Annotated in this window: 37 protein-coding genes and 1 other RNA gene; 7 read left to right on the forward strand and 31 right to left on the reverse strand. The window is 64.4% G+C overall.

Going from position 1 to position 46,048, the window contains the following annotated elements:
- Positions 1–160 precede the first annotated feature (160 nt).
- Positions 161–1,144, reverse strand: coding sequence for a S1C family serine protease (locus ACFUTU_RS14900; protein ID WP_377965568.1), 984 nt, complete (start codon positions 1,142–1,144; stop codon positions 161–163).
- 308 nt (positions 1,145–1,452) lie between these two features.
- Between ACFUTU_RS14900 and ACFUTU_RS14905 the strand changes: the two genes are divergently transcribed.
- Both ACFUTU_RS14905 and ACFUTU_RS14910 read left to right on the forward strand, forming a co-directional pair.
- Positions 1,453–3,369, forward strand: a complete 1,917-nt coding sequence (locus tag ACFUTU_RS14905; RefSeq protein ID WP_377965570.1) for a hypothetical protein — start codon at positions 1,453–1,455, stop codon at positions 3,367–3,369.
- A 313-nt stretch (positions 3,370–3,682) separates the two neighbouring features.
- A complete protein-coding gene (locus tag ACFUTU_RS14910; protein WP_377965572.1) occupies positions 3,683–4,891 on the forward strand; it encodes an IS481 family transposase in 1,209 nt (402 codons plus the stop codon).
- Positions 4,892–4,912: 21 nt separating this feature from the next.
- Here the strand turns inward: ACFUTU_RS14910 and ssrA are convergent.
- The 15 genes from ssrA to ACFUTU_RS14985 all read right to left on the reverse strand — a co-directional run bounded on the left by ssrA (position 4,913) and on the right by ACFUTU_RS14985 (position 17,331).
- Positions 4,913–5,281, reverse strand: a transfer-messenger RNA (tmRNA) gene (gene ssrA / locus ACFUTU_RS14915).
- Positions 5,282–5,403: 122 nt separating this feature from the next.
- Positions 5,404–5,874: an SsrA-binding protein SmpB gene (smpB, locus tag ACFUTU_RS14920; protein ID WP_377965574.1), complete on the reverse strand. Its 471-nt coding sequence runs from the start codon at positions 5,872–5,874 to the stop codon at positions 5,404–5,406.
- A gap of 76 nt (positions 5,875–5,950) precedes the next feature.
- Positions 5,951–7,342 (reverse strand): peptidoglycan DD-metalloendopeptidase family protein, encoded by a 1,392-nt coding sequence (locus ACFUTU_RS14925; RefSeq protein ID WP_377965576.1) that lies wholly within the window; start codon positions 7,340–7,342, stop codon positions 5,951–5,953.
- Between the two features lie 24 nt (positions 7,343–7,366).
- Positions 7,367–8,281 carry a permease-like cell division protein FtsX gene (ftsX, locus tag ACFUTU_RS14930; protein WP_377965578.1) on the reverse strand — a complete coding sequence of 305 codons (915 nt, stop codon included), beginning with the start codon at positions 8,279–8,281 and terminating at the stop codon, positions 7,367–7,369.
- Positions 8,278–9,048 carry a cell division ATP-binding protein FtsE gene (gene ftsE, locus ACFUTU_RS14935; protein WP_377965580.1) on the reverse strand — a complete coding sequence of 257 codons (771 nt, stop codon included), beginning with the start codon at positions 9,046–9,048 and terminating at the stop codon, positions 8,278–8,280. The genes ftsX and ftsE overlap by 4 nt, the downstream gene beginning before the upstream one ends.
- 163 nt (positions 9,049–9,211) lie before the next feature.
- Positions 9,212–10,327, reverse strand: coding sequence for a peptide chain release factor 2 (prfB, locus tag ACFUTU_RS14940; RefSeq protein WP_377965582.1), 1,116 nt, complete (start codon positions 10,325–10,327; stop codon positions 9,212–9,214).
- 63 nt (positions 10,328–10,390) lie between these two features.
- Positions 10,391–10,846, reverse strand: a complete 456-nt coding sequence (locus ACFUTU_RS14945; RefSeq protein ID WP_377965584.1) for a pilus assembly protein TadG-related protein — start codon at positions 10,844–10,846, stop codon at positions 10,391–10,393.
- A 17-nt stretch (positions 10,847–10,863) separates the two neighbouring features.
- Complete coding sequence (locus ACFUTU_RS14950) at positions 10,864–11,256, reverse strand: hypothetical protein (RefSeq protein WP_377965586.1); 393 nt, start codon at positions 11,254–11,256, stop codon at positions 10,864–10,866.
- Between the two features lie 127 nt (positions 11,257–11,383).
- The gene (locus ACFUTU_RS14955) at positions 11,384–11,779 is read right to left on the reverse strand and encodes a TadE family protein (RefSeq protein ID WP_377965588.1); all 396 of its coding nucleotides are present in this window, start codon (positions 11,777–11,779) and stop codon (positions 11,384–11,386) included.
- 3 nt (positions 11,780–11,782) lie between these two features.
- Positions 11,783–12,019, reverse strand: a complete 237-nt coding sequence (locus tag ACFUTU_RS14960) for a hypothetical protein (protein ID WP_377965635.1) — start codon at positions 12,017–12,019, stop codon at positions 11,783–11,785.
- 54 nt (positions 12,020–12,073) lie between these two features.
- The gene (locus ACFUTU_RS14965; protein ID WP_377965590.1) at positions 12,074–13,033 is read right to left on the reverse strand and encodes a type II secretion system F family protein; all 960 of its coding nucleotides are present in this window, start codon (positions 13,031–13,033) and stop codon (positions 12,074–12,076) included.
- The gene (locus ACFUTU_RS14970; RefSeq protein ID WP_377965592.1) at positions 13,030–13,884 is read right to left on the reverse strand and encodes a type II secretion system F family protein; all 855 of its coding nucleotides are present in this window, start codon (positions 13,882–13,884) and stop codon (positions 13,030–13,032) included. The genes ACFUTU_RS14965 and ACFUTU_RS14970 overlap by 4 nt, the downstream gene beginning before the upstream one ends.
- Positions 13,884–15,107, reverse strand: a complete 1,224-nt coding sequence (locus tag ACFUTU_RS14975; RefSeq protein WP_377965594.1) for a CpaF family protein — start codon at positions 15,105–15,107, stop codon at positions 13,884–13,886. The genes ACFUTU_RS14970 and ACFUTU_RS14975 overlap by 1 nt, the downstream gene beginning before the upstream one ends.
- Before the next feature lie 128 nt (positions 15,108–15,235).
- On the reverse strand, positions 15,236–16,285 hold the full coding sequence (galE, locus tag ACFUTU_RS14980) for a UDP-glucose 4-epimerase GalE (protein WP_377965596.1): 1,050 nt from the start codon (positions 16,283–16,285) through the stop codon (positions 15,236–15,238).
- Between the two features lie 83 nt (positions 16,286–16,368).
- Positions 16,369–17,331, reverse strand: a complete 963-nt coding sequence (locus tag ACFUTU_RS14985; protein ID WP_377965598.1) for an acyltransferase family protein — start codon at positions 17,329–17,331, stop codon at positions 16,369–16,371.
- Between the two features lie 393 nt (positions 17,332–17,724).
- Here ACFUTU_RS14985 and ACFUTU_RS14990 point away from each other — a divergent pair, with 393 nt between their 5' ends.
- Complete coding sequence (locus tag ACFUTU_RS14990) at positions 17,725–20,937, forward strand: GH25 family lysozyme (RefSeq protein ID WP_377965600.1); 3,213 nt, start codon at positions 17,725–17,727, stop codon at positions 20,935–20,937.
- A 126-nt stretch (positions 20,938–21,063) separates the two neighbouring features.
- Positions 21,064–23,037, forward strand: coding sequence for a DUF6541 family protein (locus ACFUTU_RS14995; RefSeq protein WP_377965602.1), 1,974 nt, complete (start codon positions 21,064–21,066; stop codon positions 23,035–23,037).
- Positions 23,038–23,048: 11 nt separating this feature from the next.
- Here ACFUTU_RS14995 and ACFUTU_RS15000 read toward each other — a convergent pair whose 3' ends face one another.
- Positions 23,049–24,164, reverse strand: coding sequence for a glycosyltransferase (locus ACFUTU_RS15000; protein WP_377965603.1), 1,116 nt, complete (start codon positions 24,162–24,164; stop codon positions 23,049–23,051).
- A 259-nt stretch (positions 24,165–24,423) separates the two neighbouring features.
- On the opposite strand from ACFUTU_RS15000, the gene ACFUTU_RS15005 reads away from it, so the two are divergent.
- Positions 24,424–25,584: a hypothetical protein gene (locus tag ACFUTU_RS15005; RefSeq protein WP_377965605.1), complete on the forward strand. Its 1,161-nt coding sequence runs from the start codon at positions 24,424–24,426 to the stop codon at positions 25,582–25,584.
- Between the two features lie 6 nt (positions 25,585–25,590).
- Here the strand turns inward: ACFUTU_RS15005 and ACFUTU_RS15010 are convergent, their stop codons facing one another.
- From ACFUTU_RS15010 to glf, 13 genes are all read right to left on the reverse strand, one after another.
- A complete protein-coding gene (locus ACFUTU_RS15010; protein WP_377965607.1) occupies positions 25,591–27,087 on the reverse strand; it encodes a lipopolysaccharide biosynthesis protein in 1,497 nt (498 codons plus the stop codon).
- Between the two features lie 118 nt (positions 27,088–27,205).
- Positions 27,206–27,580, reverse strand: coding sequence for a DUF2304 domain-containing protein (locus ACFUTU_RS15015; RefSeq protein WP_377965609.1), 375 nt, complete (start codon positions 27,578–27,580; stop codon positions 27,206–27,208).
- Positions 27,581–27,584: 4 nt separating this feature from the next.
- Complete coding sequence (locus ACFUTU_RS15020) at positions 27,585–28,250, reverse strand: glycosyltransferase family 2 protein (protein ID WP_377965611.1); 666 nt, start codon at positions 28,248–28,250, stop codon at positions 27,585–27,587.
- A gap of 104 nt (positions 28,251–28,354) precedes the next feature.
- Positions 28,355–29,524, reverse strand: coding sequence for a glycosyltransferase family 4 protein (locus ACFUTU_RS15025; protein WP_377965613.1), 1,170 nt, complete (start codon positions 29,522–29,524; stop codon positions 28,355–28,357).
- Positions 29,521–30,516, reverse strand: coding sequence for a Gfo/Idh/MocA family oxidoreductase (locus tag ACFUTU_RS15030; RefSeq protein ID WP_377965615.1), 996 nt, complete (start codon positions 30,514–30,516; stop codon positions 29,521–29,523). Before ACFUTU_RS15030 ends, ACFUTU_RS15025 begins: the two co-directional genes overlap by 4 nt.
- A complete protein-coding gene (locus ACFUTU_RS15035; protein ID WP_377965617.1) occupies positions 30,516–31,607 on the reverse strand; it encodes a DegT/DnrJ/EryC1/StrS family aminotransferase in 1,092 nt (363 codons plus the stop codon). The genes ACFUTU_RS15030 and ACFUTU_RS15035 overlap by 1 nt, the downstream gene beginning before the upstream one ends.
- The gene (locus ACFUTU_RS15040) at positions 31,604–32,203 is read right to left on the reverse strand and encodes an acyltransferase (RefSeq protein ID WP_003804954.1); all 600 of its coding nucleotides are present in this window, start codon (positions 32,201–32,203) and stop codon (positions 31,604–31,606) included. Before ACFUTU_RS15040 ends, ACFUTU_RS15035 begins: the two co-directional genes overlap by 4 nt.
- Positions 32,204–32,271: 68 nt before the next feature.
- Positions 32,272–33,561 (reverse strand): nucleotide sugar dehydrogenase, encoded by a 1,290-nt coding sequence (locus ACFUTU_RS15045; RefSeq protein ID WP_377965619.1) that lies wholly within the window; start codon positions 33,559–33,561, stop codon positions 32,272–32,274.
- 112 nt (positions 33,562–33,673) lie between these two features.
- Positions 33,674–35,767 carry an acyltransferase family protein gene (locus ACFUTU_RS15050; protein ID WP_377965621.1) on the reverse strand — a complete coding sequence of 698 codons (2,094 nt, stop codon included), beginning with the start codon at positions 35,765–35,767 and terminating at the stop codon, positions 33,674–33,676.
- Entirely contained in the window at positions 35,760–36,491 is a 732-nt protein-coding gene (locus ACFUTU_RS15055) for an ABC transporter ATP-binding protein (RefSeq protein WP_377965623.1), read from the reverse strand. Before ACFUTU_RS15055 ends, ACFUTU_RS15050 begins: the two co-directional genes overlap by 8 nt.
- A gap of 1 nt (position 36,492) precedes the next feature.
- On the reverse strand, positions 36,493–37,371 hold the full coding sequence (locus ACFUTU_RS15060) for an ABC transporter permease (protein WP_377965625.1): 879 nt from the start codon (positions 37,369–37,371) through the stop codon (positions 36,493–36,495).
- Positions 37,368–39,278 (reverse strand): glycosyltransferase, encoded by a 1,911-nt coding sequence (locus tag ACFUTU_RS15065; protein ID WP_377965637.1) that lies wholly within the window; start codon positions 39,276–39,278, stop codon positions 37,368–37,370. The genes ACFUTU_RS15060 and ACFUTU_RS15065 overlap by 4 nt, the downstream gene beginning before the upstream one ends.
- Positions 39,279–39,370: 92 nt before the next feature.
- A complete protein-coding gene (gene glf, locus ACFUTU_RS15070) occupies positions 39,371–40,558 on the reverse strand; it encodes a UDP-galactopyranose mutase (RefSeq protein WP_377965627.1) in 1,188 nt (395 codons plus the stop codon).
- A gap of 192 nt (positions 40,559–40,750) precedes the next feature.
- On the opposite strand from glf, the gene ACFUTU_RS15075 reads away from it, so the two are divergent.
- The gene (locus ACFUTU_RS15075) at positions 40,751–44,905 is read left to right on the forward strand and encodes an FtsK/SpoIIIE domain-containing protein (protein ID WP_377965629.1); all 4,155 of its coding nucleotides are present in this window, start codon (positions 40,751–40,753) and stop codon (positions 44,903–44,905) included.
- Between the two features lie 112 nt (positions 44,906–45,017).
- On the opposite strand, the gene ACFUTU_RS15080 is transcribed toward ACFUTU_RS15075, so the two are convergent.
- A complete protein-coding gene (locus ACFUTU_RS15080) occupies positions 45,018–45,515 on the reverse strand; it encodes a hypothetical protein (protein WP_377965631.1) in 498 nt (165 codons plus the stop codon).
- Positions 45,516–45,748: 233 nt separating this feature from the next.
- On the opposite strand from ACFUTU_RS15080, the gene ACFUTU_RS15085 reads away from it, so the two are divergent.
- Entirely contained in the window at positions 45,749–45,997 is a 249-nt protein-coding gene (locus ACFUTU_RS15085; RefSeq protein WP_003804966.1) for a WhiB family transcriptional regulator, read from the forward strand.
- Positions 45,998–46,048: the final 51 nt, after the last annotated feature.

Genomic DNA, 46,048 nt, shown 5'->3' on the forward strand with positions numbered 1-46,048 from the left:
CAACACCACTTGGGTCGCCGGCAGCTTCATTTGTTTAAAACCCCCCCCCCCCCGGCGGCCCCCCCACATCCGGGGCCCAAAATAAAAAAACGCTTTTGGCCCTTTTTAACTACGTGGGGGCGGGGGATCCCCCGCCCACCTCTTGCTTTGTGCGGCGTTTCTATCCCCAGTCCGCCATCTCGTCGGGAACTGCAGAAATGTCCGTCACGTGCCCGTCCCGCAGGACGGCTATGTTCATGGGCACACCGATGGCCTCAGCGAAGAGGAGCTTCTGCAGGCTCTCGGCATTGCTGACCGGCCGGGACCCTGCCCGCAGCAGCACATCCCCCGTACGGAGGCCTGCCCGCTCCGCCGGCGAACCCGACAGCACCTCCACCACGCGCAGCCCCTCCCGCTGGCCGGTGCGCACCACTTCGCTGGCACCGAGACGGATCGGGGTACTGACCACGCCCAGATAGGCGCGCCGGACCCTTCCATCGGACAGGAGCGCGGAGATGATCCGGCGTGATGTGCTGTTGATGGGAACGGCCAACCCGAGCCCTGCACCCGCCACCGCTGTGTTGATTCCCACGATCCGGCTACGGGAGTCGGCGAGTGCCCCGCCGGAACTGCCCGCGTTCAACGCGGCATCGGTCTGGATGACATCCTCAATCACCCGGCGGTTGCGCCCGGCCCAGACAGGAATGGCCCTTCCGAGTCCGCTCACCACTCCCGCCGTCACCGAACCCGAGAGCCCCAGCGGGTTACCGACGGCGATCACGAGCTGCCCGACTTGCAGTGATTCGGCGTCGCCGAACTCGGCAGGGGCCACATGCGGGGCACGGCCCCGGGCAACGGCCAGATCGGACAGCGGATCCGCGCCCACCACCTCAAGGTCCGTGGCCGAGCCGTCAGCGAAGACTGCGCGTCCTTTGTGGGTACCGGCCACCACGTGGGCGTTGGTCAGCAGGTATCCGTCCTCGGTGAACAGGACCCCGGATCCGGCGCCGACGCGGAACCGGCCGTTGCGGCGGTTCCCCGTCATCTCGATGGCAGCCACGTGCGGCGTGACGGTTCTGGCCACCCTCATGACGGTTTCCGAGTAAGAGTCGAGGGCCGCACCGTCATCGACGGAACCTGGCCCGCTCGCAGGCGCCGTGGTCATGGCGCACCTTCCTTTGCGGTTGGTACCCGGTTGGACCGGGTGTCACCCTACTCAACGGTCAGCCCCGGCCGGCTAATCCCGCAGGGGCTACGCCTTGGGTGAACGGCGGAAGCGGGGCATTCGCTGACCGAAGTCGGACGCACCCAGAACCATGCACCCCCCATTTTGGGGGGGAGGCGCCCCAACCTCCACCTGCTACCTTCCGTGATGCCAGTCACAGGAGGGGCCTGGCGAAGCTACGCAAGAACTGCAACACGTCACATGCTGGCAGGGCAGTCAGTGGGACGCAGTACGGGGGGAAGCAAGAAATGTTAGTCGAACGACGTCCAAGGACGCTCATTGGCATCCTGATTGCCAGCGCACTCATCATCATTGGCCTGCCGTACCAAGCGCAGGCTGCGTCGCCGGCACTGTCCATAAGTGCGTCTCCACTTCAGGTGGGAGTCCGCGGGACCATCACTGCCACGCTCAAAAATATACCGAGCGGCCAGTCTGCCAGCATCGTCGTGACCGGCCCGTCCGGGACGAGCTGTGCCAACACCAGGTGGGCCTCCCCCGGTGTCGGAGTCACGTCCTGCACCGTGGTCCCGCGCCTCGCGGGCGGGTACACGATCACTGCCAAGGCCACCCGCTACTACCAGGGGCGGATCGTTGGTACCCAAAGCACCTCACTCCGTGTGGTCGCCCAGCCGGCGCCGCCCATCCTGACCATCGCGTCGTCGCTGAAGGTCAACAACCGCGGCACCGTCACTGCGACGCTTAAGAACGTTCCCGCGGGGCAGTCCGTACGCATCCAGGCCGGCGGCCCAGTCGGAATGACATGCGGAAGCACCCTTTGGGTTTCCTCAGGGGTTGCCAGGACCACCTGTGCATATCTGCCTACCGCTGCCGGCGGGTATACGGTCAAGGCCACGGCCACCCGTTACTCCGGCGGCCGGGCCATCGCTACCCACACCGCTTCTTCCCGTGTTTCTGTACTGGGCGTGACGGCATATGTTCCGAGCACGGTCCGCCGCGGCGAAGCGACCACTGTCCGCTTTACAGTCGGTGGCCCGCTGTGGTCTCCCGGGGCTGTGCTGCGCATCGCTCCGGGCGTGGCCGGCGCCATTGGATGCCCGGCCGAACTGCGGGTGGTGCTTAGTGCGGACCGGACGGCATCCGCATCGTGCAGGGCCACACCGCAGCCCACACGTTACCTCACTGTTGCACCTGACCTGTGGGCAGGCAAGAACCGCATCGGCGGAAAATCCGTGACTGCAAAGATCGCAGACGCCCCGTTGCTCGACGCCACACTGGCTTCCACCATGTGGGACCAGGAGTCGGAGACGCTGTGGGAACTTGCCAAAGGCATGACTGCAGGATCACACGATGCCGCCTCAACCGGCTTCGAGATCATCGTTTATGCGCACAGAGATGGGTGGGAGAGCCCCACTGTAGCTGCACGCATACAGCATCTGCTTGAGGTCCGGAAACCCGACGGCGGATGGGGCATTGAAAAGGCGTGGGATGCGTTCGGCGACGGCACACTCAATCCGGAGAGCACGACCTACACCGTCTCCACCGCCGGGCACGCTGGTCCGGCATTGCTTGCGGCCTGGCAGAACAAGCTCGTTTCCGACCAGGACCTGAGGGCCGCCGTCGACAGCCTCCTCAGCACGCCCCGGGTCAGCGTTCCGGGCGGAACGTGCCTGGCATACTCGAAATCAGGCAAGGACTTTCCGTGCGTCCCCAACGTCAACCTTGGCGCCGGCGCGTGGCTGAAGCAGGTGCGCGAAGTAACCGGCTGGAGCATCCCCCTGCTCGATGACATCGTCGCCCAGATCACGGCGGCGGACCGGTACCTCTTCAATGCGACCACTGGCTACTGGGGTTACAGCGACCTTTCCTCTCAGCTCGGCAAGCCACAGGATGCACCGCACCAGGGATACACGCTTCAGTCCGCCCTCATCTTGGAACCGGAGTTCGGAAAGGCGGCAACGTTGCAGTTCCTCAGCAACCCCTGGTGGGACCAGGCCACCGGCGGAACCCTGCGGGATTATGGGAACGGCCTGTCCCAGGTGGCGTTTGCGGACTGCCAAGGAGCCGCCCGGTCCCCCAGCCTGCTGGAGGCCTTCTCCGCGATCAAGGAAACCTCAGCTGACCAGATGACCAAGTTCCTGGCTCTGCAGGGAACACTCTACGGATTCCGTGCGCTGGGTGCATGCTTCAGGGGCGAAACGTGGTAGCTGTATCAAGCGTGGTAACAGTGCCAACGCGGTAACAGTGCCAGGGCCACTGCCCTAACCACACGGGACAGCCAACCCGGATCAACAAAAAACACCCCGGTCCAAGGACCGGGGTGTTTTTGATTGTCAGACTCGTCCGTTGGGGACGAGTCTGACACAAGGTGGAGATGGGGGTGTGTGATCTCAGGACATAGGCGACACATGTCTCGGGACATGCACGACAGCTGATACACGACAGGTGTCCCGGGACATCGGCGACGCTCTGCGGCGTGTCCGGGGACATCGGCGACACCCCGGGCGTCGACGATGGGCCATGTCGAAGAACAAGGTCATCGTCCTGGCCGTACTCGAGGGCGGAATGTCCAAATCAGAGGCTGCCCGCCGCTACGGTGTCGGCCGGCAATGGGTCCACGAACTCCTCGCCAGGTACGCCGCCGAGGGCGACGCGGGTCTCGAGCCCCGTTCCCGCAGACCCCGCACCAGCCCGCAGGCCACGACCGGGGACGTGCAGGCCCGTGTCCTCGTGCTGCGCGCCGAGCTGACCCGAAAAGGGCTCGACGCCGGCGCCGAGACCATCGCCGCTCACCTCGAACGCGAAGGCCTCACACCGCCGGCCAGGTCTACCATCCACCGGATCCTGCGCGCCGCAGGCACCGTGGTCCCGGAACCGCACAAGCGGCCCCGTTCCTCGCTGCGCCGCTTCACCGCGGCCCAGCCCAATGAGATGTGGCAGTCCGACTTCACCTACTGGACCCTGGCCGGGGGCACCGCCGTTGAGATCCTGGACTTCATCGATGACCACTCCCGCTACCTGCTCCACCTCAGCGCCCATCCCAAAGTCACCGGAACTGTCGTGGTTGAAGCGTTCCTGGACACCGCGCAAATACACGGCCTGCCCGCCTCAACGCTGACCGACAACGGCCTGGTCTACACCACCCGCCTCGCCGGCGGCCGCGGCGGACGCAACGCCTTCGAAACCCTCATCGCGTCCCTGGGCATCACCCAAAAGAACGGCCGCCCGAGTCATCCTCAAACACAGGGCAAGATCGAACGCTTCCACCAGACCCTCAAAAAATGGCTCAAAAACCACCCCGAAGCCCACACGATCGCCGACCTGAACGAGCTCCTGGCCAAGTTCGGCCACGTCTACAACCACGAACGGCCACACCGGGCCCTCAAACGCCGCACACCCTCCGAAGCCTACGCAGCGACCCCCAAGGCCGCGCCCGCCATCGCCGCCCAAGGGGAACACTGGCGGATCCGCACCGACCGCGTCGACACCGACGGCAAGGTCACCCTGCGCCACGCCGGACGCCTCCGGCACCTCGGCATCGGCCGCGCCCACAAGCACAAACGCATCATCCTGCTCGCCCGCGACGCCGACGTCACCGCCGTCGAACACGGCACCGGCGAAATCCTCGCCGAATTCACCATCGATCCCACCCGCGGCTACCAGCCGAAAAAACAAAACACCCCCGGTCCGAAGACCGGGGGTGTAGTCGATGTCTCGGGACATCTGTAGTCAATGTCCCGAGACATCACAAGGTGGAGATGGGGGGAATTGAACCCCCGTCCGATGTCGTGTTGTCAGGGCTTCTCCGGGCGCAGTTTGCGTCGGATTTTCTCGGCCCCAGCCGTCCTGCAAACAGGCGGCTGATCCGGGCCCAGTCATCTAAAAGTCCCGTTTACTCCGATGACGGGAGCAAACAGCAGTGGCTATCTAAATGACGCCAGGATCCGGGGCGATAGCAACCCCGGGCTGACGGACTGAACTACTGCTTAGGCAGCGAGTTCGAAGTCAGTGCGCTTAGATTCGGCACTTATTGGTTTGCAGACAGCGTTTACGAGATAATTCTGCATCCTCGGCCCGCTTCACCTGTCGCGACTAACATCGTCGAAACCGATCATCCCCGTATTTTGTTACCAACCGGCGGAGCAGAGGTTCTGGACCAGTTCCCCGCCGGACTATTAATCATAACGCATTGCCGCGGCGAATCATTCCTGCCCGTCTACGGCGTGCCGCGCGTGCCGCCCCTAGCGGCGGTTGCGTTCCCGCATGGCGCGCAGCGCCTCACGCTTGTCCTGCTGCTCGCGAAGGGTCTGGCGCTTGTCGTATTCCTTCTTGCCGCGCGCGACGCCGATTTCCACCTTGGCCCGGCCGTCCAGGAAGTACAGCTGCAGCGGGACGATGGTGAAGCCCGATTCGCGGATTTTGTGCGAGATCTTGATGAGCTCCTCGCGGTGCAGCAGAAGCTTCCGACGCCGCCGCGCCGCGTGGTTGGTCCAGCTGCCCTGGTTGTACTCAGGGATGTTGATGCCTTCCATCCAGAGCTCGTCGTTGTAGAACGTGCAGAACCCGTCCACCATGGATGCGTGGCCTTCACGGAGGGACTTCACCTCCGTGCCCATCAGTGCGATGCCGGCCTCGTAGGTGTCCAGGACGTGGTAGTCGTGCCGGGCCTTCCGGTTGGTGGCCACGACTTTACGGCCACTTTCTTTGGGCACGGTTCAACTCCTCGGTTCTCGGTACTGGCTGTTCCGGCGGCGCCGCAACAAAGTCTTACTATTCTACTGCCCCCGCCTAGAGCAGGCGCATCGGGTCAACCGCCTCGCCGTTCAGCCAGGTCTCAAAATGCGAATGGCAGCCCGTCGAGTTTCCGGTGGTGCCCGAGTAGGCGATGAGCTGGCCCTGGCTCACCTGCTGACCCGAGGAAACCACCACGCTGGTGTTGTGGTAGTAGATCGTGGTCAGCGAGTTGCCCTGGACAACACCGTGCGAGATCTTCACGTTGTTTCCGCCGCCGTCGTCCGCCCAGCCGGCTGAGAAGACCGTGCCGGCCGCCGCCGCATACACCGGCGTTCCGCAAGCGGCACCAAAGTCAATGCCTGTGTGCATGTAACCGCCGGTGCCATAGAAATCGATGGTGCCGGGCGGCGTCGCACGCCATCCGAAACCGGAGGTGATGGGAACGCTGTCCGGGAACGGGTGGCGGAGGCCAAAGGCCGACGGCGGACCTGCCACGGGCGGCACATAGGGCGGGGGTTGTTCGCCCTTGGCCTTTGCCGCGGCGGCGGCTGCGGCGGCAATCCGCCGCTGCTCGGCGAGCCACGCTTCCCGCAGCCTGCGGTCGCGCTCCTTGATTTCGGCTGCGACTGCGTCCTGGCGCGCCTTGACGTTGGCCAGTTTCTTCTGGATTCCGGGCTTGGCGGCCTCGAGTTCATTGTTCAGGCGGGTGGTGTCGGCGATGAGCTTGTCCACCTTGGCCTTCTTGGCGGCTGCCTCATCGCGGGCGGCCTTTTCCTTGATAAGCGCCGCGTCGGCCTTGGCCTTGAGGTCCTTGATCTCAGCCTCGACGGCCTGCAGCCTGGCCTGCGAGTTCACGTTGGTGGCGTTCTGCTGCGTGAGCTTGTCCATGGCGGAGTTCTGGCTGCGCAGCGCCTGGTCCGCGAGGTCCATCGTGTCCGTGAGGCTGCCGGTGCTGGTGGAACCGAAGAACAGGGTGAGGTCTGAGGGCACGCCGCCGGACTTGTAGGCCTGGGTGGCAATCTGCCCGATCAGTTTCTTGGTGCTGGCGATCTTCTGCTTGTCCGCATTCAGCTGCTGCGTGATTTTGGCTTTGTTCTGCTGGGCAAGATCCACCCTTGCGGCGAGGGCCTCAACCTCCTTGACGGCGCTGGCCACACGGCCCTGGGCCTCGAGCAGCGCCTGCTGCGCTGCCGGCAGCTGCCCCCGGTAGATCACGAGGTCCGCGGCTGCTTTCGAAATCTTCGCGTCAACGAATTCGAGCGACTGCTGGACGCGGGCGGCTTCGGCTTTCAGCGCGGCCTGCTGGTCTTCAAGGTCGTCCGCGAAGGCTGCGGGGGCCGACGCCGCCAGGCTCGCTGCCAGCATCAGCGCCACGGCTGCACTAAGAACCCTTCGCTGGCGCCCCACGGGCCTCCTGCGTACGGGCCCGCCTGAAGTCGACGTCATTGGCATTCCTTCAATGTGCATGGCCTACACCCTCAAGTATCGGCGGAGTGTGAGCAGAGATGAAGTACCCGCGAGGACCACGCCCAGGCCGACGAGTCCGGGGGCAAGAAGGAGGGTCTGCGCCGGAGAAATGAACGCCGTGTCCGGGTACTGCTTGGACAGGTATTCGCCGAGGAAGAAGTGGGCCACGGCCCACAGGGTTCCGGAGGCGAGTGCGGCACCGATGACCGCGGCGATCACCCCCTCGAGGATGAAAGGCAGTTGGATGACCGTCTTTGAGGCACCGACGAGCCGCATGATCCCTGTTTCACGCCGCCGGCTGAAGGCGGAAAGCCGGATTGTTGTGGCAATGAGGAGGATGGCGCACACCGTCATCACACCCGCGATGATCACTGCCACGAGGGACGCCGCATTCATGACGGAGAAGAGCCGCTCCAGGACCTGCCGCTGGTCAATGACCGTTTCGACGCCCGGCTGGGAGGAGAAGGTCTCACTGATGATCTGGTACTTTTCCGGGTCCTTCATGTTGATCCGGAACGAGGCAGGAAGCTGGTCCGGGGTAACTGAATCGACGATGGGAGAGTTCGAGAACTGCTCCTTGAAGTGCTTGTAGGCGTCGTCCCGGGACTCAAACTGGAAGTTGTTGATGTACTGGGCCACTGCGGGCGATTCCAGCAGCGTCCGCACATTGTCCTGCTGTTCGGCCGTTACGGGCCCCGAGGCGCAGCCGGCCGCCGTCGAACCTTCACCGCAGAGGAAGATGGCCACCTGGACCTTGTCGTACCAGTAGCCCTTCATCTGATTGATCTGCAGCTGGAGCATGCCGGCGGCGCCAACAAAGGTCAGGGACACGAAGGTCACCAGAATGACGGACACGACCATCGACAGGTTCCGCCGCAGGCCGCCGCCGATCTCACCGAGGATGAACTGGAGCCTCACAGCCGGCCCTCCCCTGCCTGGTCGCCGGCCTCGTCGCGTCCGCTGGCGTCCTTGAGACGCCGGGACTGGCCGACCACAGGCATCATCGACGTGTACAGGGCGCGGGCTTCGTCGCGGATGACCTTCCCGTTCTTGAGCTCCACCACGCGCTTTCGCATCTCATTGACGATGTCGTCGTCGTGCGTGGCCATGACCACAGTGGTGCCGTTCTGGTTGATCTTGTCCAGGACACCCATGATGCCCATGGACGTAGTGGGGTCGAGGTTGCCGGTGGGCTCATCCGCAAGCAGGATGCCGGGACGGTTCACGACTGCACGGGCGATGGCCACACGCTGTTGCTCACCGCCGGAGAGCTCGTGGGGCATGCGTTTCTCTTTGCCCTCCAGGCCCACGGTCTTGAGCACCTCGGGGACGGTGTCGCGGATGACGCTGCGGCTCTTGCCGATGACCTGCATGGCAAAGGCAACGTTGGCGAAGACGTTTTTCTGCGGCAGCAGGCGGAAGTCCTGGAACACGACACCGATGCCGCGGCGGAGCCGTGGCACCCGCCAGCTGGAGATGTTCGCGACATTCTGGCCGGCCACGTAAACGGTGCCGGAAGTGGCGCGGTCTTCTTTGAGGACCAGCCGCAGGAACGTGGACTTGCCCGACCCGGACGCGCCCACCAGGAAGGCGAATTCACCACGGTCAATTTCAAGGCTGACAGAATCCAGGGCGGGCCTGGCTTTCTGGTCGTAGACCTTGGTGACATTTTCGAAACGGATCATGACCCTAAACCCCTGCAGGACACGGCCTTATGGGCATTGACTGCAACCGGCGCGGGGGCGTTCGCTAGGGGAAGTAAGGCTCCGGCCTCTCGACTATACGCACGGGCTGCCGCGCTCAGGCGGGAGTCAGGGGGCGTGTCGCAGGATTGGGTCCTGGGAGCGTCTAGCGTTCGGCGTTGCGGTTGTCAGCGCGCCAGCGAATGCCGGCTTCGATGAAGTCGTCGATGGCGCCGTCCAGAACGGCGGAGGTGTTGCCGACCTCGTGTTCGGTGCGGAGGTCCTTGACCATCTGGTAGGGGTTCAGGACATAGGAGCGCATCTGGTCGCCCCAGGACGCCTTGACGTCGCCGGCCAGCGCCTTCTTCTCCGCATCCTCCTGTTCTTTCTTGAGCAGCAGGAGCCTCGACTGGAGCACCCTCATCGCCGCCGCGCGGTTCTGCAGCTGCGACTTTTCGTTCTGCATGGACACGACCGTGCCGGTGGGAATGTGGGTCAGGCGGACGGCCGAGTCAGTGGTGTTGACCGACTGGCCGCCCGGGCCGGACGAGCGGAAGACGTCGACGCGGATTTCGTTGTCCGGAATGTCGATGGAGTCCGTCTGTTCAATCAGGGGGATGACTTCCACGGCCGCGAAGGAGGTCTGCCGGCGGCCCTGGTTGTCGAACGGGCTGATCCTGACCAGCCGGTGCGTTCCCGCCTCCACGCTCAGCGTGCCGAAGGCATACGGGGCATTGACCTCGAAGGTAGCGGATTTGAGGCCAGCCTCTTCCGCATAGGAGGTGTCCATGACGGTGGTGGGGTAGCCATGGCGCTCCGCCCACCGCAGGTACATGCGCAGCAGCATTTCGGCGAAGTCCGCGGCATCGACGCCGCCGGCACCGGAGCGGATGGTGACCACGGCCTCACGCTCGTCATACTCGCCGGACAGCAGGGTGACGACTTCAAGATCCTTCAGTGACTTGCGGATGGACTCAAGCTCCGCCTCGGCCTCCCCCATCGAGTCGGCGTCGTCCTCGTCCTGGCCGAGCTCAACGAGGACCTCGAGGTCGTCGATGCGGGACGCCAGGGTGTTCAGCCGCTCCAGCTCGGACTGTCGGTGCGACAGCCTCGAGGTGATGACCTGCGCGGCTGCGGGATCGTCCCAGAGATCCGGCTCGCCGGCCCTTTCGCTCAGTTCTGCGATCTCTTCCTTGAGCGCCTCTACATCGGTGACCTTCTCGATGGAGGTGTAGGTGCCGCGCAGCGTGCGGATTTCTGCAGCAAAATCAATTTGAGCCATGGTGGTTTAAGCGTACGCTATCCGCCCTCACCGGCTGTGCCGGTGAGGCAACGCCAGCCGGGCCTACCGGGTCAGCCGCGAACGCGCGGTGGACGAGGCCGCGATGACGATGCCGTCGGGTACCAGGAAATTGACCACTGGCGGGTGCACGGTGGCGCTGAGAACCACGACGGCGGTGGAACCGTCGGGTGTGCCCGTTCCGACGGCGACGGCCAGGCCGTCGATGCGGCCGAGGGCACCGGTGCGGCTGAGATAGTCCGCAGCTACGTTGCGGACCCTGTCCCCGTTCAGCAGTGCCGACGGTGTCCCGCCGGCTGTCTCGACCTGGCCCAGCGTGTAGGAGTCGGCGGCCGCCACCGAGGCGCCGTCTGCGAGCGAGAGCAGTTTCTTGTGCTCAATGTAGAGGCTGGACGCGGCCATGACCACGGTGCTGACCAGCAGGGCCAGCATCACGAAGCCGATGATGAGGACTGTCATTTGCCCGCCCTCGTCCCGGCCCCTTCGGGACGGTCCGCCCATGCCGGCCTCCTGAACTGTCAACGGAACCTGCCCACAATTTGTGTGGCGGAAGCGTTTAACTTGCCGGCATTGAGCCGAACTGCCTCCTGAAAGGGCACAAAGGGCAGCGGCACGGTGAGCTGTACGGTGACGGTGACCGCCGAGCCTGCCGCCATGCAGTCACCGCCGGAATCGCACTGGATCTGCACGCTGGCGTTCCCGGAAGGATGACCGTAATCGGCGAGGGCCACCGTGGCGGCCTGCTCCGCGGCCACCCTCCCCGACGACGCATCCGGCTGGGCCACAAAGACTTTGGCCGCCTGGTCCGCCGCACCCACCACCGCGAACGAGCCGCCCTGAATCTGGCCGACGGTGATCACGAAGTAGACCACTGGAACCATGAGGAGCAGTCCGAGGAACGTGAACTCCACGACAGCACTCCCCCGCTGCCCATCGTCGCCAGCCGCTTCCCAGGTGCCGCCTCCGGCTTCGGCGGGGAGGCACAACGCCTTTCGGAATCTGGCTTCGAGGCGTTTGAAGCGGAACCGCGGTCCGCGCTTACCTGGTGATCGCGGCATGGCCGGACACCTCCAGCACTTCACGTGGACCGATCAGTCCGATGACCGGCAACGGTGCCCTGACGGTTACCTCCAGGGTCCGCAGCCCCTGGAAGACGACCTCCCGCGTTTGGATGTCGCGGGCGAAGTCCGCATTCAGTGCAGTACCTATAAGCTCACCGGTGCGGCGGCGGGCGTCCTCCGCACCCCGGTCGGCCAGGGTCCCGTAGCGGGCGCCGGATGCCGCGGCGTCGATGAGTGTGTTCCGCACGTGCAGGATCAGTGCGAGCTGGATGATGGAGACAAAAAACATGGCCAGCAGGGCACCCACGAGCACAAAATCGACCACGGCGGCTCCGCGCTCGCGTCCGCATGTGTCAGCGCCGGTCCCGGTCACGGACTACTTTCCGACCGTGTCCATTGCCTGGTTGAACATGGCTTCCAAGGCGGGGCCGGCCAGGGCAAGCAGCGCGGCGACGAGGACCGCCGACATCAGGGTGATCATGACCCAGCCGGGCACGTCCCCGCGTTCGGGATGATCCACAGATGCCGCAGTCCGGGGCCTGGCGACCACAGCGAGGGAGTGTCCGATCAGCGCCGCGACTGCGGCTACAAGTGCAAGTCCGTGCCTGGCCATGAGTGTCATGTGCTTCCCTTTTCTGCGAGTTGGTTGACAGTTGTAAAAATCACGTCAAAAGTTCAGACTCAGTGCCGCTATTCCGGGGAAGACAGCGAACACCACCGTTAGCGGCAGCACGCCGAAGACAAGCGGCACCATCATGGCGATTTCCTTCTTGCCGGCCGACTCCATTAGCTCCCGCTTGGCCGTATCCCGGACATCCTGGGCCTGGGCCCTCAGCACTTCGGCCAGTGGCGTGCCGCGTTCCACGGCCACGATGATCCCGTCAACGAAGCGGATAAGCGGTCCAAGATCGGTGCGGGCGGAGAACTCCTGGAGCGCCTCTACCAAGGGTTTTCCCGCCCGGGTTTCCGACAGTACCCTGCCGAATTCCCGGGAAAGTTCACCCCGGGCTGTCCTGCAGACGCGGTCGAGGGCACCCGTGGCACTTTCCCCGGCACCAACCGCGAGCGCAATCATTTCCGCCAGGCTCGGAAACTCTGCCAGCATCCGTTCTTCCCGGCGCCTGATCTGCAGGCCAAGCCAGTAGTCGCGGAAGAGGAATCCGCCGATCCCGCTGCCGACCGCAACCGCCACGGCCAGGACCGGACTAAACCTCCCGGCCAGCGCTGCCGCCACGATGACGCTGACAGCGGCAATAAACGCGCACAGCGCACAGAACAGCTGCTGGGCCCGGAAGTCCAGGGGTGACTTGTCCAGGGCAGCCTGGGCGAGCCTCCGGCTGAGGGCCGCGGAACCGAGGTTGAAGCGCGACAGTTTGGCAGTGGCTTCCCTGATCAGCGGGCGGATGATGCGCTCAAGCGGACCAAATGGAGTCAGCACGCGCTCCTCTGCCCGCAGCAGCCTGGATTCAAGGTTCTGGGATCTCAGCTGCGGTTCGATGCGTTCCACGAAGCTGACTGACCGCATGAACGGAAGCCGTACAAGGAGGAGCCACAGACCCGCTCCGAGGAGTGTCCCGCAGACGATGGCGGCCGCTGGCACTGTGGTGATGGCAGCAACAAAGGTCATCGCAATACCCTCTCTTCCTGGGGCAGGGCTCCGATCTTCAGCATGACGGAATAGCACACCAGCGAAACCACCAGGCCTCCCAACAGGACGGCAGCCCCCATCGGCGTGTTGTATGCGGCGACCGCCTCCGGGCGGCTGACCAGCAGCAGCATGACAATCCAGGGGGCCGCCACGGCCAGCCGGGCCGCGTTGACGGTCCAGGACTGCCGCGCTTCCAGCTCACTTCGGGTCCGGGCATTCTCGCGCAGGAACTCAGCGAGGGTCCCCAGCAGCCTGCCGAGGTCGGAACCGCCCACGTCCCTGGTCAGCCGGAGCGCCTCGATGATGCGGTCGGCCACAGGATCCGCCAACCGCTCCTTCAGCCTGTTGAGGGACGCGTCGAATTGGCCGCCCGAGCGGTAATCCGAACCGAAGTCGCGAAACACATGACGGAGCTCCTCTGGACCCTTGTCACCCAGCTGTATCAGTGCCTCGGGCAGGGAGAGCCCGGCCCGGATGGCTGACCGCAGGTGATCGACGACGTCGGGCCACACCCGCCGCAGGACCGCGCTGCGCCGCTTGGCCCGCCATTTCACCACTGCCACCGGAAGCCAGCCGCCGAACAGGCCGAAGCAAACCGAAATGGGCCACGACCTGCTGACGGCGAAGAAGGACATCGTCGCAAAGGCACCAAGGCCCAGGCAGCTACTGATGAGACCAGCGGCTGTGACCTTTTCTATGCCCGCAGAGAGGAGCAGGTCATGAAGTCGGCTGGTCCGCGGTCCACGCTCGGGGCGGGGGGCCTGCTCCCAGGCCGACCACCAGATGAGGAACAGCCCGGCCCCTGTCAGGACCCCCAGCAGCGCTGCCATCAGCGGGGGTCCAAAAGCGCCGCGACCTCATAGCCGGACCTCGCGAATTTCTCCTCCGCCGGCATCGTGTTGGCCGTGGGCTCCAGCAGCCCTCCGACCGTCGAAAAGATCATGGAGGACTCGATGATCCCGTTCTCGACCCGCCTGCCCAGGGAGAGGATCTCCGTCACCTGTCTGCGCCCGTTCGCGAGTCGGCTGCAGTGGACCACCAGATCGATGCAGGAGGCGACGGTCGGAACCACAAATGCACTGGAAATGTTGTCCCCGGCGAGCAGCGGAAGCGTGCACATCTTGGTCACGGCGTCGTGTGCAGAGTTGGCGTGTACCGTGCACATTCCCGGCAAGCCGCTGTTGAGGGCGATCAGCATGTCGAGGCTCTCTGCTTCACGGACTTCGCCCACTACCAGGCGGTCCGGCCGCATCCGGAGCGCTTCCTTGACCAGCCGCCGGAGCGGGATTTCCCCTTCGCCTTCCAGATTGGGCTGCCGGCACTGCAAGCCGACGACGTCGCGCAGCGGAAACTGCAGTTCAAAGATCTCCTCGACCGTGACGACGCGCTCGCGGCTGCCAATGCTGGCGGCGAGGCAGTTCAGCAGTGTGGTCTTTCCCGCCTGCGTGGCACCTGACACCAGGATATTGAGCCCGCTCGCGACGGCAGCGCCCAGGAAGCGCGCGGACTGCGGCGTCAGGGTGCCCAATTCCACAAGATGATCCAGCCGGGTGGCCTTCACAACGAACTTGCGGATGTTGACAGCCCAGTGGCGCCGGGTGACGTCCGGGATAACCACATGCAGCCGGGATCCGTCCGGCAGCGCCGCATCCACGAAGGGGGATGAGATGTCCAGGCGGCGGCCGGAGCTCTTCAGCATGCGCTCAACCAGGTCACGGACCTGCTGGTCAGTAAGACTCAGAGAGGTAAGTTCGGATTCACCGTTCCGGGCAACATAGATTTCCGTCGGTGCGTTGATCCAGATTTCCTCGATCCCCGGATCATCCAGCAACGGCTGGAGGGCACCGAAGCCGGCAACGGCGTCAAAGACAAAACGCCGTGCCGACTCCAACGGTCCAAGCGGCGGAAGCGGCCCCATGAGGGCACGCTCGTCATAATCGGTCACAGCCGCTTCCACGAGCCGCCTGACCTCGGCAGCCTGGTGCAACGGATCGAGACCACGCCGACGAATCAGCTCCCGGACTTCATCCTCGACAATGCGAACTGCATCCATGAATTCCCCCGAACGACTGCCGCCCCCAGCGGAAGCAGTACATCTGGGACAAAACTACGGGAAGCAATGCCGTGAGCCAAGACACCCAGCGCAAGATGTGGATAACGGGCGAAAGCAGCCCTGCGCCGCTACTCCGCGGCCGCTCCTACCGGGTCCACGGCCTCCGAGCCTGCGTAGCCGTAGGGGTTGGCACTCTGCCAGCGCCAATGGTCAGCGCACATCTGTGCCAGGTCGCGGTGCGCGGACCATCCCAGGTCCGCCAGGGCTGCGGATGCGTCAGCGTAGCTGACGGCCGCGTCACCCGGCCGCCGGGGTGCGAATTCATACGGCACCGGGCGCCCTGCTGCAGCACCGAAGGCCTCGATGACTTCCAGGACGGATGACCCGCGGCCGGTCCCGAGGTTCCAGCGGAAAGAGCCGGTCTTCGTCTGGAGATAATTCAGGGCTGCCAGGTGGCCGGCTGCAAGGTCCATGACGTGGATGTAGTCGCGGACGCCAGTGCCGTCGGGCGTCGGGTAGTCATTGCCAAAGACCATGACCTTCTCGCGCCGCCCCACCGCGACCTGGGCAACAAAGGGCAGCAGGTTGTTGGGGATGCCGCGGGGGTCTTCACCGATACGCCCTGATTCGTGCGCGCCGACGGGGTTGAAGTAGCGCAGCAGCGCGATGCTCCACCGGGGGTCGGCGTCACTCAGGTCGGACAGGATGTCCTCGATCTGCTCTTTCGTCCGGCCGTAGGGATTGGTGGCGTCCAGCGGGGACTTCTCGATCAGGGGGACGTGCTCCGAGGCGCCGTAGACGGTGGCGGACGAGCTGAACACCAGGCGCCGGACACCGGCCTTCTCCATGCTCTCGAGGAGGTTGAGCGTGCCCACCACATTGTTCTTGTAGTACCACAGCGGCTTCGCTACGGACTCGCCGACGGCCTTCAGGCCCGCGAAGTGGATGACGGCGTCGAATCCGCCCTCCGCGAAGACGTTATCCACGGCCTCGGCGTCGAGCAGGTCCGCCTCGCGGAACTCCACGTTCTTGCCCGTGAGCTCCTCAACCCGGCGGACCGCCTCGATGTTCGAGTTCATGAGGTTGTCCAGCACGACAACCTCATGCCCGTCCTCAAGCAGGCAAAGGGCCGTGTGTGATCCGATGTAGCCGGCGCCGCCGGTAACCAAAACCTTCATGGCCCCCAGTCTAAAGCTGCCACACCCGGGTCCGTAATCGACCATCGGGCTGCCGGTCACCGACCCGCCGACATCAGGCGCGATCACATACGCGCGCTTCCCACCAGTTCCCGCGCCGGCTCGGGCTCCTTCCGGACCGGCACACCCAGGAGGACGGGGGCCAGGCCGGTTCTGAGAATGACCAGTGCGAGCAGCCAAGGACCGGCCAGTGCACCCGCAAAGACCAGCCATGGGGCAAGGCCGAGCTTCGTCAGCTCAACCAGCACCACGGCATGGGTCAGGACAACCATGAACCCGCCACTGGCAAGCGTGCTCAGTTCCTTGTTAACCCGCGGGCCGAGCAGGGGGATGGCATGCTCGGCAATGAGGAGCAGTGACGCGCATATTCCAATCGCCACGAGGACGGTGATGACGGGCGTACCCAGCCGCGCGTACTTCAGGTCGAGATATGTGGACCAGCCGGTCAGTATGAGGGTGGCACAGCCGCCGAGGATGACGAACGCGGTCATCAAAGGCCGGCGGATCCTCAGCCGGTGGCGCTTGAATTCCCGGCCTGCCAGAACGAACACGATGCACGCCAGTCCGACGCCGGCAGCAAGCGGAACCCGGGCCACCAGCTCGGGCGCCCGCACGGTGACAAGCAACGCGATCACCGCCAGCGTCCATTGAAGCCAGTCAGGGAAGCGCTGGATCGCGCGGAGAGCCACTACGGCGAAGAAGAGGGCAGTCACAAACCAGAACGCTGCCAGTGTTCCGCCAATGTTTGAACCCCCCAACATGAGTTTCCGGAGGTCCGCACCGCGGACCACGTCCGTCTGCGACAGCCACCACAGGCCAACCGGAACCAGCCACACGATGTACGGGAGCAGGAGTGTTTTTGCGCGCTTGGTCATCTCCTCGATCACACTGCGGCCTTCGGACCAGAGATAACCCGAGAGGAAGAAAAACAGCGGCACGTGCCATGTATAGACAGTCTCCCGGACGACAGGCCCGGACCAGGCGCCAACATGGCCGGCAACCACGGCCGCGATTCCCAGGATGCGCAAAAAATCAATGGCGCCTGAGCGGACAAGAGGGGGGTGTTCAAGGGACGGGTGTGCAGGCAATGCTCATCGTTCCTTCGCATGGTCGGTTGAGGGTTTCCCGATCAGGGGGCACGGGACCAGCCACTCAGTGTAGTTCCCGGCGGTGAAGGGGCAGAAATATGGCGCCACGCGGGCCCCCAGAAGTGATCAGGTGTCACGTTAGTCACACCAGCACCTCCAGTGCTACACTAAACCGCTCACGCGCGCGGGCGTTTTAGGGGGCCAAACGGTGAACGACTCTGCCATCAAGCCACTGTCTGCCAGCAGTTCAAGGCTACGGAGTATGAGATGAATCAATCCTCGAATAGCAGAATCGCAAAGCCCAGTCTGGCGGGCGCAAGACGCCTGGGCCTGTTGGGCACAACCGCTCTCTTGTCGGCTGCGCTGTCCGTCGGCGGCGGGCTCCCGGCCCAAGGCGCCCCGGTACCGCCATCTGTTGCCTCCCCCGCGGAATCCCCGGACCCGACGGCGACGTCCACATCGGCGCCGGTCAATATGGACGCCCTGCGGGCCGAAATTGGAGCGAACGGCTCCTACATGGGCCAGGGCCTCAAACGGCGTGAATCCCTCGCCAAGAAGTCATCGCCGTTGTCGGCAGCGGCAACTACAGAAGCGGCCAACACATGGATGGCTCCAGGTGTCCAGGGCCTGGACGTCAGCAGCCACCAGTCAAGCGTCAACTGGGCGGCGCAGTACAGTCTCGGCGCCAGGTTCGCCTACGTGAAGGCGACCGAAGGAACAACCTATACAAACCCGCTGTTCAGCTCGCAGTATGGCGGCGCACGCGGCGCCGGAATGATCCGCGGCGCCTACCATTTCGCGCTGCCCGGTGTTTCCACCGCAGCGGCGCAGGCCGATTTCTTCGTCAACAACGGAGGCGGCTGGAGCGGAGACGGCAATACGATGCCCCCGCTGCTGGACATCGAGTACAACCCTTACCCTTCCCTGGGCAACACGTGCTACAACATGAGCCAGGCCTCGATGGTCAACTGGATTGCGGCGTTTTCCAACCGCGTGCTGGCCCGGACCGGCCGGCTGCCGATGATCTACACAACCACCGACTGGTGGACAACGTGCACGGGAAACTCCGGCGCGTTCAGCCGGCAGCCCCTCCACCTTGCCTCATATTCGCGCTACGTGGGTGCCATGCCCAACGGCTGGGGAACGTACAGCGTGTGGCAGTACAGTGCAACCGGCCCCTTCGCCGGGGACTCCAACGCCTGGAACGGAACCCTGGACAGCCTGCGGCGGTTTGCGTCCCAGGCTGACGGCGCTGTACCCACGCCCTCCATTACGTCCCTGGGCGACGTGGTCGCCGCGGACGCCTCGGGCATTCTTTGGGACTACCCGGCAACCGGCAGCGGGACCTTCCGCACCCGCAAACAGATCGGGCAGGGTTGGACCAACCTCCGGTCGATCAACGTCATCGACTGGAATGCCGACGGGGTACTCGACATCGTGGCGCAGTGGACATCGGGCCGCGTCAATGTGTATCTCGGCCGCGCAATCGGCGGATTTGCTGCGGGTCCGGAGCTCGCTGCCTCTGGCTGGGGCAATTACCAGCTGACGATCGGATATTGGCTCAACAGCAGCTACTACCCGCACATCATCACCCGGGACTCCTCCGGTGCCCTCCGCCTCTGGCGCAATAATTCTGGAACCGGCGTCAGCACCGGAACATCAATCGGGCAGGGCTGGGCCGGGTTGAACCTGACTATGATTGACTTCGACGGCGACGGCAGCCAGGACATTCTCGCCCAGGACCCTGCCGGCGCGCTTCGGCTGTACAGGTCCAACGGCGCCGGCTCCTTCGTGACGGAAGCACGCAAAACGATCGGCAGCGGCTGGCACAAGATGACCAGCGTCACCGTAACCACAAACTTCAAGGGCGCCGGGACAAACGGCCTCCTCGCCCGCAACACCAGTGGCCAGCTCTACTACTACCCCGTGCCCGGCAACGGAACCTGGGGTGTTTCCAGTGCGCTCGGCGCCGGCTGGAACCCGTACCTTATTGCCGGCGGCGAAAACGTCAACCTGGTCCCGGTGGCACCGCCCCCCGCGGCATCTCCGTCCATCCGATCGGCGTCGGACGTGGTCACCGCTGATAGGGCCGGTGGCCTCTTCCGCCGGGCCGCGAGTTCGGGATCTTTGGGTGCTGCCACCAAGATCGGCTCGGGGTTCACCGGTCTTGCTTCCGTCCATGTCACCGACTGGAACGCCGATGGCATCCAGGACCTTGCTACGGTCAGCACCGCGGGAACGCTCGGTATCCAGACCGGCTTGGCAGCCGGAGGATTTGCTGCCAGGAAAGCCCTCCTCTCCGGCCTGTCGGGAGCCGACATTACGATTGGCCGCTGGAACAAGGCGTCCAAATACCCCGGCGTCGTCGTCCGCAGGCCCAACGGAGCAGTGCAGTATTACGCCAATCCGTCAGGCGGCGCCCTGGGAGCCGGCGCGGGCATCGGTACCGGGTTTGTCCGGATGGATATCTCCATGACGGACGCAGACGGCGACGGAAACCAGGACATCCTCGCCGTCGACTATCTGGGACGGATGTGGCTCTTCCGCTCTGGCGGCGCCGGTTCGTTCATCGCCGAGACCCGGAAGGTCATCGGGAACGGCTGGGCCGCGATGAACAGCATCAGCCCCGCGAACGGCTTCACGTCCGCGTCCTCCACCGGACTGCTGGCCCGCAACGCTGCGGGCACGCTCAGCTACCATCCGGTGGCCGGCGGCGTGGTGGGCGCCAAATCCGTGGAAGGGACCGGCTGGGCAGGTGTCCTGATCTCCGGCAGTTCCCTGATTACGCGCGGACGCGCCATCACCAGCACAGCAGATGTTCTCAAAGTCGATGCCGCGGGAGGACTGTGGGACCACCCGGAAACCAACGCCTCCGCAATCGGATCCCCGTACCAGATCGGTGTGGGCTGGTCAGGAATGAAGTCCCTGAACGTCGTTGACTGGAACAGCGACGGCGTCGCCGACGTTCTCGCCCAGAAGTCCAGCGGTGCGCTCACACTGTATGCGGGCTACGCCGCAGGTGGCTTCGCTGCCCCCATCACCGTCGCCGCCTCGGGTTTCGCGCAGACCAGGCTGCTGGCCGGCAAATGGATCGCGGGCACCAAGTATCCCGGGATCGTGGGCTATGGCGCCGACGGAGTGTTGAATTACTGGGCAAACGCCTCCGGGCGGGGACTCAGCGCTCCGGTGCGGATTGGCAGCGGTTGGGCAGGACTCAAGCTCGCCATGGTCGACTTCGATTCCGACGGCAAACAGGATCTGCTGGCGGTGGACGGGCAGGGCAGCATGCGGCTCTACCGGTCCACCGGAACCAGCAGGTTTGTGTCAGAAACCAGAAAGACGGTTGGCACCGGCTGGCAGTTCTTCCGGCAGTTCTCGGCCACGGCCGGGTTCGCAGGCACGGGCAGCAAGGGCGTCCTGGCACTCCAGACCTCCGGCCAGCTGCGCTACTACCCCATCCTTGCAGGCAGCAAATGGGGCGTGGCTTCGACGGCGGGGACCGTCGGCACGGCGCCGCTGGTTGCTGCCTCCACCGGCGCGAACTAGAACACAGTCAGGATCCGCACGCCGAAACAGACTTTCGGCTGCCTTCACTATGCCCACACCGATGACAGGTTCCACCTCACTGGCTTGTATCCTGAACTCTTTGACGGAAACTAGGAGACTCACCTGATGAGCTGGATGCAGACCATCCCCACGATTATTGTCGGCCTGCTGGTGCTCTTCCTTCCCGGAGCACTGCTGGCCAGGACGATGGGTGCACGCGGTCTGACATTGTGGAGTGCATCGGCACCTCTGACCGTGTCCGTTGCCTCAGTGGGCGCCATCCTGCTCCAGATGCTGAACATCCGCTGGTCTGTGGTCTCCATGGTCCTGATAACTCTCATATTTACCGCCGCAACTGCCGGGCTAAGGGTCCTGTGGCTGCGGCGCGCCTCCGGGAGTTGGCCACGGCCGGAGGTGGGCCGGCTGCCGGGAGTCCTCCGCTCCGCCGCGTACCTGCTGGCCATCGGCATCCCCGCGGCAATCATCTCCGTCAGATTCACACGGATCTTCGGCGGCCCGGAACATATCTCCCAGACGTATGACAACGTTTTTCACCTGAACGCCCTGCGCGTGATTGCCGACAGCGGCCGCGCCTCGTCGCTGACCCTGGCATCACTGGACGCAAGTTCCAACCGGCTCAGCTTCTATCCCGCTGCGTGGCACGACGTAGTGGCCCTTGTGGTCGATGCCGGCGGGACGTCCATACCCCTGGCCGTCAACGTGACCAACATGATCATCGCGGCTGTGGTCTGGCCCCTGACCGCAATGTTCCTGGTTGCGACACTGACAGGCCGCCGCCCCGTCCCCATGATGGTGACCGGGGCCCTGGCCGCAGGCTTCAGCTCATTCCCGTACCTGATGGTCGACTTCGGGGTGCTCTACCCGACCCTGCTCGCCATAGCGCTGCTCCCCTTTTGCCTCGGCGCTGTTGTGGAACTCCTGGGCATAGGACGCGACAGGCATGCCTCCACCATCTTGTATGTCGGCCTGCTCGGCGTTGCATCGATTGGGCTGACCCTGGCCCATCCCAGCACGACGATGACTCTGATTGCCTTCGCCGTGGCCCCGCTGCTGGTCTGGTTCGCCAAACGCAGCCTTCATGTTCGGGGCCAAGAGCACCGGATCCGCAAAGCACTGATCGCCTTCGCGGCCGTTCTCGCCTATGGTGCCGTTGCCTGGCTCCTCTGGACCAAGGTGCGCCCAAGCGAGGCTGCCTCGTTCTGGCCGCCCGTGACCACTCTCCCCCGGGCAATCGGCGAAGCCCTCACGAGTGCACCGCAGAGCCGCGATGTGCCTTGGCTCATTTTTGCACTGACCATCGTGGGCATTGTTATCCTGTGCGTCCAGCGGAGGCTATGGATTCTTGGATGTTTCCTGATCTCCCTGGGCTTTTACGCCGTCGTGGCCGGTTACCCTGCAGGCCCGACGCGCAGTTTCTGGACCGGCGTCTGGTACAACGATGCCTACCGCCTGGCGGCCCTCCTGCCCATTACCGCCCTGGTCATCTCGGCCATTGGCGGAAGCTGGCTGATCGAAAGCTTCCTGCAGGCGGCACAGCGGCGGCTGGCTCCCGCCAGGAGGCCGGCCCTCCGTGCCATCAGCTTCGCCGTTTCAGCGCTGCTGGTTCTTGCCGTCGCAGCGCTGGCGCAAGGGCGCTCAATCAGCACCGAACAGGCAAAGGCCGCCCAATCGTACAGTTCCACGGACGCTTCACCGCTGCTCTCCTCTGACGAGGAAGCCCTGCTTAGGCGCATCGATCAGCATGTCCCCGCCGGTTCTGTAGTGGTCGGGAACCCGTGGACAGGGGCATCCCTCGTTTATGCCTACAGCGGCCGGGACGCCATGCTTCCGGCGATCAGCTCGTCTCCGAGTCCGTCAGAGCGGGTCATCGTGAGCCGACTCAAGGCGGTCGCCAAGGATCCCGAGGTTTGCGAGATGATCGCCCGGGAGAACAGCTTCTACGTACTGGATTTCGGTCCGAAGGAAGTGCACCAGGGCAAGCATTACCCGGCCCTGACGTCGCTGGCGGGAACCCCGGGCCTGCGCCTGCTTGACTCACAGGGGGCAGCCGGACTGTACGAGGTCGTCGCCTGCCGGTAAGCGGACCCGGTTTACCGGGCAAGCTCCTGATAGTGACGGGAAAGTTCCAGGCAGCTCTTCGCCAGGCTTCTCTCCGCCACAGCAAATTCCCTGGCTGAGCCGCGCAGCCCGCTCCGGGAGCCTGGATCCATCCGGAAAAAGTCCTCCATGGCCCTGCGGAGCGACGTGACGTCGTCCTCGGGTACGAGCCGGCCAGACTCCGGACCGGTCATTTCCGATGTGCCGCCGCTGTTGTAGGCAATTACAGGAGTCCCACAGGCTTGGGCCTCCAGAAGAACCAGGCCGGCTGCCTCCCGCGCCCCGTTGTGCATCCGGCTCGGTGCTATCACTACGTCGGCGTGCTGGAGGTTCTTCAGCACGCCCTCGCGGCTTAGCGATCCAAGGAAGGACATCTGCGCGTTCTGCTCTGCCGCCCGGATAATTTCGGGCTCCAACACACCTTTCCCTGCCACCAGCAGGCGGTGCGGAACGGTGCCGATCAGCTGGTTCGACGCTTCCACCAGGTGGCTGATGCCTTTCTGGTGGTTCAGGGCGCCGATGAACAGGGCAGTTGGCACGGGATTTTCCCGGCGCAAGGGGTCGGGGATGAAGATATCGGTGTCCACGCCCTGGTAATGGACGTCAATCTTTCCGGCAGGAAAGCCATTGCGGACAGCAAGTGCCGCGAGATATTCGCTGACCGCCAGTATGCGCTGGCTCCTGCTCATCGACGCGCGGAGGTTGTGCTTGTGCCATCGCTCCATCGCAGATCTGTGGTTCCTGCCGGCCATGACGACGTCGGCTCCGTGCAGCGTGGTCAGCAGCGGAATGTCGCGACGCTTCGACGCGGCCACCGCGGGCCAGGACCATGTCGCAAAATGCTGGTGGATGATGTCAGGGCAGTAGTCCGATATCGCCTTTGCCATGGCGGGCATGACGATGGGAAGGTATTTTTCCCTCTTCTTGAAGGGCAGATCCCGCCGCGGCGCAAAGTCCGTCACGGGCACGGTGACAGCGTTATCGCGTATCTCCGCAGCCATGGTGAAGAAATGAAACCGGGTTTCTTCGCCGGCCATGCGCATGGCGTGTGCCACTGCGAAATAGGTCGGCGGAACAAGCAAGGAACTCTTGGTGAGTGCGATTTTCATGTGGAACCTGGAAACACTTTCGCGGAATTTGGAGTCGGGCGCGCGGCTCAAGCAACGGACAGCATGGCACTTTCAAGGGGCCACAGGTCCTGCCCGTATGCTATCAATCCCCCACAGCCACGGTTCTCGGCGCCAGCCAGGCCGGGGCGCCGGGACACAGGAACGTGTGCACTTCGACTAGACTGGCACACTGGAATCGGCGGAGCGTGGAGTGCGACGGCGGGGATATGGGCGACTGCTCGAAAACGGAGGCACTAAATTGACAGCACGAATTCTCTGCATCTCCTTCTCGGACATCATGGCTGACTCCCGGGTGCTGCGGCAGCTTGAGGTGCTGTCCGAATTTGGCGAGGTCACAACGCTCAGCTACGGGGAGAAGCCGGCCAAGGCAACCCACCACCTGCGGATCAACTCCGCGCTGCCGTCACTCCCCCAGACCGTTCCGGGCGTACTCGCCCTTGCACTGCGGAGGTTCAAGGCTGTGGCTTTGTCCGCGCCGGCAGTCAAGGCGGCGGCCGAGCTGGCCGCGGGCCAGCAGTTTGACCTGGTCGTAGCCAATGAGGCGCGGGCCTTGCCGTTGGCGCACCACCTCGCCGATCAGATGGACAGCCCAGTTTCCGTTTGGGGCGACATGCATGAATGGGCGCCGGAGGAGCGGGCCCACGTCCTGTCATGGCGTCTTCTGGTAAAGCCATTCATGACCCATGTGTGCCGTGAGTACCTGCCCCGCACACAGGCCGTCAGCGCGGTGAACGGCTCCATCGGAAAACTGTATGAGGAGCGGTTCGGTCTGAGTGTCCGGGTGGTGCGCAACGCCGGCGCTTTCCGTGATCTCCGCCCCAGCGAGCCCGTGCCGGGTACGGTGCGGCTGGTCCACAGCGGTGCAGCGATACCTGGCCGCAACCTTGAGGGAATGATCGCCGCCGTTCTGCAGCTGGACGACAGCTACACGCTTGATTTCTACCTCGTCAAGGCGCGGGACGGCGGAAAGTACTGGGCGGAGCTGAAGAAGCTGTCGGCCGGCTCGGACCGGATCAGGTTCCATGACGCCGTCGCTCCCGACGACCTTCCCCGGACGCTGAACCAGTACGACCTGGGCATCTTCAGCCTCCCGCCGCGGACCACCAATCACAGGCTCATGCTGCCCAACAAATTCTTCGATTTCGTCCAGGCCCGGCTCGGCCTTGTGTTCAGCCCCTCACCGGAGACCTCCGCGCTCATTGACCGTCACGACATTGGCGTGGTGACCCGCGACTACTCTTCCGAAGCCCTCGCAGACGCAATTCGGGCGCTGTCCGCCGAGGACGTGGACCGCTTCAAGAAGAATGCTGACGCTGCTGCCAGGGCGCTCAGCTCGCGGGAAGACGAGGACGTCGTGCGGGACATCATCCAGCGGCTGCTCCTTGAGAAGGCTGCCTGACCTGCCCTATTTGTTGCTGGTTTCGTCCTGCCCGTCACCGGACAGCTTGCTCTGGTCCTGAGCAGCATCATCGGGCGCCGGCTGGGGTTTGGTCCTGACGGAGCGGATTCGCTGCACGTCAGCGCGGCAAACCACAGCCCAAACCGCGACGAACCCCAGCGCGAGAAAGGGCCCGGCAATATCCGGCAAGGATGCGGCGCGGGTGTACACGAGGCCAGCCACAATGAGCAGGACCCCGACGACGGCCTTTGCGAACAGCCCCTTCCATTCCTGGTTGTCCATCCGCCAGCTGCGCACAATGGAAACCGTCGCTGTGGCGAGTGTGGCGATCAGGTAACCGGCAGCAACACCTTCCAGGCCCAGGAAACCTGACAGCGGGAACCAGAGGACAACGGCCAATATCAGTCCGCCCATGGCCGTCAGTGACACAAACCGGGCACCGCGGGTGCCCGTGGAGTTGAGCCGGTTGATGCACGCCACCGGAAGAGTCGTAAACATGACTGCGATAAGCAGGACGGCAAGCAGGCCCTTCGCGCCCGCGTACCGTTCGCCGAAGAAGAGGTCGACGACGAGGGGGCTGGCCAAGGCCAGGGCACCGAAGACTGCGATCATGGTGACCACCAGGCCCCTCGTCATCACGTCGGTCTGGCGCCGCAGCGACGTCGGGTCCTCCCGGCCTCCTGCCTCCGCCATCGAGGGGAAAAGCACCTGGCTGACGGTCCTGGCGAGCATGGTCGCCGGCGTCGCAAGGCTGAGTGCCGCTGCATAGAAACCGGCCTCGATGTCCGTGCCGAAAAACTGGGCGGCGATCATGGACAGCTGCAGCAGTCCAGTGCTGGAGAGCGTACCCAGGACACCGTAGCGGACAAAGCTGTTCATCTCCGCCGTCAGCGTCTTGTCCACTTCGACTGTCGACCTCTTCGGCCAGCAGATGACCCCGTACAGACCATAGGCCACAGCCATCGGAACCAGCAGGACTGCATTCCAGCCAAGCAGCAGCACAAGGACCAGCAGGCCGATGGCGAGGACGGATCCTCCCACGTCCCACAGCGCCGCCCGGGCAATCTGGCCACCGCCGTACTGAACGCCGCGGGCGAAAGACCACGATGCGTAGCCCAGCAGCAAAAGTGCGCAGCATGCAGCCGTGACCAGGTCAGTGTGCAGCAGGAAAGCACAGGCTCCGAACGCAGCGGCAGCCAAGGCAAAAGCACTCAGGAGCATGCGGCGGCCGAGGTAGTTGGCCACGGCCTGGGCCTGGTCATCCCGGCCGGCGCCGCGCATCTGGGCGACAAACCGGGTGGCACCCTGCCCCGCGGATGTTGGCCATAGCAGGCTCAGAAGCAAGGCTACGGAGATGGCAGAGTTCACGGTTCCCAGGGCGGCAACCCCAACGAAGCGGCCCACCAGCACGCTGTAGAGAAATCGGACCAGGCCCTGCGCCACGCTGCCCGCGAGGGCAAAGATCCACCTGACGGAGAGGCTTCTGCTATCCGCGGCGGTCACGTCTGTTGTTCGAAAAATAGGCAAGTCTGCCGACAACCTCTCGTTGAGAGCCGGGGGAAGAAGCGTGCTTCCCTCCGGACACCGGGGTTGCCTCTGCGGCGGTTCCCCTATTTTCCCGCTAGAGCCCTTTGGAGCGGCGCTCCAGCTCTGAGCCGGCCCATGGCTTTTCGGCTTCATCCAGGGCGATGCGCCTGGCCAGCTTCGTGAACGTGGTTTCGAGGTGCCGGAACCGCTGGTACGTCGTAGCCATGAAAACCAGGAAGCTCACGGTCAGCGCATAGAGAACGAGGTCTGTTCCCCGGCCGATGCCGAAGAAGCGCGCCACCTGGGTAAGCAGTTCCGGGAAAAACACCGAAAAAGCTGCGACACAGGCAAACAGCACGAGCATGATCCGCCGGATTGCCAGGTGCCGGGCATTGGATCCGCCCCGCATGAGCGCCAATGAGACGAGCACTACCGACAGGACAAGAACTATCTGAACAACAATCTGCACAATGTCACCTAAAGAACAGGTCCGCAACGATATTCACGGAGTTCAGGAGCGACTGCCCCTTGGACCGTGAATAGTCGGTGTAGATGATTTCAACCGGATGCTCAACCCATCGAGGGTTGATCGCCGCTATCTGATGTATGAGCTCTGAAGCGTGTGCCATGCGGTTCTGGGTCAGATGGATCTTTCCGGCCGTCTCGGCGTTGAACGCCCTCAATCCGTTGTGGGCGTCAGAGAGCTCCAGCCCCGTGGACATGCGCGATTGCAGCGCGGCGGTCCTCAGCACGACCCGCTTGGCAAGGGACAGCTGGGTACGGTCATCGAGGAAACGCGACCCCAGGACGACGTCGGCTTCTCCCGACTTGATCCGCGCGACCATGGCCTTCGCATCTTCCACCCGGTGTTGTCCGTCAGCGTCGAAAGTAACGATGCAATCCAGCTCAGGATCGCTGAGCGCATATTCGATGCCGGTCTGGAGGGCGGCGCCCTGGCCCAGGTTGACGGGGTGCTGCACTACGACTGCACCGGCCTGGCTGGCGACGCTCTGGGAGCCATCAGAGCTGCCGTCGTCGACGCACACCACGTTAGGGAAGTCGGGCAGCAACCCGCGAATGACGTTGCCGACGACGGACGCCTCGTTGTAGACGGGCATGACAATCCAAGTACGACTCACTGATTCAGTATCCCATAGCTAGTAACCGCGTTTTTATCGATGGTCAGGGCTGCCGGTACCTGGCGGAGGGTGTTGGGCACACCGGTACCGGTTCCGGATTCACGCTAATCTTTGACTTTCATGCACGAGAGAACCCGCTCCGCGCCGGCCTGACCCACCGACCTGAGGGAAAAGTGTTCTTCTGTCCAGGCTGAGAGCCTGGAGCGGTCTTCTTCGGCAACCGGGTTGGCGATCATGGCCTTCATCGCCAGGGCAACGCTGGCAGGATCCCACTCAGAGGCGATGCCGAGCGTATTCTCCTCGATCAACTCCACCATTGGTCCTACGCCCGCATAAATTGTCGGGGCTCCGGCGGCCAGGCCAGCGAGCGACTTGGTTGCAAATGCAAAGTCATAGCCTTTTCCGGGCCGAACCGACGCCAGGCTCGCAACGGCACTCCTGAAGTACGATGCCACGTCGGATCCGGATATAGGCGGCCTGAACTGCACCTGCGGACCGATGGACGCGGCCCGGGCCTTCAGCTCTTCCAGTTCCACGCCCTGTCCGAACATCAGGAGCCGCACATCGGGATTGTCCTGCGCGATGAGGGCGAAGGCATCGACAAATACCCCCGCTCCCTGGATCTCGGACATGGTGCCCGCATAAATGAAGAACGCGCCCTCGTCGGGTTTGGCATCGCCAACAGGGGAAAACGTGTCCGTATCGACCCCGGTCCCGACCATGTGGATGCCGTGTTCCCGTCCGGTCAAGGCCCGGACCTCCTGGCGCACCCCCTCGGATACGGCCAGGATGCCGGCTGCCGACTTAAGAACCCAGCGCTCCATCCAGGTGAGCAAACGGAGAGCGGGGCCCTTCACGCCGATCCCCTTCGCGGCGGACGACGAAACGTCGGCGGAGAAGTAGACGTACGGGATTCTTCGCAGCCAGCAGACAGTCTTGACAATGAGCCCTGTAGTGGGCGGCGGTTCCACCACCACCACGTCCGGCTTGGGTGCGAGGAGCAGCCGGAAAAAGAGCGGAATGTCGAAGCTGAGGTACTGGATGTAGCCCCGGACGTTGCCACCGGCGTCGCGCAGAACCGGCCACCGGCTGACCTGGTAGTCGCCGTCGGCGCCTGTGAGTCCGTGCGGTGGCCGGGTGGTGATGACCCGGACTTCCGCCCCTTGTTCGGCCAGCCCGTTAGCAAGTGCTTTCAAGCGGTAAGCCGCTGCCCCGGTCTCCGGGGCGAACAGGCGGCTGGCGATGGTAACGCGGGGAGCCTGCTGCTGGGTCACGAACCGGGAACCTTGACAAGCTGCCGGGTCGTGGCGGATTCCAGCACGGCTTCGGCCACGCGGAGCGTGTCCAGGCCTTCGCGCATGGTGACGACGTCGCTGCGCAGACCGAGGACGGCGTCGCGGAACGCTTCGTGCTCTGTCCGCAGCGGCTCGGGCTTGGCGATGGCAAGACGGAGCACATTGCCTTCGGAAACGCCCCGGAACGCGGCCATGGACTCCCATTCAGTAGCCACCGTGCCGTTCTCAAAAAACGTGAGATCCGCGGTGATGGTGTCCGCCACGAAGGCTCCCTTTTCACCGGTGACGATGGTGAGGCGTTCCTTCATGGGCGAGAGCCAGTTGACCAGGTGGTTGGTGATGACGCCGTTGTCCAGCTGTCCTGTCGCGGCGACCATGTCCTCGTGCGGGCGGCCGCTGCGGGTGGTGGTGCGGGCAAAGATGGACTCGAAGCGGCTCTGTGCCAGCCACGCGGTCAGGTCGATGTCATGGGTGCCGAGGTCCTTGACCACGCCGACGTCGGCAATCCGGGCCGGGAACGGGCCCTGACGGCGGGTGGCGATCTGGTAGACGTCGCCCAGCTCGCCGGCCTCGATCCGCTTGCGCAGCGACTGCAGGGCCGGGTTGAACCGCTCGATGTGGCCGACGGCGCCGACGAGGCCCTTGGCCTCGAACGCGTCAACCAGGCGCTGGCCGGCCTCCGCGCTGGACGCGATCGGCTTCTCCACCAGGGTGTGGACGCCGGCATCGGCCAGGGCCAGTCCGACTTCCTCGTGCAGACCGGTGGGAACAGCCACGACCGCCATGTCGATGCCGGCGGCGATGAGTTCCTCGACTGAAGACAGGACGCCCAGCTGGCCGGCGACGCCGTGCGGGTCACCGTACGAGTCGGCGACGGCGACCAGATCGACGCCGTCGAGCTCCCGGACCACGCGCGCGTGGTGGCGGCCCATCATGCCCAGGCCAATGAGGCCCACGCGCAGGTTAGCCATCAGGCACCTGCCTGGACGAGCTTGTTGACCGCGGTGACGATGCGGTCCAGGTCGTTCTGGCTCAGGGACGGGTGCACCGGCAGGGACAGGACTTCCTTCGCCGCGGTTTCGGTGTTGGGCAGGTCCTCGGTGCGGTTGAACGAGGGCAGGCGGTGGTTGGGAACCGGGTAGTACACGCCGGTGCCGATGTTGTATTCCTCGCGCAGTGCCTTGGCCAGTCCGTCCCGGTCTTCCGGCACACGGATCGTGTACTGGTGGTAGACGTGGGACGCGCCCTCGGCGACCTTGGGCGTGCCGACACCCTGGAGGTTGGCGGTGAGGAACGCAGCGTTCTGCTGCCGCTGTTCGGTCCAGCCAAGGACCTTCTTGAGCTGGACCCGGCCGATGGAGGCGTGCAGGTCGGTCATGCGGGCGTTGAAGCCGACGAGCTCGTTTTCGTACTGCTTTTCCATGCCCTGGTTGCGCAGCAGGCGCAGGTTCCGCTCCACGGTGCTGTCAGGGGTGGAGACCATGCCTCCCTCACCGGAGGTCATGTTCTTCGTCGGGTACAGGCTGAACATGGCGAACTTGCCGAACGTTCCAACCTTCTGGCCGTTGAAGCTTGCCCCGTGGGCCTGGGCCGCATCCTCGTACAGGTCGATACCGCGCTCTGCGGCGAGTTTCCCCAGACCCTCGACGTTGAACGGGTGCCCGTACAGGTGGACCGGCATGATGCCCTTGGTCTTGTCCGTGATCAGCGAGGCGACGTGGTCCACGTCCAGGGTGTAGTGGTCCAGTTCGATGTCGGCAAACACCGGGGTGGCACCGGCCAGGGCCACCGAGTTGCCGGTAGCGGCGAAGGTGAATGAGGGAACGATGACTTCGTCCCCGGCCCCGACACCCGCGGCCAGGAGCCCGAGATGCAGTCCGGAGGTTCCGGAGTTCACTGCCACGGAGGAGCGCCCGTCGAGGAGGACCTCGGAGAATTCCTTCTCAAACTCGGCCACCTGCTGGCCCTGGGCCAGCATGCCGGTGGCCAGAACGGCGTCGACGGCGGCCCGCTCGTCGTCGCCGATGATCGGCTTCGCCGCGGGGATAAAGTCGTAGCTCATGCGTTCTCCTCAGACTCTTTCAGGGAATTTCCGTCTTCAATGTATTTGGCGCCGGTGGCCGGGCAGACCCAGAAGTCCCCCTCCTGCCGCAGCGGCTCGCCGGCCTTGCCCACCCAGCCCAGGCGGCGTGCCGGGACCCCGGCCATCAGCGCAAAGGCCGGAACATCCTTGGTGACGACGGCGCCGGCAGCAACCGTCGCCCAGCGCCCCACCGTCAGCGGGGCAACGCACACGGCGCGGGCACCAATGGAGGCGCCGTCCTCGATGGTCACACCGACCGGTGTCCAGTCGTGGGCGCTCTTAAGGGAGCCGTCCGGGCTGACCGACCGGGGGTAGGTGTCGTTGGTCAGGACCACGGCCGGACCAATGAAGACACCCTTGCCGAGTTTGGCCGGCTCATACACCAGGGCGTAGTTCTGGATCTTGGTGTTCTCGCCGATCTGCACGCCGGTGCCGACGTAGGCGCCGCGTCCCACGATGCAGTTCGCGCCGAGGTTCGCCTGTTCACGGACCTGGGCGAGGTGCCAGATCTTCGTGCCCTCGCCGAGGATGGCCTGGTCCGAAACATCAGCGCTCGGAGCTATCGTCGTCGTCATACTTTGGTTCCTCTCGAAAAGTGCCGCTGCGGCCCCAGCCGCAGCGGCAAAGACTGCCGCGAGGCGCTCTAGGCCTTGCCGATGACGCGGTAAACCACGCCGTCCCACTTGTCGGCCGAGCTCACCCGGCGGCCGTCAATGAACGCCCTGATGCCGGGCAGGTCAGCCGGGGTCAGCGTGCGGTACTCGGCATGGTCGGCCTGGACGATCGCCGCATCCACGGGCTCGCCAACGTGGTAGGCGGTGAAACCGAGCTTTTCCAGTTCGGCGTCCGTGTACAGCGGATCATGCACAGTCACCACGGCACCGCGCTTTTCGAGGCTGGACACGGCGTCGAAAACACCGGAGAAAGCAGTCTCCTTCACCCCGCCGCGGTAAGCGGCACCCAGCACCACCACCCGGGCACCGGAAAGGTCACCGTAGGCACCTTCCAGGAGGCCCACCGTGTAATCCGGCATGTCGGCGTTGGCCGCACGGGCAGCCCGCACGACCGTCGCCTCGGGATCGTTCCAGAGGTAAAGGCGCGGGTAGACCGGGATGCAGTGGCCGCCGACCGCGATACCCGGCTGGTGGATGTGGCTGTACGGCTGCGAGTTGGAAGCCTCAATCACCTGGTAAATGTCGATGCCGGCGGTACCGGCGAACCGGGCAAACTGGTTCGCCAGCCCGATGTTCACGTCCCGGTACGTGGTCTCAGCCAGCTTGGCCAGCTCGGACGCCTCGGCCGAACCCAGGTCCCACACACCATTCGGCCGGCGAAGGTCAGCACGCTCATCGAAGTCCAGCACGGCCTCATAAAACTCAACAGCCTTGGCCGCGCCAGCCTCCGAGAGGCCGCCCACCAGCTTGGGGTACTTGCGGAGATCCTCGAAAACACGACCGGTCAGCACACGCTCCGGAGAGAAGACAAGATGGAAGTCCTGCCCCTCCACCAGACCCGAACCCGCCTCGAGGGCCGGCTTCCAGCGGGTCCGCGTGGTTCCCACAGGCAGGGTCGTTTCATAGGACACCAGGGTGCCCGGGGTCAGGTGCTTGGCCAGCTCAGCCGTGGCACCATCCATCCAGCCGAAGTCAGGCTTGGCGTCCGCGTCCACGAACAACGGAACCACCAGAACCACCGCGTCAGCGCCAGGAACAGCATCGGCATAGTCCGTGGTGGCACGAAGCTTGCCCGCCGGCACCAGTTCGGAGAGTTTCTCCTGCAGATGGGCTTCGCCCGGAAACGGCTCAGTCCCCGCGTTGATCAGCTCCACGACCTGCTGGTTGACATCAACGCCAACAACCTCATGGCCCTTGGAAGCAAACTGGACAGCCAGCGGCAACCCGATTTTCCCCAGCGCAATTACAGCAATCTTCACGGATACTTCGCCTTTTCTGTAAGTGGATTTCCCACGCTGCCCGGCGGCGCGCAGAAGTTCTTGGTCTAGCCTAACGAGTTTCCGGCACCCGCCTGTATTTAAGCGGACACCGCTACAACCTCAGCGCGCGCTTCAGGGGGCCGCTCAGCGTCCGGGCGAAGGTGGCCGTCAGATGGTTGTCGCGGTACACCAGCATGTTGCCTATGACAGGAGGGCAGCTTCCATTCCGGCAGAAATAATTGCCCAGATCCACCACTGCCACGCCGCCCATCTCTTGGGCGGCAGCCCTCAGGGGATCCTCCTGGCCCCGGTCCGGATCGTCAGCAACCGAGCAGTTCGGGGCGGAAGGCCCGCTCCTCTCCACACAGTCCGGGACAGAGAAAGCAGGGAACGGCGTATCCAGGATCACAGCCACTTCGATCCCTGCCTCGGTCAAGGGCTTCAGCATTTTCGTGTAGCCGGAGACGAGCTCCCGGTCGCTCTTCCACTCCCAGCCCAGGGCTGATTTGTAACCCGCGGGAGTCATGCCCGCCACCACAACCATGTCCGGCTTCAGGCGCAGCAGCTTCCGCAGGGAAGCCCGGTTCTGATCCGGGCAATTACTGAACACCGTGTCCTTCGACGCCGGCGGGGCTGCAGTGAAGGGACAGCCGTTCCGCACCATGGCCCGGACCTTCCAGCCGTTCCGCACACCGAGGGAGGCCAGGGGATCCACGTACTGGCTGGCGTGGGAGTCGCCAATAATTGCCAGGGTGCGCTGGGCGCCCAGATCCCCATAGGTGCAGCCATTGTCCGGCGACTTGACGGGATCGTAGACGTTGCAGCCGTCTTTGTTGGTCAGCGGCACATCTTTTGTGGCAACCGCGGGGTCAGGAAGGACCGCCTTTCCCGGCGGCACGTGCGCAGGCCTGCTCGGGTCAAATGCGAGGGCCCCCGGATAGTCCGCATCGGAAATCTCATAATTCAGCGAAGCCGACTTGGCTTCCACAACGGACCACGGCACCATTGCGGTCAGGCAGGTGACAGCCACCATCGACGCACCCAAAGCGTAGTCCCGCAGGGTGCGGGGACGGGTCCGGGACCTGCGGCCCGCCGGAGGCTTCGCCCGCTTGGCCTGCCTGAAGGGCTGTTCGACGAAGCGGTACGACAGCGCCGCCAGCAGCACGCTGACCCCAGCCAGCAGGGCGGCCGTGGCAACGCTTGGTGTCCTGCCGGCCAGGTAGACGTAGAAGACGATTACTGGCCAGTGCCACAAGTACAGCGAATACGAGATGTCTCCGAGGTACTTCACCGGGGCAACACTCAAATATGTCGCAGGATGAAAGCGCAACCCGTGGCCATGCCCGCGAGAACCAGCCGGCGCGGGGCCGTTCATGAGAATGAGCACGGCACCGGTGACCGGCAGCAGCGCCACAAAACCGGGAAATTCCATCGCGGTGGAGTAGAGAAACGCCGCGGACAAAATCATGGCCAGTCCCAGCCACGCCAAGGCAGCACCGGCGCCGGGCCGGGGACGAATGGCGGGGAGCAGCAGTGCGCCAAGGCCACCCAGGCCGATTTCCCACATCCGCGTCGTGGTGGCGAAGTAGGCCAGGTCATGATTCGATGCCGTAAAAAGGACCGAATGGACGAGGGAGGCGCCGACCAGGAGGACCAGAAAATAGGCGCAGCATCGTCGGACCGGGAACCCTCTGAGACGGGCCACGAGCCCGGCGGCACCCAGGAACAAGGGAATGACGATGTAGAACTGCTCTTCAACAGCCAGGGACCAAAAATGCTGAACGGGGGAGACGAGCGCGTTGGCCGACTCGTAGCTCACGGAGCCGAAGGCCTGGTTCCAGTTTTGGACCTGGGCCGCCGACATCACGACGTCAAGAGCAATCGACTGCCAGCGGTGCTGGGGCATCAGCAGGACGGCCGCGGCCATGGTGGCCACAAGAACGGCTGTCGAGGCAGGAAGCAGGCGCCGGATGCGGCGGGCATAGAAGGCCAGCATCCCAATGCGGCCGCGGGAGCTGACCTCACGGACAAGTGAACCGATGATCAGGAATCCGGAGATAACGAAAAAAACGTCGACGCCTACGAACCCGCCCGGCAACAAATCAGGGCGGAGATGATAGGCAATGACGATTCCAACGGACAGGGTCCTGAGGCCTTGGATGTCCGCTCTCTGGCCGGTGCTGCTGGCAGGCGACCCGTCAGACATGGCCCCGCAATCGAGCAATGCCTTCCGAGATGGGACCGTCATAGATGATATTTCCATGCTCCAGCAGGACTCCCCGGTCGCAAATCCTGGAAACCAGATCCAGGTCGTGGCTGACGACCACGAGAGTCTTCCCTTCCGCGGCAAGCTGCTGGATCTTGTCGATGCACTTCCGTTGGAAGGGCTCATCGCCAACCGCGAGAATTTCGTCAACAAGGAAGACCTCTGGGTCGGTGTGCACCGCGACGGAAAACGCGAGGCGAAGGTACATCCCGGAGGAATAGAACTTCACTTCGGTATCGATGAATTTCTCGATCTCAGCGAACTCGATGATGGACGCGAAACGCTCGTCGATGTCCGCCTCGGACATGCCGAGGATCGCACCATTGAGGTAGACGTTGTCCCGGCCGGAAAGGTCGGGATGAAAGCCGGCCCCCACTTCAATCAGCCCGGCCACCCGGCCCCGGGTGCGGACGGTGCCGTTGTCGGGGACGAGCACACCGGAGATGTGTTTGAGCAGGGTTGACTTACCTGAGCCGTTGAGCCCCAGGAGCGCGACTGCCTCTCCCGTTCCGACCTCCAGGGAGACGTTGTGGAGCGCATGGAATTTCTCCGACAGGTCGCCCTTCCTGCCCTTCAGGAGCCAGACAATGGCTTCCTTGATGGAGCGTGTGTGGCGAAGCACGAACTGCTTGTTGATGTTCTTGACTTCAATGGCTGTGGTCAACTCAAAGCTCCTGAGCGAAGCGGCCTTCAAGCCGGCGGAATGTAATCTGTCCCAGAAGCAGCACCGCGGCCGAAACCAGCAACGCGTAGGGCAGCCATACGGACAACAGATTCGGCGGCAATTCGAAGCTGCCGTCCGTCGTCGGCACCCAGAAGGCAAAATGAAACGCTTCCACCCCAACCGTGATCGGGTTCAGCTGGTATACGCCGAACCAGAACTGGCCGAGCTTGTCGACCACCATGGTCCAGGCGTACATCACCGGTGAGGCCCAGGTGGCCACCATGAGGAGCATGTCGACAAAGTTTTCGGAGTCCCGGAAGTAGACATTGACAGCACCGAAAAGCAGTCCGAGCCCGGTGGCGAGCAGCGCCACCACCACAAAGCCGCCGGCAGCGGCCGCCAGTTGCAGTGCCGAAGGCTGCCATCCTGCGAAGAGGCACGCAACCAAGAGAATCACCAGCTGCGGAAAAAAGTGCACTGCCGAGACCCATACGGAGGCGACGGGGAAAAGCTCCCGCGGAAGGTAGATCTTCTTGATCAATCCCCCGTTGTTGACGATCGACCGCGACGCGTTGCCCAGCGCCTCGGAAAAGAAGTTGATCAGCACGATGCCGGAAAACAGGTAGATCGCGTAATTGGGCAGGCCGTCCGGGTTACGGGGGCTGTTTTCCAGTCCGAGGAACACACCCAGGGCAATGTAGAACACCAGGAACTGCATCCCCGGCTTGACGTAGGACCACATCAGCCCGAGTACGGAACCCCGGTACCTGACCTTCAATTCCTTGCGGACCAGAAGGTGCAACAGGAAACGCGTGCGAAACACTTCCGTCAAGCCACCGCCGACACCGGGCCGGGTGAGCTCGTCGACGCTACTGCTCATTGTCCGCTTTCGCTATGGCGGTCAAACGTCTTCTGCCAGGCTTCGAAGGAAGAGATCTCCTTCGCTGCAGCTTTGTACTCGGCACTCAGCTTCTGCCAGTCCTTGAGCAATACGGCGTGCAGCCGGGCGCTCTCGGCCAGCATCTTGCGCAGCTGCTGCGGGTTGCGCTTGTACCAGGACGCGCCTGTGCCTTCAGCGTTGGACACGACTGCCGAGTCGTACTGGGACATCCGCCACCACCGGTTGTCCTGGTGGGCGATGTTTGCCTGCGGACGGTTGACGCTGGACGGCGCAACGGGCTGCACCAGCTGGCGCACGACGGTCTTGGCCGCCAGCGGGATCAGGCCGAGCTTCGACGGCTGCCGGACGCCATGGCCGTGCTTCGGGGGCTTGTCCAGCTTCGGAGCCGGGTAGGAGTCCGGGTCCGGCGACATGACCGAGTCGGGGTACTGCTTCATCATGTTCCGGATTTCAGGCAGCTTGCTCGGAAGCAGGTCATGAAGTCCGCCCGGACCGCGCAGGAGGTCCCGCAGTGCCATGTTGCGGCCTTCGGCAGTGGCGTACTGCATTGACACCAGGTGCTTGATGTCCGCGTACTGGGATTCCCTCACCACGCGTCCGCCGAACTCGTAAGGGCTGTGGATCAGCGCAGCGATAAAGCGGTTGCGGGCGTGGAAGTACGCTTGCCAGCCAACGAGGTCGTCCTTGTCGATCCAGGACACGTGCCACACGGCAGCACCCGGGAACGAGACAGTCGGGAACCCGTGTTCCTTGGCGCGCAGCCCGTATTCGGCGTCGTCCCACTTGATGAAGACAGGCAGGGAAAGCCCGATTTCCCGAATGATCTTGGTCGGGATGAGGCACATCCACCAGCCGTTGTAATCCACGTCGCACCGGCGGTGCAGCCAGGAGGATTCACGCAGGTTGGAGGAGAGGAAATCATGCCCCAGCGTCATGTCCTCGCTCGGCAGATCCGGCTGGAAGCGGTAGGGATTGACGATCTCGCCGAACGTGTGCAGCACGGTCCGGTTGTAAAGGTCGAACATGTGGCCGCCGACGATGGTCGGCGTCTTGCACATGTCAGCGAAGGTCAGGAGGCGGGAAATGCTTTCCGGTTCGACGACGACGTCGTCATCCATGAGCAGCGCGTAATCGCTTCCGTTATTCACCGCTTCATACATGCCCCGGGCAAACCCGCCGGATCCGCCGAGGTTGTCCTGGTTGATGATCCGCAGTTTGCCTTCGAGGGCAGCGGCAACCTCAGCGAAGCCCTCCGCGTCGGCGACCTTCTGCGTGCCCTGGTCGACGATGATCAGTTCCTTGACATGCTGAAGGGCCTCCGGCGCGTCAGCGAGGATCCGCAGGTTGTTGATGCAGAAATCAACTTTGTTCAGCGTCGTGATCTCGAGCGTGATGGACCCGGGAGTGTGCTCCTCCCCCTCACCGAGCCAGTTGGCTTCGGTTAGGACCAGTTCCTTTGAACCGGCGACGAGGTCAAACCAGTACCAGCCGCCGTCGCCGAACGGCGCGAGCGACAGATCGAATGTGTTGGTGGTGACACCATCAACATGGCGGGAGTCGACCCGCTGCAAGGCCCCACGGGCATTGGACTTGTAGACAATCACCGAGCCCGTGCCCCGCGTGGCCACCGACAGCCGCACGCTCTTCAGGCTGGTCCAGCGCCGCCAGTAGCTGGCCGGGAACGCGTTGAAGTAGGTTCCGAAGGAAACGCGCTCCCCCGGCCGAACCGATGTTGAGTGCCGGGTGAGGAAGTCCTCGACGTGGACTTCCTTGCTGGACGTTCCGCCCGAAGGCGCCTTGACCTTGCCGCCGGTTTCGATGTTCGACGTCGGCAGCTGCTTGCCGGTTGCGTTGCCCGTATCGATGTACAGGGGCACGGTGTCCATCTGGCTCTGGCTGGGCAGGATCACCCGCTGCAGTGTGCGCCAGGTTTGGCTGCCCTCACCGGACTTCAGGGCCTCAGAACTGATGGTCAGGCTCACTCGTCCACTCCTCCGCTTACCAGCGTCTTCCCGTCCTCGAAATGGGGACGAATCTTGTTGTCGAACATCGTCAGGGCCGATCCGATGGCCATGTGCATGTCAAGGTACTTGTACGTTCCCAGCCGTCCTCCGAAAAGAACGTTCTGCTCGGCGGCTGCCAGATCACGGTACTTCAGGAGACGCTCGCGGTCCGCTGCCGTGTTGATGGGGTAGTACGGCTCGTCCCCCTTCTCAGCGAATCGGGAGAACTCCCGCATGATGACGGTCTTCTCCGTCTGGTAGTCACGCTCAGGGTGGAAGTGCCTTGGTTCGATGATCCGCGTGAAGGCGACGTCGGCGTCGTTGTAGTTCACGACGGAGGTGCCCTGGAAGTCACCAACCTCGAGGACTTCTTCCTCGAAATCGATGGTGCGCCAGGAAAGGTCGCCCTCGGCGTAGTCGAAGTAGCGGTCGACCGGACCCGTGTAGATCACCGGGATCCGTCCGACAACCTTTTCCTTGCTGTATTCATGTGAATCATCAAAGAAATCGGTGTTGAGGCGAACATCGATGTTGGGGTGTTCAGCCATCTTCTCGATCCATGCGGTGTAGCCGTTGGTCGGGAGGCCCTCGTACTTGTCGTTGAAGTACCGGTTGTCGTAGTTGTAGCGCACCGGAAGCCTGGAAATGATCCCTGCGGGAAGGTCTTTCGGGTCCGTCTGCCACTGCTTGCCGGTGTAGTGCTTGATGAACGCTTCGTACAGCGGGCGGCCGATCAGCTGGATGCCCTTATCGTTGAGGTTCTGGGGATCGGTACCGGCGAGCTCGCCGGCCTGCTCCTGGATGAGCGCCTTGGCCTCTCCCGGCGTCAGGTTGGCGCGGAAGAACTGGTTGATGGTTGCCAGGTTGATCGGCAGGGAGAAAACCTCGCCGCCATGCACGCCATAAACCTTGTGGACGTAGTTCGTGAAGGTCGTGAAGCGATTGACGTATTCCCATACGCGTTCGTTTGAGGTGTGGAAGAGGTGCGCTCCGTAGCGGTGGACCTCGATCCCGGTCTGCTCTTCCTTCTCGCTGTAGGCATTGCCGCCGATGTGGTGGCGGCGGTCGAGAACGACCACCTTCAAGCCCAGCTCACTGGCGGCCTGTTCTGCGATCGTCAGGCCAAAAAAGCCTGATCCTACGATGACGAGGTCAGCAGTCACTAAATCTCCTGGTTCGAATTCGGGCAGCCCAATGTTGTGCATTGCCTGCTGCTCTAGCCTACCTGAGTCTCCTCCGTCGGCCGTGATCGGTGTCCCCGGAACGGCTTATCCACATAGGCGTATCGGGAGGCAAGCCCGGCCCGCGGCGTGTTCTAGCGTGGTCATGAGAACGGCTCGGAGAGGCGGTTACCGATGGAATTGCAGTGCACCCTGGTCCGCGCGCCAGGCTCCGTTTCCCGGGGACATTGCCCGGCCGGACCGGTCGAGCTGACGGTGGCGGCCGCCGACGGTTGTCCGGGTAGAGACCTGGAGGCCGAGCTCTCCCATCGCTTCCAGACTTCCAAGCTGACTGTCGCGGGCCTGCCGCTCGCGGATCTGACCGTGGGCAGGGCGCCCCTGGTCAACGGTGCTGTCCTCGTGGACGGCCCCGTCTGCGCATCTGCGCCCGCGCCCGGACGGGGCGGCGAACTTCCCGCTGCCGTGCTCCTCGCGGTGGAGAGTGGCCCCGCTGCAGGCTTAGTCCTTCCGCTGCGCCGGGGCTCCTACCGGATTGGACGGACAAACGCTGAGCTGACCATTCCGGATGCCGATCTTTCCCGTGAGCACGCCAGGATTGAGGTTTCGGATACCGCCCTGACCCTGGTGGACCTGGGCAGCATTAACGGCACCGAGGTTGACGCCAAACGCGTATCCAGGTCGGCCGTCGCGATCGGTTCGCACATACGCTGCGGCAACTCGTCCATGTCGATCGTGCTGGCTGCGCCCCCGGACGCCCGCGACCCTGTCCTTGGGCTGGCCGGGAGCTCCGTAGCGGAGCCCCTGACCGTGGCGAGTCCGGTCGTGCAGGCAGGCCGGTCCTTGCTGGTTCTGGGGCCCGTCCTTCCGGTGTTCATAGGTGTGGGCCTGGCGATGGTCACGGGGTCATGGATGTTCCTGGCGTTCACGGCGGTGTCGGCGGTGACTCTCCTGGTCCCCCTGGCCACCGGCGCCCGGCAGCGCCGGGAACTCAGATCGGCCGTCTCGGCGGCAGTTGCGCTGGATTTGGATCGACGACGGCGGTCCGGGCCGTCCGCTGCCGTCCTTGCGATGGGCGCCGCGTTTCCCGCGCCGAACTCCGCCCGTGCCGGTCCGCGGGTTTCCGATGAGTCCTCAGTGTCCACGGCAAGGATGAGCCCTGTGCCCGGGGTCTGGCTCCGGCTCGGCTTGGCCGATCAACAGGCCAACATCCGCCTCGAGCCGAATCAGCCGGGATTCAAACCCCCGGGACTCGGGCCGGTGCCGCTGCTCCTGGATCCGGGCCACGCGGTGGTGTCCGTCCGGGGGCCGGAAACGGATGTTCATGGTCTTGTCCGCTCGTTCCTCATGCAGCTCACCGGCTATCCGTTGGCCGCTGGTACCCGGATCGTGATTCACGGACCGGTGTCCGTCCTGCCGCTCGCTGCCAGGTTCCTTCCGGGCGTCTCACTCCGTTCCAGGATCACCGACACCCTGGCGACCCTGACAGACACATCGCGCGGGATGGATATGGCACGAGTTCTGCTGCTCTTCAGCGAAACGGAAGACGCCACCCCGGAGGCGGGCATCGCCGCAACCGCCCAGGGGCTGGGCTGGCGTGTTATCCATGTCCCCGGACGGGAACAGCAGCGGGAGGCAACGGATATTGAACTCGGCGAGCGCGAGGCCGTGCTTCGGGCACTCGGTGCGTGCCACCGTTTCGTGGCAGACCTGGTGCCGGCCGGCGTTTTCGACCGCTATTGCCGCGCATACGGACAGTCCCTCCTCGAAGTTCCCGTCGACGCGCATTCCATTCCGGCGCGCTGCAGGATTAGTGACTTCCTTGACGTGTCTGCCTCTGCGACGGCGAAGCGCTGGGCTGCAGGCAGGCTGGCACCAGGACTTCCCGTCCCCCTGGGCCGCACCGCCCAGGGTGTGCGTATCCTCGATCTCGAGACAGACGGTCCGCACGTCCTCGTGGCCGGCACCACAGGTTCCGGGAAATCGGAACTGCTCCGCACCATGGCCGCCGGGCTCGCCTTGTGCTATCCGCCGGACCGCGTCAATGTCCTCTTCTTCGACTTCAAGGGAGGGTCCGGACTCAGTCCGTTAACCGATATCCCGCACTGCGTCGGCATGCTGACGGACCTCGCCAGCAGCGAACTGGACCGGACGGTTGCGTCACTGCGGGCGGAGGTCGGCAGACGCGAGCAGTTGCTCGCAGACGCCGGCGCTTCGGATCTTGCCACCTATCGGCTGTCGCCGGCGAGCGGACCGCCGCTCCCCCAACTGGTCCTGATCATTGATGAGTTCCGGATGCTGGTCGAGGAAGCGCCGCAGGCACTGACGGAGCTGATGAGGATCGCAGCCATAGGCCGGTCACTGGGCATCCACCTGATCATGGCTACCCAGCGCCCGCAGGGGGCTCTCTCCGCAGACATCCGGGCGAACGTCACAACCAGCATCGCCCTGCGTGTGCAGTCTGCGCACGAGTCGTCCGATGTGATCGGCACGAACGTGGCCTCGGCGATACCTGTGAACCGGCCAGGCCGCGCCTACCTGGCCAGGGGCACGGAAGTTGCCGAGGAGTTCCAGTCGGCGTCACTTGGCGCCAGTGACGAGACGGCGTCCTGGCGCGTTCGGGTGTTCGAAACCACCGAGGCGCTGACCATGCTGCCTTTCCCCGGTGGACGCAACCCGGGGTCGGTCACCCCGGCAGAGGCCGCCAGGCCGGTGGTGGAACTGACGGCAGCGCTATGGGCCGGGATGGGCGGCTCCGCGCCGCCGCGGCCGGTGGCACCGCCGTTGCCGGACGTGCTGGCCGGTCCCGCTGACGTGGCAGCACTGACCGGGGGCGGCATCCTTCCCCAGAGCCCGATCCCTCAGAGCCCGATCCCGCAGAGCCCCGTCCTTCATGGTCCTGCACCTGCGGGGAAAACACCGGACGGGAGGACTGCGGATGTACTCCGGGACTGGGCTGTTGGACTGGGCTTGCTGGACCTGCCCGATGAGCAGCGGCTCGCTCCTCTCACCTGGCGGCCAGGAACTGACGGGCATCTGGCGCTTGTCGGCGCGGGATCCCGTGATGCCGCCTGCACGATGTCCAAGGCGCTGCATGACCTGCTGGCCCACCCCACGGAATGCCACCTTTACGTCCTCGATGCGGACGGGTCCCTTGCCGGCCTGGCGGGCGCCCCGCGCACGGGATCCTTGGTAAACCTCCACGACCTCCGCCGCGGCGTACGCGTCCTGGAGCGGCTGGCGGCCGAGATGTCCCAGCGGCTCAGCCGGCTCCCCGCAGACCCGGGACCGCCGCTGGTACTGGCCATATCGGGCTGGGGTTCCTGGCTGTCGGCCCTCCGCTCGGGTCCCCTGACCCGCGCCGAAGACCATGTGCAGGACATCATCCGGGACGGCAGACCTGCCGGCATCACCGTCCTGGTCTCCGGTGACCGGGAACTTACGACCTCGCGGTTCTTTCCGGCCATCCCCAACCGGGTTTACTGCCCGAGGGATGCCAGCGCAGAGAGCAGGCTCACCTGGCCCAAAATGCCCGACCTTCCGCCTCTTCCGGGCCGTGCCGTTGCCTCCGGCCCGTTGTGCGCCGGCCACCAGGGGGTCTGCCAGCTTTACACCCCGGAAACCGGCGGAGCCGCTCCCCCGCAAGCCACTCCCGGTGCAGCGATGCAGAGACCGGTGGGGATAAAGCCATTCAGAGTGGACCCCCTCCCGGCGCGGCTTTCTGTGTCGGAGGTCCTGGCGCGAATGTCCGGAACCGTCCCCCTGCCCAAAGTTGCCCGGCACCTCGTCGTCGGCATGGGCGGGGACGAACCGGCCCCTGCCGGCCTGCGCCTGCCGCGGGGCTCAGTCCTTGCCGTGCTCGGCGGTGCCGGTTCAGGCAAGTCCTCGTTCCTCACTTCCCTGCCTGCACTCAATGCCTCAGTGTCCGGGTGGCTGTGGCCCGGTCCCGGGCGTAACGCCGCGGACTTTTGGCTCGATGTCCACCGTGATGCGGTGGAAGGGCGGCTGCCCAGTGACGCGATACTCCTCGTCGATGATGCCGACCTGCTGCCTGCCGCCTCCCACCAGCACCTTGCGGACCTAAACGGCCGCGGCTGGGCGGTGATTTTTTCAGCTGCGTTCAGCCAGTCACTGGTGCAGCGTGTCCCGCTCGCACTGGGAGCACGCAGTGGCGGCAAGGGCATCCTTATCGCGCCCCGCAGTCCCCTGGATGGCGATATTTTCGGCCTGCGGGTTGAGCCGGACCCCCATCCCCCGCCGGGACGCGCCCTGCTCGTGGCGGACGGTACGGCAATGCCCGTCCAGCTGGCCATGGCCGAAAATGCCAGTTAGGCGCGGCGCATCCGTACACACGGCGAATCATCCCCGGAGTGAGGCATCCAGGTGCGTCGCGGGTGTGCGGTGGCCCGGCGGGGAGGGTGCCAGGCGGCGAGGGTGCCAGGCGTCAGAGGGCCGGCGGGTCGGAAGCGGCGCGGGAGGCGAATCCAATCACACGCTTGTCGAACAGCAGGACGATGGCGGCGGCCGCCGGGACCAGCATGGCGGCGCCAGCCACCGGCAATCCGCCGGTGAGCGTCGGAAACCCGATGGTCAGCACAAACAGCTGTGCCACCAGCGCTCCCGCGCGCGGCCAGCGGAAGCCCCGGAACAGGAAGACCGCAACGGCGTACAGCCAGGAAGCAAAAGCCAAAAGCAGGCCGAGCGTGAAGACGGCACCCCAAAACGACATGACGGGCGCACCGCTGACCAATTGGAAGCCGTACCAGGCGGCCGCCCCCAGAAGGGCCGTGGCCTCGGCTGCCACAATCGCTGAGATCACGGCGATGGCGCGGGGACGGGCCGGGCCCGACGCCACCTTTCCCGCGGCGGCCGGGTCCTCCGCGTCTCCGCTGCCTCCGTCATGGGAGGAGGAACCGGACGGGTCTTCTGGGGCTCTTGACACACTGGCACACTACCCGAGATAGTCGAGACGCGGCGGGACAGCCCGACGATGTGATGCATCGCTCACGTTTCTTGGGGATTTCGTAGTCCACTACCCCTTGTTTACACAGCGTTAACATGAAACGCTTGATCCAGATGACCAAGGGGGCCCTGCAGGGCCCCTTTCCTATGTAAGCCCTAGTGAATTTTTTCACAAAGGGTATTGACTTCCCAGGAATGGAGTGACTGATCAGCATGGATTGGCGTAACCGCGCGGCCTGCCTCGATAAGGACCCGGAGCTGTTTTTCCCCGTCGGCAACACCGGCCCGGCACTGCTGCAGATTGAAGAAGCAAAGAGCGTATGCCGCCGGTGTCCGGTCGTTGACACCTGCCTGCAGTGGGCGCTCGAGTCCGGACAGGACGCCGGTGTCTGGGGCGGCATGAGTGAGGACGAGCGCCGCGCGCTGAAGCGCCGCGCGGCGAGGGCACGCCGCGCCTCCTGACGCGAGACCACAGGAATTAACGGGCGAAGGCCGCGGACCACTGGTCTGCCC

Source organism: Arthrobacter sp. NPDC057388 (assembly GCF_042668165.1).
Taxonomy (GTDB): Bacteria; Actinomycetota; Actinomycetes; order Actinomycetales; family Micrococcaceae; genus Arthrobacter.

Bases quoted from the DNA above. Each gene is read 5' to 3' on its own strand.
- ACFUTU_RS14910 (WP_377965572.1), top strand. From the start codon at position 3,683: ATGTCGAAGAACAAGGTCATCGTCCTGGCCGTACTCGAGGGCGGAATG.
- ACFUTU_RS14925 (WP_377965576.1), bottom strand. From the start codon at position 7,342: ATGACGTCGACTTCAGGCGGGCCCGTACGCAGGAGGCCCGTGGGGCGC.
- ACFUTU_RS15030 (WP_377965615.1), bottom strand. From the start codon at position 30,516: ATGGCTAACCTGCGCGTGGGCCTCATTGGCCTGGGCATGATGGGCCGC.
- ACFUTU_RS15085 (WP_003804966.1), top strand. From the start codon at position 45,749: ATGGATTGGCGTAACCGCGCGGCCTGCCTCGATAAGGACCCGGAGCTG.
- ACFUTU_RS15000 (WP_377965603.1), bottom strand. From the start codon at position 24,164: ATGAAAATCGCACTCACCAAGAGTTCCTTGCTTGTTCCGCCGACCTAT.
- ACFUTU_RS15040 (WP_003804954.1), bottom strand. From the start codon at position 32,203: ATGACGACGACGATAGCTCCGAGCGCTGATGTTTCGGACCAGGCCATC.
- ACFUTU_RS14900 (WP_377965568.1), bottom strand. From the start codon at position 1,144: ATGACCACGGCGCCTGCGAGCGGGCCAGGTTCCGTCGATGACGGTGCG.
- ACFUTU_RS14995 (WP_377965602.1), top strand. From the start codon at position 21,064: ATGAGCTGGATGCAGACCATCCCCACGATTATTGTCGGCCTGCTGGTG.
- ACFUTU_RS14905 (WP_377965570.1), top strand. From the start codon at position 1,453: ATGTTAGTCGAACGACGTCCAAGGACGCTCATTGGCATCCTGATTGCC.
- ACFUTU_RS14960 (WP_377965635.1), bottom strand. From the start codon at position 12,019: ATGGCCAGGCACGGACTTGCACTTGTAGCCGCAGTCGCGGCGCTGATC.
- ACFUTU_RS14945 (WP_377965584.1), bottom strand. From the start codon at position 10,846: ATGGGCGGACCGTCCCGAAGGGGCCGGGACGAGGGCGGGCAAATGACA.
- galE (WP_377965596.1), bottom strand. From the start codon at position 16,285: ATGAAGGTTTTGGTTACCGGCGGCGCCGGCTACATCGGATCACACACG.
- ACFUTU_RS15075 (WP_377965629.1), top strand. From the start codon at position 40,751: ATGGAATTGCAGTGCACCCTGGTCCGCGCGCCAGGCTCCGTTTCCCGG.
- ACFUTU_RS15060 (WP_377965625.1), bottom strand. From the start codon at position 37,371: ATGAGCAGTAGCGTCGACGAGCTCACCCGGCCCGGTGTCGGCGGTGGC.
- ACFUTU_RS15065 (WP_377965637.1), bottom strand. From the start codon at position 39,278: ATGGACACCGTGCCCCTGTACATCGATACGGGCAACGCAACCGGCAAG.
- ACFUTU_RS14975 (WP_377965594.1), bottom strand. From the start codon at position 15,107: ATGGATGCAGTTCGCATTGTCGAGGATGAAGTCCGGGAGCTGATTCGT.
- ACFUTU_RS14970 (WP_377965592.1), bottom strand. From the start codon at position 13,884: ATGGCAGCGCTGCTGGGGGTCCTGACAGGGGCCGGGCTGTTCCTCATC.
- prfB (WP_377965582.1), bottom strand. From the start codon at position 10,327: ATGGCTCAAATTGATTTTGCTGCAGAAATCCGCACGCTGCGCGGCACC.
- ACFUTU_RS14965 (WP_377965590.1), bottom strand. From the start codon at position 13,033: ATGACCTTTGTTGCTGCCATCACCACAGTGCCAGCGGCCGCCATCGTC.
- ftsE (WP_377965580.1), bottom strand. From the start codon at position 9,048: ATGATCCGTTTCGAAAATGTCACCAAGGTCTACGACCAGAAAGCCAGG.
- ACFUTU_RS15050 (WP_377965621.1), bottom strand. From the start codon at position 35,767: ATGTCTGACGGGTCGCCTGCCAGCAGCACCGGCCAGAGAGCGGACATC.
- ACFUTU_RS15035 (WP_377965617.1), bottom strand. From the start codon at position 31,607: ATGAGCTACGACTTTATCCCCGCGGCGAAGCCGATCATCGGCGACGAC.